A 57,671-nucleotide genomic window follows, 5' to 3' on the forward strand; every position below is an offset into this window, starting at 1 on the left:
AGTAGGAAAAAAATTGATGAATATTCTACATATGTTCAAAAATTTGGTCTAAAAAAAATATTTTACATAAAAATAATAAATTCTCAAAATGTATACGAAAATATACAAAGCTCAATAAAAAATATTTTAGATAATAAAATATTAAATATTATTTTAAAAAGAACAGGAGCAAAACAAGGAGATATTTTATTTCTAGCGGCTGATGAAGAAATAACTGTTAATAAATCTCTTGGAATGTTGCGCACTAAATTAGGAAGTGATTTTACATTTTTTGAAAAAAATACTTGGAAACCAGTCTGGATTGTAGATTTTCCTATGTTTAAAAAAGATTCTTCTGGTAAATTTTCTTCTAATCATCATCCATTTACTGCTTTTAAAACAACCGATAAAAAGAAAATTGAAGAAAAATTAGATGATGCTATTTCTGATAGTTATGATTTAGTTATTAATGGTTATGAAATTGGTGGTGGTTCAGTACGTATCCATAATGCCGAAACACAGAAAAAAATTTTTAATATTATCGGAATAAAAAAAGATATGCAAAGAGAAAAATTTGGATTTTTAACAGACGCATTACAATATGGTGCGCCTCCTCATGCAGGAATAGCTTTAGGGTTAGATCGAATAGTAATGCTTTTAACAAAAACTACTAATATTAAAGATGTAATTGCTTTTCCAAAAACAACTTCAGCAAGTTGTCTAATGACTAATTCGCCTAGTAAATTAAAAAAAATAATTTTAAAAGAATTAGGATTAAATTTATTTAAAAAATAAAAAAATACAATAAAAATATTAATTTTTCAAAATTAATTTTTTAATATTAATTATTAAGTATAGAAAACAAGCAAATAAAACAATAGATGGACTCGTAGGGGTATTATAAAAAAAGGAAAAAAAAATTCCACCTGTAACCGAAAAAATACTAATTAATATTGAAAAAATAATCATTTTTTCTGGAGAATCTGAAAAAACTTGTGCTGTGGCAGGAGGAATAACTAATAATGAATTAATTAATAACGCCCCAACGCATTTAATTGCAATAGAAATAACCAAGGAAGTCATTAACATTAAAGTTAATCGTACGAAAAAAATATTAATACCTTCTATTTGCGCTAATTCTTCATTAATCGTTGCCGACAAAATAGAATTCCATCGAAAAACTAAAATCATTAAAACAAAAAAACTACCTAAAGCAATAGTAAATAAATCAGATTTTGTAATAGTTAACAAATCACCAAATAAATAATTATTAAAATGTATTTGTCTAGCCGTAGAAATAAAACTCATACAAATTATACCTAAAGATAAAGAAGTATAGGATATTATGCTGAGTATTGTTTCAGAAGAAATTGATAATGATTTTTCTAACCATGCTAAAACTATTGCAAGAAATATCATAAATAGTAATACTGCATAAAAAGAATCAATTTTAAAAAAAACAGATATAACTAAACCAAGTATAGAAGAATGAGATAAAGTGTTACCAAAAGATGAAATACGACGCCAAATAATGAATGCACCTAGAGGCGCTGTTGAAAAAGATAATAATATACCAGCTAGCCATCCTGGATAAATTAATTCAAACATAAAAAAAATACTCTATGGTTTTAAAATTAATGTATATGATCATGATTATGTTGATAAATTGCTAATTCTCTTATTCGTTTTAAACCAAATATAGAAATAAATTCTGAACTTTTAAAAACTTTTCTAGGCGTTCCAGAACAACAAATATGTGTATTTAAACAAATAACATAATCTGTCTTGGCCATAACAAAATTTAAATCATGCGAAACTATAAAAATAGAACATTGAATTTCAGATCGAATTTGATTAATTAATTCATATAAATCGATTTGACCTATTATATCAACTCCTTTCAATGGTTCATCTAAAATAAGTAAATTAGGATTATTTAATAATGCTTTAGCTAAAAGAACACGTTGTATTTCTCCTCCAGATAATTTTTGTAATGGAAAATGTCGTAGTGATGCTGCATTTACACGTTGTAATACTTTTAATATATTCACATTTTTTTTTCTTTTTGATAATTGCATAAATCTTTCTACAGTAATAGGTAATAAATTATTAAAACATGTTTTTTGAGGAACATAACCAATTGATATACCAGGAAATCTAATAACACTTCCTAAATTAGGTTGAATTAATCCTAACATAACACGAATTAAAGTAGATTTTCCAGCTCCATTTGGCCCTATTAGAGTCACGATACGATTAGGAATTAGAGAAAATGATATATCAGAAAGAATATAACGATTAGAAAATCGAACAAAAATATTTTTTAAAGTAACAAATTCTATCATAATTAGATCAATTTTATGTAAAAATATCTATCGGATCAACTATTATAAAATATTTTTTTTCAGATGAACATATATATATTATATCAAAAAATAAAAAGAAATCTTTTTTCTATACTAAAAATGATATTATTAATTTTAATATCAAATAATACTTATAGTAATATATTCACTTTTTTAAAAATTCTAGGTTTTATAAAATTAATCATTATAAAAAGAATACATTCAAGTAAAAATAATTTTGTTAAATATAAAAAAGATATTAGTTATATATCATATAAAATAAATTTATAGCTATCAGGTAAAATTATTATTAATAGAAGCAGTACAAATAAATGAGATTTTGATTAAACTAACTGCTTCAAAAAAAATTATTATATATAAATATATAAAATATTTTACTCCTAAAATGCATATAAATATTTTAAAGATTTTTATAAATTACAAAATTAGAAAATTTTAAAAAATATTTTAGTATAAAAAAGGGGACTCTATGTTTGTATAATATTACAAATTATCTATTAAAAAATAAGATGAGCATGCTTTTATAAAAAGCAGCTATATACATTTTCTCTTAAAATGGTTTGGTCGATATATTAACTGCTTTAAAAATATTTTATAATTTTAATAAATAAAATTTCGTTATTTGATTTTACTGGATTTATTTAAAATTTATACTATAAAAAATAGTATTTTTAATTAATTTAAAAATTAAATTAATAAATTACTTTTAAAATTCTACTGGTGTTAGTTTTCCCCTTTTCCCCCATAATATCACCTTGAGTAACAATAACTAATTCATCTTTAAATAAAAAACCTTTTTTACATAAAAGTATTATAGCCTCATTCGCAGCTTTAACACCATCATTGCGACTATTAAAGAAAATAGGAATTACGCCTCTATAAAGAGCAGTTAAATTTAAAGTTTTTTTATGTTTTGATAGAGCAAATATAGGTAATCCAGAAGTAATCCTCGATGTCATTAATGCTGTTTTTCCAGATTCTGTCATAGTGATAATCGCTGTAATACCCTTTAAATGATTAGCGGCATACATTGATGACATAGCAATTGCTTCTTCAATATTTTGAAATTCTAAATTAAGACGATGTCTAGAAATATTAATACTAGGAACCTTTTCTGCACCCTCACATACCTTAGCCATGCTCATAATAGTTTCAGATGGATACTTTCCAGATGCAGTTTCAGCAGATAACATAACTGCATCGCTGCCGTCTAAAACAGCATTTGCCACATCCATAACCTCAGCACGAGTTGGCAAAGGATTCAAAATCATAGATTCCATCATTTGTGTTGCTGTAATTGCTACTTTGTTTAGTTTTCTAGCTGTTCTAATTAATTTTTTTTGAATACCGACTAATTCAGCATCACCAACTTCAACACCTAAATCGCCTCGAGCAATCATAATTGCATCAGAACAAGATACTATATCTTCAATAGATTTTTGATCAATGACTGCTTCGGCTCTTTCTATTTTAGCTACAATTTTAGCATTGCTACCTGCATTTCTCAATAATTTTCGCGCTTCTATTAAATCATTTCCACATCGAGGAAACGATATAGCTAAATAGTCTACATCAATTTCAGCTGCAAGAATAATATCTTTTCTATCTTTTTCTGTTAATGCATTTGCAGATAAACCACCACCTAATTTATTAATACCTTTATTATTTGAAAGTATTCCTCCTATAATAACTTTTGTAAATATTTCAAATTTATTAACTTCCGTTACTTTTAATTGTATTCGTCCATCGTCTAACAATAGAATATCATTTACATTTAAATCATTTGGTAATTTTTTATAATCGATACCAACTTTTTTGTTATTTCCATCTTTTTCATTTAAATTAGCATCTAATATAAAAATATCATTGACTTTTAATAAAGTGCTATTTTTTTTAAATTTCGAAATCCTAATTTTTGGTCCTTGCAAATCACCTAAAAGAGCAATATGAAAATTTAATTTAGACATTATTTCTTTCGCATTTTTTGCTCTTATTTTATGTTCATCAGATGAACCATGCGAAAAATTTAAACGAAGAACATTTGCACCAGATTTAATAATCTTTTCAAGATTACCATCTTTATCTGTAGAAGGTCCTAATGTTGCTACAATTTTAGTTCTTCTCAAACGGTGTAACATACAAACCTCTTAATTTTTATTGTTTTTTTATTTTAAGTATATTTTTTAGTATAAAAAAGTATGCGAAATTTTCATTTATATTTGTTTGCTTATTTAGTAAAATTAAAAAATGCTTTTATTAAAAATAAATATTTTAACACTAATTATACTAAAAAAATTTTTAAATAAAAAATATTTTTATATATCAAGATATAGTATACATATTGCATATGTATTTTTAATTTAAAGAGAAAATTATGATTACAGACAACAATCAAGCTTGCGATTTAGTTATTTTTGGAACAAAAGGAGATTTGGCAAAAAGAAAGTTACTACCAGCTTTGTACAAATTAGAAAAATATCAAAAAATACACCCAAATACACGTATAATTGGAGCAGGTCGTGCAGATTGGAATACAGAAGAGTATATAAAAATAACAAAAAAAGCAATAAAACTTTTTTTAAATGAAAAATTTGATGAAAATATTTGGAAAAAATTAAGTTTACGTTTAATTTTTGTTAATATTGATGTATTTAAAGATTGTTATTTTTTAAACTTAAAAAAAATTTTAGATCAAAAAAAAAATATAATCATTTATTATTGTGCAGTCCCACCAAATACATTTAATGCGATTTTTAAAGGATTGGGAAAAGTTAATTTAAATACTTTGTCATCTAGAATAATAATAGAAAAACCATTGGGAATATGTTTAGAAACATCAAAAAAAATTAATAATCAAATATCGAAATATTTTTCAGAATCACAAATTTTTAGAATTGATCACTATCTTGGAAAAGAAGCAATATTAAATCTGCTTGCTTTAAGATTTGCAAATTCGTTATTTTTTCATAATTGGAATCAAAAAATTATTGATCATATTCAAATTACAGTATCTGAATCAGTAGGTATTGAAAATAGATGGAATTATTTTGATCAAATGGGACAAACAAGAGATATGATACAAAATCATCTTTTACAAATTCTCACTATTATTGCAATGGACCAACCAAAAAGTATTACAACTGAAGATATTAGATATGAAAAAATTAAAATACTTCAATCGCTTAAAAAAATTGACATAAATAAAATTAGTAATACAATTGCGCGAGGTCAATATATATCGGGGATTATAAACGGGAAAAAAGTACCTGCTTATAGAGAAGAATATGGTGCAAATAAAAATAGCCAAACAGAAACATTTATTTCTATGAAAGTTCAAATTAATAATGATAGATGGTGCTGTGTTCCATTCTATTTAAGAACAGGAAAACGTTTAGAAAAAAAATATTCTGAAATAGTTATTGTTTTTAAAAAAATAGAAAAAAGTTTATTTGAAGAATTTAATAATAATTTATCACCAAATAAATTAATTATACGTCTAGAACCTAATCCAAATATTAAGTTTGAATTTATTAATAAAGTACCAGGACTTAATAAAGAATACAAATTAGAATCTAATAAAATGGAATATAGTTACTTTGATTTAAAAAACAATTATCTAATTGATGCCTATGAGAGACTCTTATTTGAAAGTATGAGAGGAATACAATCTTTATTTGTTTCTCGATATGAAGTAGAAGAAGCATGGAAATGGATTGATCCAATTATATATGCTTATCAAAAAACTAATATAAATACTTTACAGTTTTATAATGCTGGAACATGGGGGCCAAAAAATTCAGATATGATCATTATGCAAGATAATCGATCTTGGGAAAAATTTAATTAAAAGTAATATTAAATAATCTATCGATCTTGACTTAATTAAGAAAATTATGTTAGCTTAAAAAATTACTTTTTACTATTAATACGTAAATATAAATCTTTAAAAAAATTTTTATAATATATATATTACATTTATTTAAGTGTATTGTATTAACTACTAATTTTTTAAATACTATTTTTTTTAAAAAGGAAGATAATATCTTATGATACGTATTATTCTTTTTTTATTAACTAATTTAGCCGTCATGTTAATGTTCAGTCTAATTCTAGCTCTTACCGGAATTCAGTCTGAAAGTATTTATGGTTGCTTAATTATGTCTAGTTTATTCGGTTTTAGTGGTTCTATATTATCTTTACTGATGTCCAAATGGATTGCACTACGTTCTGTAAATGGTAGAATTGTTAAATCTCCATCTAATGATATAGAAAATTGGTTGGTTAATACTGTACATCAACAATCAATAAAAATAGGGATTTCAACGCCTCAAATTGCAATATATCAAGCGGACGACATTAATGCATTTGCAACAGGACCACGTCGTAATTCAGCTTTAATAGCAGTTTCGACGGCGTTATTAGAAAATATGACACGGCATGAAGCAGAAGCAGTTATTGCTCATGAAATAAGTCATATTTCAAATGGTGATATGATTACTATGACTTTGATCCAGGGTGTCGTAAACACCTTTGTTATTTTTATATCTCGCATTTTGTCAGAAGCATTAACTAATTTACTTTCAAATAACCGAAACGACAGCAATGAAGATGGAAAAGATTCATTTTTGTTCTTTTTAATTTCTACTTTCTTAGAACTAATTTTTGGTATACTTGCAAGTATTATTACAATGTGGTTTTCTAGATATAGAGAGTTTTATGCTGATGCAAGTTCAGCAAAATTAGTTGGTCGAGACAAAATGATTTCTGCCTTGAATCGATTAAAATCTAGTCATGAACCTCAAGAATCAAATAGTATAATTGCATTTTGTATTAATGGAAAATATAATTCATTTATTAAATTGTTTGCTTCTCATCCATCTTTAGAAAAAAGAATAGAAGCGCTAAATGAAAAAAAATACATGTAGTATATAAAATATCAATATATCTCTCTTAGTAGAAAAAATTTCTATTAAGAGATAAATTTTAAAAAAATATTAATAATTTATTTTCAGAAAAAAATTAATTATTAAAAACATATAAATTATTTATAAAAAAGATTATCTTTTTATAATTTTTAAAAAAATACCAAAAATAAAATTTTTAATAAAAAATAAAAATCGAAAAACTTTATTTAAAGTTAAAAAATAATTTCTATCTTCATATAAAAAAAGTCTCTCAAAAATCGATTTAATCAAATATGATCTATATTTTATCTTAACTATTTTATAATTTTATTGATATAATAATATATTATATGAATTTATATTCATATTATATCTTAGATATATTAAATATTGCTCTGTCCTATTTTTTATGGAGTTTTCTGATGGAGTTTTTTTTAGACCCGTCAATCTGGGCCGGCTTGTTAACATTAGTTATTTTAGAAGTAGTATTAGGAATTGATAATCTAATATTTGTGGCAATTTTATCAGAAAAACTACCTCCTAATCAAAGAGATAAAGCACGTTTAATTGGTTTAGGATTAGCTTTGATTATGCGATTAGCATTATTATCATTGATATCCTGGGTCGTAACACTGACTTCTCCTATTATTAGTAATAAATTCTTTTCTTTATCAATACGTGATTTAATATTACTTATTGGTGGTTTATTTCTTCTTTTTAAAGCTACTATTGAATTACACGAACGATTAGAAAATGAAGATCATGATAATACAGAGAATAAAAATTATGCTAGTTTTTGGGCTGTAGTAATTCAAATAGTTATTTTAGATGCAGTTTTTTCTTTAGATGCAATCATTACAGCTGTTGGAATGGTTAATCAATTATTAATTATGATGATAGCAGTAATATTAGCTACAATATTAATGTTATTAGCATCAAAAGCATTAACAAAATTTATTAACATTCATCAAACAGTAGTTGTGCTATGTCTTAGTTTTTTATTAATGATTGGATTTAGTTTAGTTGCAGAAGCATTAAGATTTTATATCCCGAAGGGATACCTATATGCAGCAATAGGATTTTCAATTTTAATTGAAATTTTCAATCAAATCGCTCGTCATAACTTTATGAAAAACCAATCTAGAAAACCTATGCGACAAAGAGCGGCTGAAGCTATATTACGTTTAATGATAAGAGAGAAAAATAAAAATACAAAAATAAAAAGAAAACAAGTTAACAATACAAAAGAAATAGCAATTTCATCTTCTCTAGAAACAGAGAGTTTTAAAGAAGAAGAAAAATATATGATCAATGGAGTTCTTACCTTAGCTGGTCGATCTATTAAAAGCATTATGACTCCTCGAAGTAATATATCTTGGGTAAATACAGAAAAAAATATTAATGAAATTCGCTTGCAATTATTAGACACACCTCATAGTTTATTCCCTGTATGTAAAGGTGAATTAGATGAAATAATAGGAATTGTTAGAGCTAAAGAATTATTAGTTGCTATTGAAAAAAAAATAGATGTTTATCAGTTTTCTTCTAAAATACCACCTATTATTATACCAGATACTCTTGATCCTATAAACTTACTTGGAGTCTTACGTCGTGCTCAAGGTAGCTTTGTAATCGTAAGTAATGAGTTTGGTGTTGTTCAAGGTCTAATTACACCATTAGATGTTTTAGAAGCTATAGCAGGAGAATTTCCAGATGCAGATGAAACTCCAGATATTATACAAGAAAAAAATAGCTGGTTAGTTAAGGGAGAAACAGATTTACATTCTTTACAACAACTCCTAAATACAAAGGAATTAGTTAAAAAAGAAGATTGTGCTTCCTTAGGAGGTCTATTAATTTCTCAAAAAGGTCAACTACCTTCGCAAGGCGATATAATTTATATTAATAATTTTTCTTTTCATATTGTAAAAGCTACAAAATATCGTATTGATTTAGTTAGAATTATTAAGAACCAAGATATAAATAAAACATATTCTACATAATTTTTTATTTAAATAAAACTTCATTTTATTCCATCAATTTTGAGAAAAGAATGTCTGACACAATTTTAGCAATTGATACTTCAATGGATTATTGTTCAGTTGCTGTATATAAAAAAAAAAAATATATTCAATATCAGAAAAATGTAAAAAAGAACATACTAAAAAAATTTTACCTATGATTAAGCAAATACTAAAAAATGCTGACATCACCTTACGAGAATTAAATTATGTAGCTTGTTCAAAAGGACCAGGTAGATTTACTGGCATACGTATTGCTATAGGTATTGCGCAGAGTTTTTCTTTAAGTTTAAAAATACCTATATTAGACATTTCAACTTTATCTATAATAGCTGAAAAAGCATGGAGAAAATATAAAATAAAAAAAATACTAATAGCCATTAGTGCTAAATTAGGACAAGTATATTGGGGTGAGTATATTAGGCATGATATATCATTATGGATAGGAGAAAAAACAGAATCTTTAATCCATATTAATACAATAGAAAAAAAAATGAAAAATTTTAAAGAAAAATGGACTTTAGTTGGAGATGGATGGGAAAAAATTAAATTTAATAATTTTTCAATATCAAAAAAAAGTAAAATTTTATATCCTAATGCACAAGATATAATCCCATTGGCTTTATTCAAAATTAAAAAGAAAGAATTTTTGCATTTTACTGAAGTCAGTAATAATTATTTAGATACATTATTTTAAAAAAATATTTTAAAATTAAAAAGATCAATACTGAAATATTAAATATACTTCAGTATTGATTATACTGAATTATTGTTTTATATATTGTAATATATAGGTTTAACTTGATTAATATTTATCTTTTTTTAATTCAGATAATAAATCTAATCAGGTAAAATAACATTTAATTCTAATATAGAAATATCTTCTTTTTTTTGTTCTAATTGTATTGTTACCATATGAGGATCTATATTTACATATTTAGAAATTACAAATAGTATTTCACGTTTTAGTTGCGGAAAATACTCAGGTTCATTCTTAAATTTTCTTTGTTCTGCAACAATTATCTGTAATCTTTCTTTCGCAACATGTGCTGTATTTTTGTTCCGGGATAAAAAAAAATCTAATAATGCCATACTTATCTCCCGAATAAACGTCGTAAAAAACTTTTTTTTTCTTCTTCAATAAAACGAAATTTATGATTTTCACCTAATAATCGATTCACCGTATCAAAATAAGCAATACCTGCATGAGAAGTTTTATCTAAAATAATTGATTCACCTTGATTAGACGCCCGCAAAACAGACCCATCTTCTGGAATAACACCAATAATAGGTATGCGGAGTATTTCTAAAACATCCTGCATACTTAACATTTCTCCTCTTTTAACACGTGTCGGATTATAACGCGTTAATAGAAGATATTCTTTAATAGGAGTCATATTTTTTTCAGATCTTCTTGATTTAGATGATATTATTCCTAGTATTCTATCAGAATCCCGAACTGATGATACTTCTGGATTAGTAGTAACAATTGCTTCGTCTGCAAAATATATTGATAAAATAGCACCAGTTTCAATACCTGCAGGTGAATCACAAATAATAAAATCAAAATTCATTTTTATCAATTGATTTAAGACTTTTTCTACTCCTGAATAAGTCAAAGATTCCTTATCTCGAGTTTGAGATGCAGGCAAAATAAATAAATTATTGGTTTTTTTATCTTTAATTAACGCTTGATTAAGATTAGCATCGCCCTGAATTACATTAATAAAATCATATACTACTCTACGTTCACATCCCATAATTAGATCTAAATTTCTTAATCCTATATCAAAATCTATAACAATTGTTCTTTTTCCCTTTTGTGCTAAACCAGTTGCAATAGCAGCACTTGACGTCGTTTTACCAACACCTCCCTTCCCTGAAGTAACTACAATAATCCGTGTCATATAAAAATTTCCTAAAAAAACAATTAACAAAGAGAATTAATAGTTAAAAATTTATTTTTTAAGTAAATTTGAGCTGATTTTCCAACAAAATGTGATGGTATTTGATCTGATAACCAATACCTTCCGGATACTGATACCAATTCTGCAAACAATGTTGTACAAAATATTTTACTTGTAATATCGCCATTAGCACCAGCAAGAACTCTACCACGAACAGATCCATATACATGGATATTACCGTCTGCCACTAATTCAGCTCCAGCACTTACATTATTTATTATCACCAAATCAGAATTTTTTGCATAGACTTTTTGTCCTGATCGTACTGGTGTATTGATAATATGAGTTTTTTTTATTTTTTTTATACGTGTTCGTTGATCATTTTTTCTTTTTTTTAAAATATAATCATTTGAAAAAGAACTGAAATCTTTATTTTTACTGCTTTTTTTTCCTTCTGATAAAATAGGTAATCCAGATTCAATAATAATTTTTTTAAAATAACTATCTTTGCATCCACTAATACCTACAATATAAAAACCATGCGAAATAATAATTTCCTGTATTTTTCTCCAATTTATTTCATTTTTTAAGTTTGATACATTAACAATAATGGGTGCATTTTTAAAAAATTTTGGACATTCTTGAATCTTTTTATATAACAATTTATTAATTAAATCTAAATTATTACTATTTAGATACAAAACTAGTAATGTGAAATTACTACCTTTTAGTTCAATAGGAATTTTTTGCATATATATTGCTCAATGATATTTACTTATATGCATATAAAATATAAATTATATTTTTATAAAAAATTAAAAAAATAATGAATAAAATTATAATATAAAAATTCTATGATAACAATTTCTATTTTTCATTAATATTATTCGTTTTCTTCGGAATATTTTATTTAATGTATATAAAATTTGTAAGGAAAAAAATTTTGATATTTTGTCACGATAGTAAAATTATATTACGTAATAAAGAGATTTTTAAAAATAAAAAAGTTTTTTTTTCAGGTAATATACAAGATACATTACCTATAAATTTATCAACTATAAAAAGTAAAGTTCATCTTCAAACAAATCAAGACTTAATTCACTTTAATAACAGTATAAATATTAATTTTTATAATAAATTATTGATTTCAAAAAAAACAGTAAAAAACTACGATACTATTATTTATTATTGGCCAAAGAATAAATCTGAAGCATATTTTCAATTATGTAATTTACTATCCTGTTTTTCTATTGGAAGCAATGTTTTTATTGTTGGAAGCAATTCTAGTGGTATAAAAAGTGCAAAAAAAATATTAGAAAAATGGATTAAATTAGATAAAGTAGATAATGCATATCATTCTATTTTAATGTCAGGTATTCTTTTAAGTAAAACTAAATTTGTGTTAAACAATTTTTTTAATACACACATTTGGAAAAATTTAATTATAAAATCGCTACCTGGTGTTTTCGGTTATAAAAAAATAGATGAAGGCAGTAAATTACTTGCATCAACTTTTTGTGAAAAAATTCATGGAAAAATACTAGACGTTGGATGCGGTTCAGGTTTTTTATCAGTATCTATATTAAGACAATCACCAGAGTGTTTTATAACAATGATAGATAGACAAATGTCTGCATTAATATCAAGTCAAGCTACTCTTGATGCAAATTTTTTAAATGGGGAAATTTTACTAAGTGACATTTATTCAAATGTTTCTAAAAAATTTAATATGATTATTTCTAATCCACCTTTTCATAATGATTTAAAAATTAATTTTGATGTAACAAAAAAAATAATATTAAATTCTATAAAATATTTAAGAAAAAATGGTGAATTAAGATTTGTTACAAATACTTGTTTTAGCTATGATTGTTATTTAAAAAAATATTTTTCTAAATTTTTTATTATACAAAAAAATAATAAATATAAGGTTTATCAAGCACTGAATTAATTTTTTATTTATGGTACCCGGAGCGGGACTTGAACCCGCAAAGCTTTAAAAGCCGAGGGATTTTAAGTCCCTTGTGTCTACCAATTTCACCATCCGGGCTTTTTATAGGCGTATCCCGGAATCGAACCGGGTTATACGGATTTGCAATCCGCTACATAGCCAATCTGTCAACACGCCTTAATTTCATTATAGAAAAAAAAAAACAAAATTACAAATAAATTTTTATTAATAAAAAAATTATCTTTACATTAAGTAATGTAATGTTTTATATTAATCGAAGTTGTAAATTTTTTTATCTGGAGAGGTGGCCGAGTGGTTTAAGGCAGCGGTCTTGAAAACCGCCGATGAGAAATCATCCGAGAGTTCGAATCTCTCTCTCTCCGAAAAAATAAACACTTCTCCTATAATTTCTTCTTTACATAAAAAAATATAATTTTTTTAATATATATATATTAATCAGATAAAACTTCAATTTCTACACGACGATCAGGTGCTAAACAACTAACTAATAAAGGCTTACTTGATATATCTTTACATATCTGATCAGTCAATGGATATTCATCCCCCATACCTTGAATACTTATTTGATCTTGCGAAATACCATGTGAAGTAAAATAATTTTTAATTACATATGCACGATCTTCAGATAATTTTTGATTATATTCTTTATTTCCTATTTTGTCAGCATGACCAGATAACATAATAAAAACATTTTTTGATTGGATATTTTTTATTTTATTATTTAAGTTTTGCAATTTATCATTAGAAATAGGTTTTAATTCTGTGCTATTAAATGGGAAATTAATACTTTCATTAAGTGCAACATATTGTTTGTTTTCAGATTCAGGAATAGAATATGATGAAAACATATCATTAATACTAGATTTTCCAAATTTCCATGCAAAAGAAAGAACAGCATCCCCTAAATTAGGTTTCATAGACAAGTTCATTACCTTTTCTACACTGCTTTTCCAAGTATAATCTAACCTAGTAATAAATTCTTCATTAAATGTATATTCGGCACCTAAAGACACATTAGGAAATAAAGCACTATTTTTAGTAAAAATATGTCTCAAATCTTCTTTAGAAAATAAATTATCCCAAAACATCATACCACCTAATCGGGTATAAATTTTTAGTTCATCTGTTATTGGATACGATAATTTTGTAGCAAGTTGGATACTATTAATTTGTTTATTTTCTATATTCTTTTTAAGCATTAAATAAGGAAAAAATCCTGTTGTATCATTTTCTATTTCAAGAGCGAAATAAGGATTAAATTCATAACCTAAAAACAATCCTAAAATAGGTGCACCAGATAACTCATGACCATGTGTATTTTTGTTATTTATATTTTTATTTTTGTATTGATCTACGTTAAAGGTAGACCATCCTAATTTAGTGCCGAAATACCAACCATCGTTTTCTTTTGCTTGGACATTAGTAACTAAGCTTACTAATAATAAAATTATAGTAAGAGCTTGTTTTTTCATTTGAAACTCCATTTTTTAATAAGAAAATTAAAATTGTATAAAAAATATTAAAAAATATTAATTTGCATTATAAATATATATTAATTTCATATATTATAATATTTAAATTAATTTTTTAATACAGTATTATTTTTTCTTGAATAGCCTATTAGCATAATTTAATAAATTTATTTTTAAAAAATATAAGCTAATTAAATATACTATTCCAGAAAATAAAAAAATAGTAAACAAGCGTGTTATTTTATCAAAAAATGAACCAATATTCCAAGAAGGAATGAAATATAGTATAAAAATCAAAAAAAATAACATAACTAATGTTGAAATTAACAAGCGAATAATAAAAATAATATCGCTAAATTTAAAATAAACTATTTTTTGTTTATGTAACTTCCAGTATAGTAAAAAAAAATTTATCCAACTAGCTATACTAAAAGATAAAGCAAGACCTGCATGTTGAAAATAAAAAATTAAAAATGGATTCATTAATTGTGTTAAAAATAATGTGAAGATTGAAATTCTTGCTGGAATATTTACTTCTTGAGATGCATAAAAAGATGAGATTAAAATCTTTACTAAAATAGAAGAAACTAAACCAAAAGAATATAATTCTAATGCTTTTTTTGTCATTAAAACATCAAAATTAGTAAATTTACCATATTGAAATAAGATAATAACTAATGGTTTTGATAACATAAATAGCATAACAGAAGTAGGTACAGACAAAATTAAAGCGAAATGCAGACCTGAATTTAATAATAGTTTATATTCTATCTTTTTTCTATTGGAATAAATTTTAGAAAAAGATGTAAATAAAATTGTACTTAAAGAAACTCCTATCATGCTTATTGGAAATTCAATTAACCGATCAGCATAATACATCCAAGATATTGAACCAGAATGAAGCAAAGAAGTAAAAATAGTATTAAAAATTAAAGAAACTTGATTTGCAGAAAAACAGATAACAGAAGGACCCATTTTTTTTAAAATTTTTAAAAGACCAATGTTATTAAAATTAATACTAGGAAGAAACAGCATTTTTATTTTATATAAATATGGCAACTGATAACATAATTGCAGTACCCCACCTAAGATCACAGACCAGCCTAAAGCAAAAATAGACGGTTCAAAATAGGAATTAAAAAAAAATGTAAAAAAAATAATACTAATGTTTAAAATACTGGGAGATAAAGATGGTATAAAAAAATAATTACAACTATTTAAAATAGATGAATATAAAGAAGATAAGGAAATGAATAAAATATAAGGAAAAATTATTTTTAACAAAGAACAGGATAATTGTATTTTTTCCAGTGATTTAAAAAATCCCGGAGCACTAATTAAAATAAGATAATAAGAAAAAATTATTCCTAATATTGTAATAATAGATATAATTAATATTATAAAACCAGATGTAGAACTAATAAACTCCTGTACATATTTTTTATTTTTATTATTTTTATAATCGATTAAAATAGGTATAAAAGATTGAGAAAATGCTCCTTCGGAAAAAATTCGACGTAATAGATTAGGAATTTTAAAAGCAATAAAAAAAGAGTCAGTAAACATAGATGCTCCAAATATATGAGCAATCAACAGGTCGCGAGAAAAACCTAGTATACGTGATATCAAGGTCATGAAGCTTACTGACATTAAGGATCTTAAAAGATTCATTTTTAATTAATCTAACCTATTAGGTTAAAGGTAAAAACTCTGATTTAAAATTTAAAAAGAAGATATCTTCTTTTAAAATAAGATTTTATTAAAAAATATTTTTAAAAAAGAATATCAATTCCTTAATTATTTTTCTATACTAATGGAAAGTAAAATGTCTGAATATTTAAAAAAAATTACAATTATAAAACCTGATGATTGGCATGTTCATTTAAGAGATAATGAAATTTTAAAAAAAGTGTCTCAATATACTGCAAAATTTTATAAACGCGCAATTATTATGCCAAATCTTAATAAACCTATTACAAATTGTCTAGAAGCGATAACTTATCGTCATGAAATTTTAAATTCTATGGAATCAAATAATAAATTTGATCCATTAATGATCTGTTATTTAACAAATGAAACTTCTCTTGAAGAATTAAATTTAGGTTTTATTAAAAAAATATTTGTCGGAGCTAAATTATATCCATATAGCTGTACAACTAATTCAAAAAAAGGCATAAAAAATGTGAAAAATATTTATCATATTCTCGAAATGATGGAAAAAATAAAAATGCCATTACTCATTCATGGAGAAGAAAATGATACAAGTATCGATATATATGATAGAGAAGCAAAATTTATTGAAAACACTTTAGAAATACTACGAAAAAAATTTCCAGAATTAAAAATAATATTAGAACATGTTACCACACAAGATGCAGTTTCATATATTGAAGAAGCTAATTCTCCATATTTAGCAGGAACAATTACGCCACATCATTTGATGTTCAATCGAAACAATATGTTTATTAATGGAATTCAACCATATTTGTATTGCTTACCTATTCTAAAAAGAAAAAAACATCAAATGGCTTTAAGAAAAGCTATAGCGAATGGTAGCAAAAATTTTTTTTTAGGAAGTGATACAGCGCCACATTTTCATAGAAACAAAATTAATTTTTTCGGTTATGCCGGAATATTTAATGCACCATGTTCTTTTCTATGCTACGTTAGTGTTTTTGAAGAAATGAAAGCATTAAAATATTTACAATCATTCTGTTCTGAAAATGGACCGAAATTTTATAATATGCCAATTAATAAAGATACTATTACAATAGTTAAAAAACCTTATAAAGTTATGAAAAAAATTAAAATAGGAGATAATATAATTGTACCTTTTTTATCAGGAAAAAAATTAGATTGGTCTATTGAAATATAAAGTTTATTTTTAACTTTCTAGATTACCATCAATATTATATATTGAATTTTTTTTATCGGCGTGATTTTTTTTTAAAATACTTAAAAAACGTTCATTTAAATAGAATTTTTGATTTAATATTCTTTTATTATCTTGATTTTTTTTCTTTAAAAAAGAACATATAGATAATATTTTATTCCATCTATAATTTAATTCATCATGACCCGAATAGGGGAAAAAAACATTATATTTTTTTTCAAGTAATACTTTTATCTTTGTTAAAAAAGCAAGTTTTTTTAAAAAAAACTCTTTTTCTTTTGTAATTAACTCTATTTTTTTGATATTGATTTCTGAAGAAATCAAATACTTATTTTCTTTTTTAATTAATTTTTCTAGAGAAATAAGAATCATTCCTATTTCTTTAATTGTATTTATTAATTTTTTCATTGTTTTAGTAAATTATATATTTAAATACTTTTATTATATTATTTAAATATTATATGTAAAATAGTTAATTTAATATTTTATAAAATAACTACTACTTCGCCCCTTTTAGAAATTATTCCAGTTAATATTTTACCACTTTTTATTTTTACGCGTATTTTTTCTCTTCGATTTCCATGATTTAGAGATTTTCCTATCAAAATAATTTCAAAATTTTTTCCTTGTAGTTTTACAGTCACCTGTTGATTATTTTTAATTAACCAGCAAGGACGGGTAATAAAAGATGTAATTGGTTGAAAAGGAAAAATATCACGTAAGTTTACTCTATTAATAACATCTTTTTTATTAAAATATGTACCACGAGGTAATACATCTAGTCTGCCTACTATACTTTTCAAGTCTCTTTCGGCAATTTTTGTGCCACGAGATATTTTTTTCTTTGCTATAATATATTCGCCTTCTACTTGTAATTCAATTTGTAAATATTGTTTTTGAGAACCACACATTAAAATAATATCAATTAAACCAAAATCGTGAATATTATTAACTAATGAGAAAACAGGTTTTTCACAAATTAGTTTTTTTTTTAATGGAGTATGTATTATCACTTTTATATTTCTTGTTTTAAGAAAGTATTCTTTTTTAAAAAAATTGTTTAATTCATCAACTAAATTCCATGCATGCACGTTAAAAGGTTGAAAAGACAAAAATGAAATAAATAAATAAAAAAATATTTTAATTAATTGCATTTTTTTCCCTTACTTGTCTAATAATTTAATTCAATAGAGAATGTATTAAATATTTTTTAATAAATATATTAAATTTTTAAGATTCTTTTCTTGATAGGAAGTATCTAATATAGGTATATTATAAATTTAATTTATGAGTTAAAATATTTATATTTTTAATAAAATTAAATTTTAATAATTATTATTAATTTTTATTAAAAAAATTAGAGTTAAAAAAACCGTTTATATTTCAAATTAATAACAAAAATAAAAAATTTAGGATAAAAAAATGTTTTCTAAAATAAACAAAATGCTTGATTTTAATAAAAAAATATTAAATTTATATGCTAAAAGACAAGAAATTTTATCATCAAATATAGCAAATTCTGACACACCTAACTATAAATCAAGAGACATTAATTTTAAAGATGAAATAAATAAAATAATAAAAAAAAATCATTCAATGATTAATTTAAAAAAAACTTCTTTACATCATTTAAGTCCAAAAAAAGATGATTATTCTATTTTGCAGTTAAATTTTATAAAAGATACAAAAGTGAAATCAAATGGTAATACAGTAAATATGAATCGGGAAAGAATTGAATTTATAAAAAATATGTTAAAATACGAAGAAAATATAGTATTCATAAAAAATGAAATCAAAAATATTATGCACGTATTAAAAGGATAAAAAAATTATGTCTTTATTAAATATAATTGATATTGCAGGTTCAGCTATGACAGCTCAATCAGAAAAAATTAACATTATTGCTAGTAACATAGCTAATGCAGAAAGTATAATATCTAAAGAAGGGAAGTTTTATCCGTATCTTGCAAAAAAAGTTATTTTTAAATTAAATCCAATAAAAAATTCATTAATTGGCGGTGTAAAAATTGCTAATATAGTAAACGATCCAAATCCAACTCAACTAATATATGATCCCAACAATCCTTTATCTAATAAAAAAGGATACGTTTTAACTTCTAATGTTAATCCTATAACAGAAACAATAAATCACATTTCGGCTTCAAGAAATTACCAAGCTAATATAGAAGTAATGAAAACAGCAAAATTTATGATAATGAAAACATTATCAATTGGAGAATAAGAGGAGAAAAAATGAATGCTACACATATTAATTCTTCTATAAATAATAATATAACTGAAAAAAATATTAATGATTTAAAAAATAACTCTAGTGCACTAGATTTACAAAAAAACTTTTTGGGTCTATTAATAGCACAAATTAAAAACCAAGACCCAACAGATCCCATTAAAAATACAGAATTAACATCACAGCTGGCTCAAATTAATACTGCAACTGGTATTGAAAAATTAAATAATACTGTTGGTCTTTTTTCTAATAAAATTAATCAAAGTCAAAATATACAAGTATCTTCATTAATTGGACATCATGTAATGATACCTAATTCTCAAATTGTACATACTGAAGGCATTGATACAAAATTTGGATTAGAAGTAATTAGTGACACAACAACCATAAATATTAAAATTATGGACAATGCAGGAAAAATTGTATACGTTAAAAAAATAAATAATTTAAAATCTGGTATTCATAGTTTTGTATGGGATGGTAAAAATCTAGATAAAGAAGAGATGAAAACAGGAAGATATAATGTTTATATTTCAGCGAAGAATAAAGAAAAAGATGTTCCCGCACAAGTTTTAAGTGAAGCTTTAGTAAATAGTATTATTACTTCTTCTTCAGATCCAATTATTGATTTGGGGGCTATGGGGACAACAACCTTATCTAAAATCCGTAAAATTCTTGAATAAATAAAATGCAATTTAATTAAAAATTTGTTTGTAAAATTATTAAGGAAAAAGTATATGTCAATTATTAACGCCATAAATGGTTTAATGGCTAGTAACGATTATATAGATATTGTATCTAATAATATATCCAATGCTTCAACTATTGGATTTAAATCCAGTACTCCTTTATTTTTCGATATAATTTCTAATTCACCTCAATCTAATCAAATTACTAGATCTGGTGTTGGAATGTCAAATACAGTACAAAATTTTAATAATGGAGTACTAATACAAACAGATAGAGATCTCGATTTAGGGATTGTACAAGAAGGTTTTTTTCGTATTATAGATGCTAAAGGTTATATTCACTATACAAGAAATGGTCATTTTTTACTTGATAATAATAAAAATATTATCAATTCTCAAGGCATGTACTTAACTGGTCAAAACCAATGTGATTTTAAAAATGATTTAAACAACGTATCTAAATTAGAACCTATAAATTTAAAAAAATCTTATTCATTAAAAGCAAAACCAACAAATCAAATTGATTTAATAGCACAATTAATTACTGATTTTAATTCTACAAATAGTATAACAGGAACAAATGATAATATATATAATTCAGAAATTTACAATGTTACTATTTATGATAAAAATGCAAATCCTCAAAAAATAAATTTTTCTTTCAATAAAATTAATGATAATCAATGGAAATTAAATATAAAGTTAAAAGATGAAAAAAATCCTCCTTTTCAAGAAATTATCAATAATGATTTTATTTTAGATTTCAATTCTGAAGGTAAATTAATTTCAAACTCTGATTTAAAAATTACATCAAAAAATTCTAAAAATATTGTTTTAGAAAATATCAAATTAAATATAAAATGTGATCTTAAAAAATCAGAAACTGATAATTCTTTAATAGAACTCTCTCAAAATGGATATTCAGAAGGTTATTTACAAAATTTTGAAATTTTAAATAATGGTGAAATTATTGGTCAATATACAAATGAACAAGAGCAAAAAATAGGACAAATATTTTTATCTAAATTTATTAGTCCGGAGAAATTAAAACCTGAAAGTGGTAGTATGTGGTCTGCAACAAATACAGCTGGAAAAGAAAAAATAGGAATAGCCGGAGACCAAGGTTTTGGTGTTTTATATACAAAATCTTTAGAATCTTCAAATGTTGATCTAAATAAAGAGCTGATTAACATGATTATTGCGCAACGTAACTATCAATCTAGCGCTCAAGCTTTTAAAACTGAAGATAAAATAATTAATACATTAATTAATTTAAGATAATTTATTAAATTGGATTGAATAATGGAAAAAGCAATACATGAATCAATGAATGCAGCTTTAAGAACATTAGAAAAACAAGCGATCATTGCTAATAATTTAGCTAACATATCAACAATTGGTTTTAAAGAAGAATTCAATTATTTTATAAGAAATAAAAATTCTCAAGACATAAATAAAAAATATTATAATTTTTCTTCAGGCAATTTTATTCAAACTGAAAGAAAATTAGATTTAATTGTTCAAGATAATGGTTGGTTAGTAACAAAAGATCAAAATGGTCAAGAAGCATATACAAAAAATGGTCATATAACAATTAATGAAAACGGCAAATTGACTATTCAAAATCATGAATTAGTACTTAATGAGGGTAATATTAAAATACCTCATGGTATAGATCTAAAAATTTTACCTGATGGTACAATTAAACAAATTCAAAAAAATCGAGATAAAATTATTGAATCACAAATAGCCACATTAAAACTAGTACGTATTTCAAATAATAGTCTCATAAAAAAAGAAAATGGTCTATTTTACAATAAAAAAAAATTATTTAATAAAAAAATAATTCTTCCTCATGATAATAGTATACGTATAAAATCAGAAACATTAGAAGCAAGTAATGTAAATCCAACGAAAAATATGATTGATATGATTTCAAACGCACGACAATTTGAAATGAATATGAAAATTATATCTATATGCGATCAAAATATAGAACGTGCAAATCAACTATTTAACATTAATAATTAATTTAATAAGGGATAAAAAAATGATTCCGTCTTTATGGATTTCTAAAACAGGACTTGATGCCCAACAAATAAATATGAATGTTATTTCTAATAATTTAGCAAACGTCAGTACAAATGGATTTAAAAGATCTAGAGCAATATTTGAAGATTTGATTTATCAAACAATACGACAAGCTGGGACAAATTCATCAATTGATACCAACTTACCATCTGGATTGCAATTAGGTACAGGTGTAAGACCAGTGTCTACTGAAAGAATTCACAGCCAAGGAAATTTATCTAAGACTGATTCTTCAAAAGATGTGGCTATCAACGGATCAGGTTTTTTTCAAGTACAACTTCCAGATGGAAATATGGCATATACTCGAGATGGTTCATTTCAATTAGATCAAAATGGACAATTAGTTACTAATAGTGGCTTCCCAATTGTACCAGAAATTAGTATTCCACCTAATTCAACAAATATTAATATAGCAAGAGATGGTATTATTAGTGTAATTATACAAGGACAAACGCAACCAATTTCTATTGGGCAATTAAATTTAATTAATTTTATGAATAGTGCTGGATTAGAAAGTTTGGGCGAAAATTTATACCAAGAAACTCAAGCTTCTGGTAGTCCTATGGATACAACACCTGGATTAAATGGAACGGGTTTATTATATCAAGGATATCTTGAAACCTCTAATGTTAACGTTGCTGAAGAATTAGTAAACATGATTCAAACACAAAGAGCATATGAAATCAATAGTAAAGCTATAAATACTTCAGATCAAATGTTACAAAAATTATCTCAACTATAACAATTGATCTTTATATAAAAAATAAATTTAAAAATACACATTTTAAAATTTTTTAATTAAGGATCATTTTTCCGTGGTAAAATTATTTAGTTATAAAATTAAATATTATTTCACTGCTTTCTTTTTAATATTTATTCAAAGTTGTTCATGTATTGAACATAAATCTTTATTCGGTGATATTACAACTGCTGTTGCTCCTAATATGACGCCTACAACAAAAAATGGTTCTTTATTTCAAGAAAAGCAATCTATAAATTATGGATATCGGTCATTATTTGAAGATCACCGATCTTATAATATAGGAGATATAGTAACTGTTTTATTACAAGAAAACATTAGTGCTAGCAATAGTTCTTCTTCTAACTTAACTCGAGACGGAACTACAAATTTAGGTGTAACAATAACACCAGGAAAATTAAATCCTATGTTAGGATTTAATCTTAATGATAATACGACAGGATTAGATAGTATAGGAAAAAACGATTTTTCAGGAAAAGGTAGCAATTCAGCTAAAAATACATTTACTGGTCTTATGACTGTTACTGTTCAACAGGTATTACCAAATGGAAATTTAAAGGTTATTGGTGAAAAAAAAGTAGCTATTAATGAAGGAATAGAATTTATTCGCTTTTCAGGTGTAATTAATCCTAGTAATATTAATAAAAACAACTTAGTCGCATCTACTCAAATTGCTGATACACGTATTGAATATATTAGCAATAGTCGTATTCATGATACGCAGAAAATGGGTTGGTTACAACGATTTTTATTAAAAATTTCACCTATTTAACAAATAAAAAACTAATTTTTTAAAAATTTATCCCATAGGGAATTCATTGAATACCTTATGGGAAAAATTTATATTTTAAACCAAATAAAAAATTTATTACAGATCTTTTATATATAAAATATATGAAAAATAAAATAAACGAAATAAATATATATAAGGTATTTTATGTTTAATATGATATCGTTATCAAAATTTATTATTTTTATTTTAATAAATTTATGTTCTTGTGTATATGCCGAAAAAATACGTGATTTAACAAGTATTGAAGGCATAAGAGATAATCAATTAATTGGTTACGGATTAGTAGTAGGTCTAGATGGAACGGGAGATCAATCAATACAAAATCCATTTACAAATCAGTCATTACATAATATGTTATCTCAATTAGGTATAACAATGTCGCATAATGCTAAAATGCATGTAAAAAATGTAGCCGCAGTTATAGTTACAGCAAAATTACCTGCTTTTAGTCATCCGGGAGAAAAAATAGATGTCATAGTTTCATCCATGGGAGATGCGAGAAGCCTTAAGGGGGGGACATTGTTAATGACACCTCTAAGGGGTACCGATAACCAAATTTATGCTATTGCTCAGGGTAATGTATTAGTTTCTGAAAAAAATAGTTCTGAAAAAAGAATCCATGCGTTTATTTTAAATCAAGTCAATTCAGGAAGAATAAATCGTGGAGCAACTATTGAAAAAGAAGTAATAAATAATTTTGGAAAAAACAAAGTTATAAACTTGCAATTAAATCAAGAAGATTTTAGTACAGCACAACAAATAAGTGATATGATTAACATAAAATATCCAGATACAGCAACAGCTTTAGATGCAAAAACAGTACAATTAAATACATATGCTAATAACACAATACAAGTACATATGCTTTCTAACATTCAGAATATAGATATTACTGTGCCAACTCAAGAAGCTAAAGTGATAATTAATCCTAGAACTGGATCAGTCGTTATTAATCAAGAAGTACAATTAGGAACATGTATTATTTCACATGGCGATTTATCTATATTAATAGATCAAAAAAGTCATCAAAATATTCATTCAAATATTTTAAATGTGCTAAAAAACAATAACTATGCCGAAAATGATTTGCGCAAAAAAACAAATTTAAATAATATTGTGCGAATATTAAATTCTTTAGGAATTCAACCTGATGAATTAATATCTATTTTACAACTTATGAAAAATGCTGGTTGTCTTCACGCTAAATTGGAAATTATTTAATGAAAAATAATTTATCTTTATTTGAAAAAATAAATTATAACACAACATTAGTTAATAATACAAAATATCAAAATTTTAATAATTCTAAAAAATATGAAATAAAAATAGCAAGAGAAGTAGAAGGAATTTTTATTCAAATACTTTTAAAAAGCATGAGAAATTCTTTAATAGAAAATAATCTTTTAAATAACAACCAAAGTCGTCTGTATACAGAAATTTATGATGAACAAATTTCTAAAGAAATGAGTACCAAGGGAATAGGGTTAGCAAATATTATTTTGCAACAAATTCAAAAAAAATAATCATATAAATTATGATATTTCTTAAAAAAAGGAACAATATATGAGTTCTATTTTAACTTCTACTGTTACTGGAATAAATGCAATAAAAATCCTACTCCATGAAACTGCTAATAAAATTATCAATCCAAATTATAAAGAACCGATAGGACAAAACATTTTTATAGAAAATACTGTAGATGAATCTAATTTAAATCCAGGAGTACAAATAAAACAAGTATATGATGACTATAATGATTTTATTCGAGAAGAAAAAAGAAGAATTAGTGAAAGAGTACAAGATGAACAAACAAAAATAGAAGAATATTTGAAATTAGAAGATTTGTTTGGTGAGAAATCAAATATTTTTAATCTTTTAATAAATCAGTTATATTCTTCTATAGAAAATGATATTATTAATAATAATGAAAATGTATTTAATAAAGATATAGAAAACAACTTACAAACAATTGTTCGAGAATTAAAAAATTTTAATGACAAATTAAAATTTTTAGAAAAAGATGTAAAAGATTCAATTTCAGAAAAAATAAAACAGGCAAACATATTAATTAATAAGATTTATGATATTAATATCGATATTCGTTTTTTTCCTGTTGCTCAATTGCCAAATAGAATAGATAGTTTTATAGACCAACGAGATGAATTAATTGATCAATTAAATGATATTATCGGGGTGAAGGTAGTTAAGGGGGACAATACGTTTAAAGTTTGTTTAAATAATGGTATGTGTATTATTGATGACCAAAAAAAACAAAATTTAATTGCATTAACATCTAGTACTGACGATAAATATATTAGTGTAGGATATATAGATGAAAACGATAATACGTTAAAAAAAATGGAACATATGATTCCCAGCGCTTCTTTAGGGGCTCTCCTTATGTTTCGAAGAGAAGATTTACAAAATGCTAAAAATAAACTTGGTCAATTAACCATAAATTTTGCTGATAGTATCAATGAATGTCATACATTAGGATACGATATTCTTGGAAACCTAGGAAAACAAATTTTTAGTATTAGTAATCCAGAAATCATACCTAGCTCAACTAATGAATCAGATCCACATACATCTATTACATGGGTGGATACAAGTAATGCACAAGATAGTAATTACATAGTCTTTTTAAAAAATAACAATTGGACAGTTACAAGATTACGAGATCATTTAACAGTAGAACTTGAAATATATCAACAAGATAATAATACATATCTTACCTTCGACGGAATGGAATTGAAAATAGAAGGTAATAATGCTGAAGGCAATGTTTATATGATCAAACCATATTCTAAAACTTTAGATGAAATGAAATTATTAATTGTTAAAAATGATTTATTTTCAATATCTTCATCTGATGATCTCAATCAAAAAAATAAAATTAATGCTATTAAAATACATCATTTAAATCAAGATCTTCTAGTTAATAAACAAGAAACATTATATGAATCTTATGCAAGATTTTTAAAATCTATATCATATAAATGTAATGATCTTGAAGAAAAAGTGCCATTTAAGCGAAATATGATTGAAATATTAAAAAATAAAAAATTATCAGAATCTGACAATATTGATGAAAATTACCAGAATTTAAATTATGAACAAAGATGCTATCTTGCAAATGTTAAAATTTTAAAAATGGCAGAAACAATTTTTAATGAAATAGTTGATTGTTATAGTTAATTTACTAAAAAACTTTTTACAAAAAAAATAAAAACTTACTTAAAAAGTAAGTTTTTATTTTTTATAAAATTTATATTTTAATAATGAATAACAACCACTTGAATATAAAAAAATTATTTTATTCAAATTTCTTAATGGGAGACGTAGCACAATTTGTAGCAGAATGTGCCCCAGCTGATTTTTTTAATTTATTATCAGACTTTGTCAAAAAAAATGTAGATTGGATAATTTTTTTATTTTTTGTTTCAAATGAATCACTAAAAATTTTAGTTACTGGTGCGCTAGAATGACTTTTTGTATTTTCTTTTTTTAAAATATTGTTTGAAAAAACATTTGTTTTATTTAATATTGATATATTTCTTTTTTTAGATCCTAATTTAGATTTTAATTTTGTTTCTTTTTGATTAACCATTTTATCTTCTAAGAATCTTTCAGAAAAAAATGGTTTTGCATTAACTTTTTTTATTTTACAGAAATGACTAATTTGAATTTCTTTAGATTTAACATTATTTGAAGGCAAATGCGAATTTATAATAGAACTATTTTTTTTATAGAAAGTAGAAACGTTTAACTTTTTATAAATATTCGTTTTTTGATGTTTTTTTAATTTATTATTTTTTAAAAACGGATATTTAAACCAACTACTTCCTAAAGATAATTCCAACGAAAAAATATCATTATCAGCTATTATATTAAAAAATTTAACATGATAATTATTTTCTAAAACTAAATAATTTTTATTTTTTTGGAAAATAGTAGAATCTATACTATCAATATTAGCAATATTATAATTGTCTATAAAATTCATATGAATAGAAGTTATACTTACGTTAGATAATTTTTTTTTATATAGTATCTTTTTTCTTAAATTTATTTCATCAATTAAATAATCATGTATATTATTTTTTACCTTAAAACATAAAGAATTTTTAAATTTTTTTTGATTGTATTTATTGTCATATAGGAAATTATTTTTTTCTAAAAAATTTTTATTTTCTGCATTTTTATGAATATCAATATTTTTAAAGTAAATATTATTTAATGATATATATTTAATATAGTTGTTACAAAAAAAATTGTTATTGATTGTATTTGTTTTAATATTATTAATAATCTTATTTTCTTTATCAATTTTTTTGATATTATTATTTTGTTTTTTTTTCTTTAGAAAAAGATTTTTTTTTAATTGAAAAATATTAAATTTAAATATTTCACTTTTAATAAAAAAGTGCTTTTTAAAAAAAGCATTTTTTACACAAGAAAAAAGTTTTAAAAAAATCATTTTATGATTTAAAAAAATATTATTTAAGAAATAAAAATAGCTTTTTTTTATTAGACCACTTTCTTTTTTTATCTTGTTTTTATTAAATAAGTAATTAAATGAAGAAATATTTTTTAAAATAGGATTTGATTGTACTTTTTTTTCTGAAACTTCTTTTTTTGAATTATTAAATAATTTATTTTTTTTAATTTTAGATAAACCATAGCTCATAGAGCGTATTTTTTCTCCTTTTCTTATTCTAGATACAAAATAATGCGGAGTCTTCATATTTTTATTAGGAACAATAATAGTTTTACCACCTGCTTGACGTTTTTCAATTGCATATACTGCATCTCTTTTTTCATTTAATAAATAACATGCAATCTCTATAGGTACAATTGCATGAACTTCATATGTATTTTCTTTGAGAGCTTCTTCTTCAATTACACGTAAAATTGACAAAGATAAAGATTCATTGTCTCTAATAGTACCTGTTCCTGTACATCTGGGACAAATATGATGACTAGATTCTCCTAAAGATGAACTTAATCTTTGTCGAGACATTTCTAAAAGTCCAAATTTAGAAATGTGACCAATTTGAACACGTGCTCTATCTTCACGTACCATTTCTCGCAATTTATTTTCAATAGATTTCTGATGGTTTACATTAACCATATCTATAAAATCGATGACTATCAAACCACCTAAATCTCGCAATCTTAATTGTCGAGAAATTTCTTCTACTGCTTCTAAGTTAGTATTAAATGCTGTTTCTTCAATATCTGCACCACGAGTAGATCGTGCTGAATTAATATCAATAGCTGTGAGAGCTTCTGTAGAATCAAGCATAATTGACCCACCAGATGGCAATCTCACTTTTCTCTGAAAAGCAGAATTTATTTGAGATTCAATTTGATAATAACTAAAAAGAGGTATGTTTCCTTTATATAATTTAATTCTATTAATAAAATCTGGACGACCTAAAACAGTAATATGTTCACGAGCTATTTCTAATAGATGAGGATTATCAATTAAAATTTCACCAATATCTTGACGTAAATAATCTCTAAAAGCACGAAACATTACATTATTTTCTTGGTGAATTAAAAATGGCGCAGATTTTGACTTTGAAGCTTTTTTAATCGCATCCCAATGTTTTAATCTAAGAGATAAATCCCATTTTAATGATTTTATAGACTTTCCTACACCTGCAGTTCTAATAATCAAACCCATTTTTTCAGATATTTTTAAAGAAGATAATAATTCTTTTAGTTCTACTCTATCACTTCCTTCAACTCGTCTTGATATACCAGCAATTTTAGGATTATTAGGCATTAAAACTAAGTAGCTACCTGCTAAAGTGATAAAAGTAGTTAATGCTGCACCCTTTGTCCCTCTTTCTTCTTTATTTATTTGAACAATTAGTTCTTGACCTTCTTGTAAAATATCTTTAACATTTAAATTTTCATCATGATGAAATTTTTCAGGAAAATAGTTTTTAGATACTTCTTTCAATGGTAAAAACCCATGCTTTTCCATTCCATAATCTACAAAAACAGCTTCCAAACTAGGTTCGATTCGAGTAATTTTCCCCTTATATATATTTGACTTTTTTTGTTCTGATCTAGAACTCTCTATATCAAGATCATACAAACGTTGACCATCGACAAGAGCTACGCGTAACTCTTCCTGCTGAGTTGCATTAATTAACATTCTTTTCATTATAACATTTTCTCTCTTATTTTTATAAATAAGTAAATAAATCAACAGGAAATATATATTTTTAAAAATGCATCTTTGAATATCTAATTATGATATTTATTTAAAATATGTATAAAAATAAGTTATTTTAAAATATTTTTAAAATAATTTAAAAATAAGTAAAAACTAAAAATAATTAATTTGTGATAAATTTATTGTTATAAATAATTTAATTGTTCATACTAATATATTTATGTATTTATTTATATTATAATCAATAAAAAATTAAAAAAATTCCTTAATTATAGAGATTTTTTTAATGACATATAAAATGACTTCTGTATCTATTATATATATTAATGAAGATATGATAAATCAACGTATAGATAATTTTTTACAAAAAAAATTTAAAAATGTACCAAAAAGTATGATCTATCGTATTATTAGAATTGGAAAAATCCGAATTAATAAGAAAAGAATCAAACCACAATATAAATTAAAAATTGGAGATAGAATAAGAATTCCGCCTATCAAAGTAATAGATAAGAAAGAAAAAAAATTTTTTATTAGTGAACACCAAAAAATTATATTACATAATGTTTTATATGAAGATAAGGATCTATTAATAATAAATAAACCTTCTGGTATTGCAGTGCATGGTGGAAGTGGTATTAAGTTAGGCATAATAGAATATTTTCGAAAATGCAGACCATTGGAAAAAACTCTGGAACTTGTACATCGTCTTGATCGAGATACATCCGGCGTTTTAGTTTTAGCAAAAAATAGAACATCTCTTATATCATTACACAAACAAATTAGAGAAAAAAAAATACAAAAAAAATATATAGCATTGGTACATGGATCATGGCCTATTCATTTAAAAAAAATATCTGAACCTATATTAAAAACTTATTCAAAAAATAAACAAAAAAAAATGTTAATTCATCAAGACGGCAAAGCTTCAGAAACATATTTTGAAATTAAAAAAAAATATTCTTGCACAACGTTAATGTCTATTAAACCAAAAACAGGTCGCACACATCAAATTCGTATACATACATTATACGCAGGTTATCCAATATTATTCGATAAAATTTATGGAAAAAACAGTTTAGATAAGAATATAAAAAATAAAATCAAAATAAATAGATTATTATTACATGCTAGTTCAATCAACTTTACGCATCCTAAGAATGGAAAAAAAATTTATATTACAGCACCATTGGATATAGATTTTAAAAATTATTTAATCAACCTAATATAATAATTAAAATAATATAAAATAAGTATTTCTATTCATATTAAAAAAATTATTCATTTTACATAACATAATATTAAAGAGAAAAATATGGCCGTTCAAAAAAGCAAACCAACTCGATCTAAAAGAGGTATGAGACGTTCTCATGATTCTTTAAAACAAATAACTTTGTCTAAAGATAAATTTTCTGGAGAAATACATATTAGACATCATATTACCCCTAAAGGATACTATAGAGGGAAAAAGGTAATATAATATATTATGGTACTTTTAAAAAAGTACCTTCTTTACAATTATATCTTTTAAAAAAATTTTATATCTAAAATATTATTTTATCTAGAAAAAGGCATTTAAATGAAAACATTTGCGATGCTCTTTCCAGGTCAAGGTGTACAATATATAAATATGTTATCTTCTTTTTTTAAAAAAAATAATAAAATTTTTGAAAAAAAATTTCATGAAGCATCAGAATATATAAATTATAACTTATTAAGTATTTTTCAAGAAAAAAAAAATATCAACAACTATCAATACATACCATTAGCAATATTAACCTCATCAATTGCAATTTATGAATTTTGGAAAGAAAAAAATGGACCACTTCCAAAATTAATGTCCGGTCATAGTTTAGGAGAATATTCAGCTCTTGTATGTTCAAATGCCATTAAATTTCGTGATGCATTAAAAATAGTTAACCTAAGAAGTAAATTAATGCAAGATGTTATTATAAATAAACCATCTCTCGTACTTGCTATCATTGGTTTAGAACAAATGATTGTTAAAGATATATGTTCAAAATATTCACCAAAAATTGTTTCTATAGCTAGTATAAATTCGGAGGATGAAATTATTATTTCGGGAGATAAATCAGCAGTATATGAAGCAGGAAAAAATTGTAAAAAAAGGGGAGCTCATCGGATACTAAAACTAAATATCAATATACCTATACATAGTATTTTAATGAAGCCAATAGCAAAAAAACTTCAAGTTTTATTGAAAAAGATAAAAATAAAACCACCGATAATACCTGTAATTAATAATGTAGATGTTATATGCGAAACCAATGAAAAAAAAATCAAAAATGCATTAATTAGACAAGTTTATAATACTGTTAGATGGAAAGAAATTATTGATTTAATAAAATCAAAGAACATTTTAACAATGTTAGAAATAGGACCAAATAAAATTTTAACTAATTTAGTAAAAAAAAATAAAAATATAACTGCATTGAATACTAATAAATTAAATAGTTTTTTAGTAGCACTTAAAAAAATTAATATGAAAAATATGAAAAATAAAAAAAAATAGCATTAGTCACAGGTGCTAATCAAGGAATTGGAAAAGAAATTGCTAAAAAATTATCAGAAAAAGGCATCAAAGTCATTGGTACATCTACTACTATAAATGGAGTTAAAATAATTAATCAATATTTAAAAAAAAACGGATTTGGCTTTGTATTAAACTTAAAAGATACTGATTCAATTCTAGAGAAAATGAAAGAAATTTATAAAAAAAACTATTCTATTGATATACTAATTAATAATGCTGGAATTAAATCAGATAACTTACTAGTTTATATGAATAGTAGGGAATGGGAAAATGTAATAAAAATTAATTTAACATCAATATTTTATATGTCTAAATCTGTTATCCGTTCTATGATAAAAAATAAATATGGACGAATCATCACAATAGGATCCGTAATTGGTTCTATAGGAAATAGAGGACAAGTAAATTATAGTGCTTCAAAATCAGGATTAATTGGATTTCATAAGTCATTAGCATTAGAAGTAGCATCAAAAGGTATTACTGTAAACATTGTCGCACCAGGATTGATTGATACTCAACTAACAAAAAAATTAAATATATTACAATATAAAAAACATTTATCTAATATTCCTATGCAAAGATTAGGAACAACAAAAGAAATAGCTGATGCAGTAATGTTTCTTTCTTCAGAAAAAGCATCGTATATTACTGGACAAACATTGCATATTAATGGTGGCATGTATATGCCATAAAATTTTTTCTAAAAATTATATTGTTAATACAATAAAAGTTAAAAAAAGAGAAATTTAAAATGAATAATATTGAAATAAGAATAAAAAAAATAATTTCAAAAAAACTAGATATTAAAATAGAAAAAATATTTAATAATGCATTCTTTTTAGAAGATCTTGGTGCTGATTCTCTAGATATCGTAGAACTAATTATGGCATTAGAAGAAGAATTTAATATTGAAATATCAGATGAAGACGCGGAAAAAATAACTACAGTTCAAAAATCTATTGATTATATTAAAAATCAATGTAAAAAATAAATCCATCTTGTTTTTTTAATACTTATTAATAAAATATATAATTAAGATTACATATAAAAAAATAATGATGAAAAATAAATTTATTGTGATTGAAGGATTGGAAGGTGCTGGAAAAACTCATGCATGTCTCTTTGTCAAAGAGACATTAAAAGAATACAATATACGAAATGTTGTATTAGTACGTCAACCTGGAAGCACGCCTATTGCTGAAAAAATAAGAAAATTAATAAAAAATGAATTTCAAATTGAAAAATTTGAAAAAGAAACAGAATTACTGCTAATGTACGCTGCAAGAATACAATTAGTTAAAAAAATTATACAACCAGCGCTAAAACAGGGGAAATGGGTGATTTCAGACCGTCATGATTTATCTTCATTTGCTTATCAAGGTGGAGGACTTGGAATTAAAAAAAAATTAATTCAACAACTTACATCTTTATTTTTAGGAGATTTGATGCCAGATTTAACTCTTTATTTAGATGTACATCCTAAAATTGGTTTAAAAAGAGCGCTAAAAAGAAAAAAATTAGATCGAATTGAACATCGATCTTTAAAATTTTTTAAAAAAACAAGGATAAGTTACTTAAAAAATATAAAATCAGATAAAAAAGTTATAAAAATAGATGCTAATTTAAATATTAATTCTGTTACTCAAAACATAAAATTTCAAATTTTAAAATGGCTTCACAAAAAAGTCATATGAAATTATATCCTTGGTTAATAAAACCATATAAAGAAATTATTCAACAGCACCAAAAAAACAAAGCACATCACGCGATTTTAATTAATACCCAAAGGGGGATGGGGGTTTTTAAATTAATTTGGTCTATTAGCAAATGGCTGTTATGCTTAAAACCAATAGGAATTCATTTTTGTGATAAATGTCATGGATGCAAATTAATGTCAGCAAAAAACCATCCGGATTGGCACAATATTATTGATGAAAAAAATGATATTTTTAGTATCGATTATATTCGAATAATAAATGAAAAAATATTTAAGTGTGCACAACAAGGAAAAAATAAAGTCATTTTTTTACCAAGTATTCACAAATTTACAGAATCAGCAATAAATGCACTATTAAAAACTTTAGAGGAACCTCCAGAAAAAAATTGGTTTTTTCTTGTAAATTATAATTACTTAAATTTACCTTCTACATTAAAAAGTCGTTGTTTTTTATACCGATTGTCGCTTCCTACTGAAAAAGATAGTTTAAAATGGTTAAAAAATAAAAATAAAGAAGAAAAAATTTCAAATGTAATTGCATTACGTATTCAACAAGGATCACCTATATGTGCTAATAATTTTATTAATGAAGGATTATGGGAAGAAAGAAAAATATTATATAAATTTTTCTATAAATCTATTAAAGAGAACAATCTACTTCAAATATTACCAATCTTAAAAAAAAGCAAAACAATAATTAAAATAGACTGGATATGCCTGTTATTATTTGATGCTATAAAAATTAATTGTAATATAAGAAAAAAAATAATTAACTTTGATCAAATAAAATTAATTAACTTTATTTCTAATAAATATAACAATGTCACTTTAAATAAAAGCATAAAAAATTGGATAAAATGTCGATATATGCTATCGCATAAAACTGGTATTAATAGTGAATTACTATTATTAGAAAAATTACTTTTTTGGGAAAAAATTTTAAATTTCACAGTTATATGCTAAATATTGCATAATTTTTTTATATTAAAGAGAGAAAGTCATGTTCTTAATTGATTCACATTGTCATCTTGATCAGTTAAATAGTTGTTTATTAGAAGATAAGTTTGAAAAAATATTAAAAAGAGCAGATGAAAATTATGTAAAAAAATTTTTAACAATATCAACTTCAATTGATAATTTTCAAAAATCAAAAAAATTATTAAAAAAATATAAATCTATTTTTTATTCTTGTGGAGTTCATCCCTTACACTGTCACAAGGAAATAAAAAAAATATGTCAATTAGAACAACTATCTTTATCTAAACGTGTTATAGGACTAGGAGAAACAGGTTTAGATTATTATTATTCTGCTGAAACAAAAAATATACAACAAAAATTTTTTCGAGAACACATTAGAATTGCAATAAAATTGAATAAACCAATTATAGTACATACTCGAAATGCTATAAAAGATACAATAAAAATATTAAAGCAAGAACATGCAGAAAAATGTGGGGGTATTTTACATTCATTTACTGAAAGCGAAGAATCAGCACTAAAATTATTAGAAATGGGATTTTATATTTCTTTTTCTGGAATTATCACTTTTAAAAATTCAATAGATCTGCGTAAAACATTAAAAAAAATACCATTAGAAAAACTATTAATAGAAACAGATTCACCATATTTATCTCCTGTACCACATAGAGGAAAAAAAAATCAACCTGCATATTTACTTGATATAGCAAAAAAAATTGCTTTTATAAAAGAAATACATCTAGAAGAATTAGCAAAAATTACTACAAATAATTTTTTTAAATTATTTAATTTAAATCTTTAATATAAATATATTATTTAATTAATTTGAGATCTTACATATACTTAGGAGTTTTTTTAATATGTTTAAAAATGTATTTGCAAACCTTCAAAAGGTTGGTAAATCACTCATGTTACCTGTTTCGGTATTACCCATTGCAGGAATACTTCTTGGAATAGGATCCGCTCATTTTAGTTTAATACCAGAAACTATTTCTCAGATTATGGCACAAACTGGGGGTGCTATATTTTCTAATATGCCATTAATTTTTGCTATTGGTGTAGCTCTTGGATTTAGTAATAATGATGGCGTGGCTGCATTAGCTGCCGTTGTTGCTTATAGTATACTCATTCAAACATTATCGGTAGTTGAACCAATTGTATTAAACATGCACATAAATGAAATAAAAAATAATAATATTTCTGATATTGGCATATTAGGAGGAATTATAGCTGGTTTGATTTCTGCATATATGTTTAATAAGTTTTATAGAATTCAATTACCTGAATATTTAGGATTTTTTGCTGGAAAAAGATTTGTCCCTATTATTTCAGGATTATTTTCAATATTTATAGGCTTGATATTATCTCTTGTTTGGCCAACTATTGGATATAAAATTCAAATTTTTTCTGAATGGGCTGCTTATCAAAATCCTATTATTGCTTTTTCTTTATATGGTGTGGTAGAAAGAGCATTAATACCATTTGGCTTACATCACATATGGAATGTTCCGTTCCAAATGCAAATTGGAGAATATAAAAATGCTATAGGACAAATTTTTCATGGTGACATTGCAAGATATATGGCAGGAGATATAACTGCTGGAAATCTATCAGGAGGTTTTATCTTTAAAATGTATGGACTTCCAGGAGCAGCCTTAGCAATTTGGCATGCAGCTAAAAAAGAAAATAAATCTAAAATAGGAAGTATTATGATTTCTGCTGCTTTAACAGCTTTTTTAACAGGAATTACAGAACCAATTGAATTTTCTTTTATATTAGTAGCTCCAATACTATATGTTATTCATGCAATTTTAGCTGGATTATCCTTTCCATTATGTATTTTATTAAATATGCGTGCTGGCACAAGTTTTTCTCATGGATTTATAGATTTTATCGTTTTAAGTGGACACAGTAATAAAATACTTCTTTTCCCAATTGTTGGTATTTGCTATGGTCTTTTATACTACGGTATATTTTATTTTTTAATTACTACATTCGATTTAAAAACACCAGGACGAGAAGAAAATAAAAAAAATATATTATTTAAAAATAACACTGAATTAGCGCCATATATCATTAAAGCATTAGGTGGTAAAAATAATATAAAAAATTTAGATGCATGTATTACTAGATTGCGAATTACAGTTGTAGAAACATCAAAAATAAATCAAGATAGCTTAAAAAATCTCGGCGCAGCAGGAGTATTTATTGCAGGATCGGGAGTACAAGCTGTTTTTGGCACTAGATCCGAAAATATAAAAACAGCAATAGATGAATATATAAAAAATACATAAAAGTGATGGGTGAGCAAAATTCGACTCGCCCTAGTATTAATTTTATTACATCGTAATTTTTAAGATAAAAAACAAAAGTATTTTATGAAAAATAACCATTTAATTTTTAAAAAAATAATAAAAAAAGAAATACCAGCAAAAATCATTTACGAAGATAAACTAATAACTGCATTTGAAGATATAAAACCGAAAGCACCTGTACATATATTAATTATTCCCAATATTTTTATAGAAACATCGAATGAAATTAATAAAAAAAACAAATATATCTTTTCACATATGTTTTATATTGCAATAAAAATAGCGAAAAAAAAGAAAATAAGTCAAGATGGATATAAAATTATACTGAATTGCAATAAAAATGGAGGACAAGAAATAAATTATCTACATATTCATTTGTTAGGAGGGAAAAAACTAAAAGCACTATATTGAAAAGATATCAATTTTTTTAAAATTACAAATGTTAATTTATTAAAATTTAATATTATTTATATTTTATAAATAGATGTTTTTTAAAAAGATAATTTTTTTAATTCTAAAAATTACATAAAAAAAGTTGTTATATATTAAATTATTAAAAAAATAGTATTTTCTTAAAAACTAATTAATGTAATTGATCATCAATTTTAAAAAAATTAACACTAAATTAAATAATAATGCATTAAATATTAATAATGTTATAGAAAAAAATTCAAGATATTATGTTAATAAATATATTATTAATGCATAAAACTATCTTTTTTTTAAAATTTATATTTGTCAAAAAATACAAGGGACTTTTTGTACTATAAAAATATTGCTTTCTACTGAAACATAAAATATAAAAATTTTCTGATATTTAAATCAATTTTTTATTTATAAATCAGTAGAAAGTTCTTATTCTTAATTTAAATATTAAAAATTTATAAAAAATAAGATTTTTTTTCTAAATAATACTAGAATTGATAAACTACCCCAGCTCCAATAATATTATCTGTAGGAATCTTATATTTTTGAACAAACGTATTGCTATCTTTTAACAAATTAATTTGGTAGTTCATATATGTCGAAACATTTTTGTTAAATTCATAACGAGTAGAAATATTAATTTGTTTAGATAGATTTAATTCATTTAAATTTTCATCATTTGAATTATGTCCTTTAGAATCTAAATAACTTAATGAAGGATGAAATCCAGATTCAAAATTATATTCTGCAATTGCTTCAATATTTTCTGTTGTGTTAATATAATTCTTACTATTAGCAGGATCAGGTGTTAAATTACGTGCAGCACCATAAAAAGCAGCAATATATATATTATGAGCGTCATATTTAAAACCTAATCCATATGAATCTACAGACTTACTTTTTAAATCTTTTTTATCAGATGGCAATCTATCAGATGTAAAACAAGAACCCACTGCAGTTAGTCCAGAATCGCTTTCATATTTTAATGATGCGCCCCAACCAGAGCTATTTTGCTGCTTAGAGGATCTATTTTTATTTTCATCTTGATATTGTAATGCAAAACTAACACCATCTATCATGCCAAAAATATTGTGGTTTCTATAAGTAAGTAAACTATTATTTCTGCCTAACATATAGTTATCATTATATCCAAATACACTATTATTGTTGATATATGGAACATGATTTATTAAAGATTGTGCATCATGAATTATACCATAATTACGACCATAGTCTATTGATCCCCAATTACCATATTTTAAACCAGCATAACCTAAACGAACGGTATTAGGTTGTTGTTTATCTATTAAATCTTCTGGCATAAAAAAATCAGTTTTATATTCGATTTTTGCATAACTAGACAATTTATCAGTAATGTTTATTTTTCCTGCTAATCCTAAAATAGAATTTGTATTATCTTCCTTAGATGTAATTTCAGTAGATAAAAATTTATTAGAAAAATTATGATTCGGGTTAACAACACCATATAATTCTAACTTGTTACCATTTTTATTAAATAATTCTACAGCGTTTGCTGAACCGCTAGCAGCAAATAAAATTGGTATTAAAACTGCTAAAGATTTACTCTTTTTCATAATTTTAAGTTACCTTATTAGTAAATATAATTTTATTCAAAATAAATTTAAATAAACTTTGTTTTTTAAATTTTTTCGCTATCAAAAATACTAAATTAATAAATAATTTCAATAAAAAACCAATTAAAAATTAGCATTTTTCACAGTGCGTGGAAATGGAATAATATCTCTTACATTTGACATTCCACTAATGTAAGCTACTAAACGCTCAAAACCCATTCCAAAACCTGAATGATGAACGGTACCATAACGACGAAGATCTCGATACCACCAATAGTTTTCTTTTTTTAAACCTAATTCTGATAAACGTAAATCTAAAACTGTAATTCTTTCTTCGCGCTGAGATCCACCAATTAATTCTCCAATCCCTGGAACTAATAAATCCATTGCAGCTACTGTTTTGTTATCGTCATTTAATCTCATATAAAATGCTTTTAATTCCTTAGGATAATTAGTTATTATTACAGGAGATTTAAAATGTTTTTCTACAAGATATCGTTCATGCTCAGAATTTAAATCACATCCTATAGAAACAACATTTTTAAATGGATAACAAGAATCTAATAAAATATTTATAGCATCTATATAATTTATACGTATAAATTCTGTTGACACAAAATTTTCCAGACGATTAATTATATCACTATCAATATAATTTTTAAGAAATTTAATGTCCTTTATACAATTTTTTAAAACGCATTTACAAATATATTTCAACATATCTTCAGCAAATGTTGATATTTGATGTAGATTAAAAAAAGACGATTCGACTTCAAGCATCCAAAATTCTGCTAAATGACGACTAGTATTAGAATTTTCAGCTCGAAACGTAGGACCAAGAGTATATACTTTTGATAAAGAACAAGCATACGCTTCTAAATTCAGTTGTCCCGAAACAGTTAAAAAAGATTCTTTGCCAAAAAAATCTTTTTTAAAATCAACGGAACCATTTTTTTTTCTAGGAATATTATTCATATCTATTGTTGAAACACGGAACATTTCTCCTGCACCCTCTGTATTAAGAGAAGTAATAATAGGAGTAGGAATCCAATAATAACCTTTTTTATGTAAAAAATGATGTAATGATTGAAATATCTCATTTCGTATTCTAACAATTACTCCAATTAAATTGGTTCTAGAACGTAAATGTGCAAATTCTCTCAAATGTTCTATACTGTGTTTTTTTGCAGATATAGGATAAGTCTCTGGATTTTTAATCCATCCTAATATTTTAATTTTTTTTGCTTTTATTTCATATTTTTGTTCTTTTCCGATAGATAAAATAAGTTTCCCACTTATTTCAATAGAACAACCAATAGTTAAATATATTATATCTTTATAATAATTACACAAAGTGTTGTTTGCAATAACTTGTATAGAATCAAAACATGAACCATCATAAACTGTGATAAAAGAAAAACCAGACTTTGAACTTCTACAACTTCGCACCCATCCAGATATAGTAATTAAAGTATTTACTATAATACCATCTTTATAAATTTCTGATATTGATATTGCACTCATAACTTTTTCCTTATATCTTCTTTTTGACAAGTCTATTAAAAAGAAATACATTAAAGTAGATGGTTTGAACTAAAATTTTAATGGTAAATTAAATTCTTTACACAAAGAATTCATAAACTCTTTATCTAAACAAAAAGTTTTACCTGGACTATCAGATAACTTAGCCACTGGTTTGCCATTACACTGAACTAATTTAATTACAATATTTAATGGTTCAACACCTGGAATATCACAAGTTAATTTTGTTCCAATACCAAATACAACATTTGTTCTATTATTAAATTTTTTATAAAGAGATATAATCTTTTTAAAATTTAAATTATCTGAAAATAATAATGTTTTAGTAGTAGGATCAATTCCTAAACGCTCATAATGATTAAGTGCTTTCTCACCCCATTTCACTGGATCTCCTGAATCATGTCTTATGCCTTGATAAGATTTAGAGAAAAATAAATTAAAATCGCGTAAAAAAGAATCCATAGTAATACAATCTGTAAGAGCAATACTTAAATATTGGTTATATTGACACAACCATTTTTTTAATGCTAATACTTGACTATCTCGTAAATTAGAACTAATTTGTTGATGTGCTTGAAACCATTCATGAGCCTGCGTTCCTACTGGTAGTAATTTTAAAATACGCGATATATGATAATTACTTGAACCAATCAAAAAAGGAAATTTATCTTTTAATCTTTTTAAAATTGAGTATTGTACATTATAAGAAAATCGTCTTCTTGTTCCAAAATCAACAATTTTTAAACGAGATAAATCTACATGACAATTTTTTTGAAAAAATTCTGTCAATTTTTTATCTAAATGTTGCACTGCAAAATTAGAAGTAATATTCGGATAACGGTTTCTATGAAAAATTTCACTAATTAATGACAAAATAGGAACTTCCCATAAAATCACCTCTTTCCACAATCCACTTATCTGAATGTGTAATTGACCATGATAGTTTTTTACTTTTACTTGTGTAATATTATAACGAAATTTTTTTAACCAGTGTAAATATTCTTTTTTCAAAAATGGAAAAGATGTCATATAAAGATATTCTTCATGACTGAGAGACAAAGAAGACATCATATTAATTTGATCTAGTAATATTTTTGAATAACAACCTAAAATATTAGGTCCTCGACAAATTAATTGAGCAACTACATTTACATTCTTGTAATGATAAAAAACAGCTTGTTGCATATGAAGTTTGTATGCATCAGTATCAAGTAATGTTTTAACTATTGGATGATTATATCGTTTCATAGTATATCTGTTTTTTAATATATTTTTTTATAGAATAATTATTCTTATATAAAATATTAAAAAAATAATAAAAATTAATCATAATATATGTAAAAATATAACATAAATAAAAAAGTTATCAATTTTTGACAAAATATCTTTTTATTAAAAATTAAAATTATTTCAAATTTTTTATTTTATTTAAAAAAAATATATAAATATATTTATATATTACATAAATTAATATTCTAATTTTGAATAAATTCTTCATTTATTTCAACAAGGGATTATAATGTTTTACTATTTAATTCGTAAACTTTTATTTTTAATTGATCCTGAAAAAGCACATGTACTCACATTAAAATTCTTCAATCTTAAAAATTTTCAAATTATAAGAAAAATGTTTATTAAACCTATTCCATCAAAAAAAATTAAATGTATGGGTTTAATTTTTAAGAATAGAATTGGCTTAGCAGCGGGATTGGATAAAAACGGAGATTATATAGATTCTTTATCTACAATAGGATTTGGTTTCATTGAAGTAGGAACAGTCACACCAATTCCTCAATATGGAAATCCCAAACCTAGAATTTTCAGAATACCTGAAGCAGAAGCTATAATTAACAGAATGGGTTTTAATAATCTTGGCATAGACTATTTAATAAATAACATAAAAAAATCTAAATTTAAGGGAATAATTGGTGTAAATATAGGTAAAAATAAAAATACAAAAATTGAAGATGCAGTAAAAGATTATTTGATTTGTATAGAAAAAGTTTATCCTTATGCTAGTTATATTACTATTAATATTTCTTCACCAAATACAATTCATTTAAGAAAACTACAGTATGGTGCATTATTTAATGATTTATTAGATAAAATAAAAAAGAAACAAAATAAAATGTATCATAAATATTCCAAATATGTACCAATAGCAATTAAAATTTCTCCAGATCTATCAAAAGATGAATTAATTTATATTTGCTATCAACTAATTCAATATAAAATAGATGCAGTTATTGCAACTAATACAACATTAGATCATTCATCTGTATATGGAATGAAAAATAGTCTAGAAAAAGGAGGATTAAGCGGATTACCTTTACAAAAAAAAAGCACTGATATAATATCAATACTATATAAAAACCTTAAAAAAAAAATACCTATTATTGGAGTTGGGGGGGTAAATTCTATACGTTCTGCTAAAGAAAAAATTCAATCTGGAGCTCATTTAATACAAATATATTCTGGATTAATATATCACGGACCAAAACTCATTACAAAAATAATTAAAAATTTGTAAAATATAAAATTTATTTTTAAAAGAACTATTTTAAAATAATCATAATAATAAATTAAAAAAATGAATTACTTATTTGCTAGCACATTTTTTGGATGTGAAAAACTTTTAGAAAAAGAACTATTTCTTTTGGGAGCTAAGAATTTAAAAATAATAACAGGTGGTATTTATTATGAAGGAACAGATGTAACACTATATAATAGTTTATTATGGAGTCGTATTGCCACAAAAGTTTTTTTATGTATTAAAAAATTTACAATAAAAAATAATAATGATTTATATATACATATTCGTAAAATTAATTGGACTAAAATATTAAATTCAGAAAAAAATTTTTCAGTTGTTTGTAAAAATATCAATAACAATACTCAAAAAAATTTATTAATGTCATTAAAAATAAAAAATATCATTTTTAATCAATTTTATCAGAAATATTATACTTGTCCTAAAGTAAATCTTATTAATCCTGATCTTCTTGTTGTATTATTTTCCGTCGAAAATATGATACACATTATGTTAGATCTTAGCGGAGATGCATTATATAAAAGAGGATATCGTTTGTTTTCTAAAAATACTACTATTCAAGAAAATTTAAGTGCAGCAATTATATTAACGTCAGGATGGAAAAAAAATATCCCACTAATAGACCCAATGTGCGGATCAGGAACACTAGTCATCGAAGCAGCAATGATTTCTTCTGATAAAGCACCTGGACTGGACAGAAAAAAATGGGGATTCCAATCATGGAAAGGATATCGTAAAAATATATGGGAGAAAGTTTTAAAAGAAGCACAAGAAAGATTTAAAATAGGTATAAAAAACTGTTTTAAAAATTATCACATAGGATATGATTATGATTCAAATATTATACAGATAGCTCAAAAAAATGCAATTAAAGCAAATTTAGAAACTATTATTAATTTTTCAACGTGTAACTTAAATAATCTTAAAAATCCGTATAATGAAAAAAATCATGGAATCATAATAAGTCATCCTCCTTGTGAATCTAAAAATAATACTGAAAGTAACTTAATATCTTTATATGTTCAATTGGGATTTATATCAAAAAAATATTTTAAAAATTGGAAATTAGCAATATTAAGTTCTTCAAAATTTTTGTTAAGTTTTTTACAAATGCAATCATACGAAAAAATTTTCTTTAAAAATAGTTCATTAGAATATATTTTAAAAAAATATAAAATATTTTCAAATATATGTAATGATAGAGATTTTATAGAAGATTATAAAAATAGATTAAAAAAAAATATTATAGAATTAAAAAAATGGACCGATTACAAAGAAATAGAATGTTTTCGCATATACGATGCAGATTTACCGAACTATAAAATTATTATAGATGTTTATAAAGAATGGATTGTAATTCAAGAATACCAAGCACCAAAAATAATAAATTATAAGAAAGCACATAAAAGATTATGTAATGCTATTTTTTATAGCAAAGAAATATTATCTATTTCTATAAACAATATAGTAATAAAAGTCAGGAAAAAACAAAAAAATAACCAACAATACCAAAAACTTTTTGAAAAAAATACTTTTTTTATAGTAAAAGAATATCATACAAAATTACTAGTAAATTTAGTGGATTATTTAGATACTGGTTTATTCTTAGAAAATCGTCTTGTAAGAAAACTATTGGGTGAAATGTCTAAAGGAAAAGATTTTTTAAATTTATTTGCATACACTGGTACTGCTAGCGTTTATGCAGGATTAGGAAATGCAAAAAGCACCACAACTATAGATATATCTAAAACCTATATAAAATGGTCTATTCGTAATATGTCTATTAACAACTTAATAGGAAATAAACATTATTTTATTCAAAAAGATTGTTTAAAATGGATTATTTCAACTAATAAAAAATTTGATTTAATTTTTTTTAATCCACCTAATTTTTCAAATTCTAAAAGAATGGATAAATGTTTTGAATTAAAAAGAGACTATATTAATATACTTATAAATCTAAAAAAAATTTTACGTAAAAATGGAAATATTATTTTTTCAAGTTCAGTAAACAACTTTGAAATTAATTATAACGATATAAAAAATATAAATTTACATGCTAAAAAAATTACTAATCTAGTAAAATCAAAAGATTTTTCAAAAAAAAACTATCATTCTTGGAATGTAACACACATTTTATAAATTTAAAAAAAGAGAAATTTATGTCGCTCATTAGTATGCAAGATGCTTCTTTATCATTTTGTGATGTAGAAATATTAAATAAAGCTACTCTTTATATAAAAAAAAACGAACGAATCAGTTTAATTGGTAAAAATGGAGCTGGAAAATCAACTTTACTAAAAATAATTAATAAAAAACAAGATTTAGATTATGGTTCTATTGTTTATCAGAAAAATATAAAAATATCTTATTTAAAACAAGAAAATATAAATAATTTAAATATTTCTATATACGATTTTATTAAAAAAAAATTTAAAAAAGAAATAAATATTAACGAAAAAATAGAAATAGAAAAAATTATTAAAATATTTCAGGTTAATAAAAACTCTTTACTTTCAGAGCTATCTGGAGGATATGTAAGAAAAATTGCATTAGGTTCAGTATTATTAAGAAATCCTGATATATTATTACTTGATGAACCTACAAATCATTTAGATATTAATACAATTATATGGTTAGAAAATTCCCTAAAAAAATTTTCCGGATCAATATTATTTACATCGCATGATAGATCTTTTATACAAAATATATGTACTCGAATTATTGATCTTGATAGAGGAAAATTGACATCTTTTCCAGGTAATTACAAAGAATTTTTAAAATTGAAAAACGAACGTAATCACATTGAAAAAATTAATAAAAAATTATTTGATCAAAATTTAGAAAAAGAGGAAACATGGATTAGAAAAGGAATTAAAGCTCGTGCTACTCGAAATGAAGGCCGAATAAAAAATTTAAAAAAATTACGAAAAGAAAACGAAAATTATAAAAAAATAGAAAATTTTAGTGATATTCAAATCAATGAAATAAAAAGTTATCCAGGAAAAATAATTTTTAAATTAAAAAATATCAATTTCTCTATTAAGAAGAAAATTATTATTAAAAATTTTTCTTCAATAATACAATATGGTGAAAAAATAGGACTAATAGGTAATAATGGATCTGGAAAAAGTACAATGATAAAAATACTTATGGGAGAAAATAAAATTCATGAAGGTTCTCTTCATTCTGGAAAGGGATTAAAAATAGCATATTTTGATCAAGACCGATCTATTCTAGATTCTAATAAATCTATTTTAGAAAACGTTAATCACGGAAGAGAAAAAGTTATATTAAATGGAAAAGAACAGCATATAATAGGATATCTAAAAAAATTTTTATTTAAATCAAATCAAATAAAATCTTTAGTAAAAACTTTATCTGGAGGGGAAGCTAATAGATTATTATTAGCAAAATTATTTTTAAAACCAAGTAATGTTTTAATTTTTGATGAACCGACAAACGACTTAGATCTAGAGACTCTTCAATTGTTAGAAAATATTATTATTAAATATTCAGGAACTGTTTTTATAGTAAGTCACGATAGAAATTTTATTGAAAATACTGTAAATAAATATTGGATTTTTAAAGGCGATGGACTAATTAACACACATTTTAGTTCATATAATGAATTTAAAAAAGAAAAAAACAAAAAAAAGGAAAAAATATGTAAATTAAAAAAAAATAAAATCAATAGCAATACATTGAAAATAAAAAAAGAAATTCAAGAAACAGTAAATAAAATAGAAAAAATAGAAAATAACATTAAAAAGTTACAAATTAAAATGAACGAACCCAATTTCTTTAAAAAAAATATTCTGCAACAATTACCAATATTAAAAGAATTTAATATAGAAGAAAAAAAACTAGAAAGTACAATAACATATTGGGAAAATTTAGAAAAAAAATTATAAAATTTTTTTTAAAAAAACATTCTACATATGTTCCATGCAATCTTTAGAACAACAATTTTTGAAATTAATAGTACAATTATCACATTGAATAAAAAGAAGGTGACACGAATTAAAAGCGCAATTTACATATCTATCCGAAGGTTTATTACATTGTTTACAAAATGATATAATTTCATCTGAAACTTTTTCACTCATACGATTATCAAAAACAAAATTACTCCCTTTAAATAAAATTGGTTGTTTATTTTTTTTAGCATCATTAACATAACCAATAATCCCACCTTTAATATGATAAATATATTTAAAGCCATTAAAGCGCATCCAAGCCGTGGCTTTTTCGCATCGGATGCCACCTGTACAATACATTACAATTTTTTTATCCTTATTATTATGCATAATCTTAATTACTTTTTTTAACTGTTCGCGAAAAGTTAAACTTGGAATTTCTATTGCATTTGGAAAATGACCAATTTCATATTCATAAGAATTTCTCATATCTATAAAAATTGTTTTTCGATCATTTAGCATGCAATTAACTTCTTTAGATTCAATATAAATACCAATATCTTTAGAATTAAATTCTATATTTTTAATATCATCAAAAACAAGATTTTTTTTAATTTTAACAGAAAGAACCCAAAATGCTTTTATATCATGATTTAAAGATTTATTAATAAATAAGTTATTAAGTTTTGGATCAAAATTATGTAAAAAATTTTTTATTAAAGGGTAGAATTTTACAGGTATACTAATTTGGGCATTAATCCCTTCACTAGATATATATACTCTTCCTAAAACATTGTATTGATAAAATTTTTTATAAATTTGATCTCTATATTCCTGTATATTTTTAATTGGAAAATATTTATAAAAAGAAACTATAAAACAAGATGTTGAATTAGTTAAGATATTTTTTTTTAGTTCTTTTTTAGAATAACGATTATATAAATTTGACATAATAAAAAACCTTTTAGTAAAATTTTTTTTAAGCATTATTGTGTTTAGAATGAATTTTAATATATTCTAATTGATGAGATAAAGTTAAATATGTTTTATTTAAATTTTTTAACGTTTTTATTTTTTGATTTATTATATCTTTAGGAGCAAAACGTAAAAACTTTTGATTTGATGTTGTTTCTTTATAAATCAAAATCTTTGATTTTATTTTTTCTATTTCTGTACTCAATCGCTTTAATTCATCTTCTCTATTAACTATTTTAAGGATAGGAACTAAAACATTTACTTCATCAATAACTTTTTTAATGGATAAAGAAGGTTCATGACTATCTTGGGAAAGAATAGTAATTTCATTTAAATAAGCAATATTTTTTAACAAAAATGTATTTTCTTTAATTAATTTCTTTTTTTTAGAACTAATATTTTGTAAAAATAATGGTAATAATTTAGTAGAACTAATTTTCATTTTAATTCTAATATTACGTAAAAAAATAATAATTTTTTGTATCCAACTTATATTAGATAGTACATTCTTATCGGATAATTGGTTATTATATTCTGGAAAAGGCTGAAGCATAATTGTTTTATTATTGATATTTTTAATTTTTTTTACGCGCTGCCAAATAGATTCTGTAATAAAAGGAATAATTGGATGAGATAATCTTAAAAGTAATTCTAAAACATAAATTAAAACATTTTTGGTATTATATACTTCTTGAAAAGAACCTAATTTTATAATTGATTTAACAAATTCTAAATACCAATCACAAAAAACGTTCCAAATAAAGTCATATAAAATATTTGCTGCAGTATCAAATCGATAAGCATCCAATGATTCACGATATAATTGCACTGTTTTATTAAACTTAATTAATATCCATTTATTTACTGATAGCATGCTTTCGTCAAGTAAAAAATTAAAATAAACGTGATCTTTAGTATTCATTAAAACAAAACGACTAGCATTCCACAATTTATTACAAAAATTACGATATCCCTTTAACCTATTCATATCCCATTTTATATCGCGCGTATTAGAAGCTAATGCGGAAAAAGTAAAACGCAAAGCATCTGTTCCTGTTGCATCTATTCCATGGGGAAATTGTTTTATAGTAGATTCGCGGATTTTTTCAGAAAAATGAGGTTGCAATAAATTACTTGTTCTTTTTTTAATTAAATTCTGTAAAGAAATACCATCAATCATATCTAAGGGATCAATCACATTACCTTGTGACTTAGACATTTTTTTTCCTTCTTCATCACGTATTAAACCTGTAATATAAACATCTTTAAATGGAACTTGAGGTTCTCCATGACAATCTTTTACAAAATACATTGTTAACATAATCATTCGAGCAATCCAAAAAAATATAATATCAAAACCGCTCACTAATACATTAGTTGAATGAAACATTCTTAAAAATTCTGTTTTTTTAGGCCAACCTAATGTAGAAAAAGTCCATAAACCTGAAGAAAACCAAGTGTCTAATACATCACTATCTTGATATAACATAATATCTTTAGATATATTGTACTCTTTTCGTATTGTTTCTTCGCTATGTCCTACATATATATTTTTTTTATTATCATACCATACCGGAATACGATGACCCCACCATAATTGACGAGAAATGCACCAATCTTCAATATTTTTCATCCAAGATAAATACATTGCTTCATATTGAACAGGTATAAATGTGATCTTTTTATTTTTTACAGCATGAATAGCTAATTTAGATAATTGTAATGTTTTTAAGTACCATTGATTAGTTAACATTGGTTGTATAATAATACCACTGCGATCACCATAAGGAACTAAAAGATTGCACTCTTTAGTGTGTTCTAACAATCCTAATTTTTCTATCTCATGAACAATTTTTTTTCTTGCAGATAAAATATCTAAATTCTGTAATTTATCTGGAATAAAAGAACTATAAATATCAGATTTTTTACCCTGATAGTCATAAATAGAAAATTTATTTTTAATCTTTCCATTAAATGTAAAGATATTGATCATAGGTAATTTATGACGTTGACCTACTTCATAATCATTAAAATCATGAGCTGGAGTAATTTTTACGCAACCGGTATCTTTTTTTAAATCTGCATAATTATCTCCAATTATAGGTATTATCCTGTTAACAATAGGACATATAACAAATTGACCAATCAAATAATTATATCTTGAATCTTTTGGATTAATAGCTAAAGCAGTATCGCCTAACAAAGTTTCTGGTCTAGTTGTAGATACTAATAAATATTTAATTTTAATATTTTTATTATTATTTTTTAAAATTGGATAACGAATAAACCATTTCTTGCCATTTATTAAACGATGATCTACTTCTAAATCCGATATAACTGTTTCTAATTTAGAGTCCCAATGTACCAATCTTTTTTTTCGATAAATTAAATTGTTTTTATATAAAATGATAAAGGCTTCTCTAACAGCATGGCAAATATCAGGATCTAAAGTAAACTTCTCACGTCCCCAATCGACAGAATTTCCTAATCTCCTCATTTGTTTTGTAACAGATACATTAGATTTTTTTTTCCATTCCCATATTTTTTTAATAAAATCGTTTCGATTGTAATCTTTTTTGGTTTTTTTTTCTTCTATATAAATTTTTCGTTCAATTAAAATTTGTGTAGCTATTCCTGCATGATCTGTTCCAACTTGCCATAATGTATTCTTGCCTTGCATTCTATTATAACGTATTAATATATCCATAATAGTTTGCTGAAATGCATGTCCCATATGTAAATTCCCTGTAATATTAGGAGGTGGCATCATAATACAAAAAGTTGGTTTATTTAAATTTTTATTGGGTTTAAAAAAATCATTTTTTTCCCAAAAATCATATAAACGTTCTTCAATATCTTTAGGGTTATAATTTTTTTCCATTTTTCTTTTTCTTTATTTATTAAAAAAGCGATATTACTATTTTAAATGTATTTATAATATATTTGTTTAACTTTAATTTATAGAAATTGTGATTTATTTAATAAAAATTGAGATAATAATTCAACGGGACGACCTGTTGCACCTTTTTTTTTACCAGAATTCCAAGCTGTTCCAGCAATGTCTAAATGTGCCCATTTATATTCTTTGGAAAATTGAGATAAAAAATAAGCAGCACTTATCGCACCTGCTTTACTTTTTCCAATATTTGAAAAATCTGCACAATTAGAATGTAATTCATCTTCATTACCTGAACATAGAGGCAAACGCCAAACTTTGTCATGAGTTTCATATGAAGCTTTTTCTAAAGAACAAGCGAGATCATTATTATTTGAAAAAAGTCCACTAAAATTATTTCCTAAGGCGACAACACAAGCTCCAGTTAAAGTAGCAATATCAATAATAATATCAGGTGAAAAACGTTTTGCATATGTTAAAACATCACATAAAACCAAGCGTCCTTCAGCATCTGTATTTAATATTTCTACCGTTTTACCAGACATTGTTTTTATAATATCGCCAGGTCTAAATGCATTTCCTCCTAACATATTTTCGCAACCTGCTAAAATGCCTATAATCTTTAAAGGCAAATTTAATTCAGCAGCTGCAATTAAAGTACCATAAACTGCTGCAGCTCCACACATATCGTATTTCATTTCGTGCATATTTTTTGATGGTTTTATAGATATACCACCAGAATCAAATGTCAATCCCTTTCCAATTAATATAATAACTTTTTGGTCTTTTTTAATTATATTTCTTCCAGAATATTCTATTACAGACATATATGGTTTATTTTTAGATGCCTTTCCAACTGCAATATAAGCATTCATACCTAAATTTTCCATTTCTTTTATATCAATTACTGTTGAATTCATCATATCTTTATATTTTTCAGATAATTTTTGAACTTTTTTCGATAAATACAGAGGATTGCAAATATTAGGTGGTAAATCACTTATTTTTTTTGCTGCTATAATCCCAGAATTGATTGCTAAACTATGTTTTAAAGCATTTTGAGCTATATTCAAATAATTGTTTTGTTTTATATGAAATGAAATGGCATTTAAATATATATTTTTTTCTGAAATTTTATATAAAAATGCATTGATAGAATTTATTATACCCCTAATGGACCAATATATATCATTTTCTTTAAGAATAATTTTTTTTAATGAAATAATAATATTTTGAATAGAACGCTTATTTAATACTGTCATAGCACTATTTATAATTTTATTGAGATGATGTCTATTTAAATTATTTTTTTTTCCGCACCCAACTAACAAAATTCTTTCACAAATTATATTCGGAATATTATATAATAAAAGCGTTTGACCTATATGACCATCTATGTCACCTTTTTTAATTAAATTATTAATATAAATACAGATAGAAGGATGTAAGTAATTCTCATCAGATTCAAAGTTACAAGATTCAAAGACACCTATTATTATACAATCAGTTTTTTCTTTTTCTAAAATAGAGTTTTTAATAAAAAATTTCATGATATTATCTCTTAAAAATATTATTTATAAAAATTTTTAATTGTTTATATATTTTATATACAAAAAAATAAAATAAAAAAATATTATATACTATATAGTGTTTTTTTTAACTTCTAATTTAAACTATAGTAAAAAATATATTTTTTATCTAACTTTCTATAGAGAAAATAATTTATGAACGAACTTTATCAACGTGATTTTTTAAGACTACTAGACTTTACTAGTGCAGAGTTAAAAAATATTATAGCATTATCTATAAAATTAAAAAAAGATAAAAAAAATCGAAAAGAAATTCAATTACTTAAACAAAAAAATATTGCTTTAATTTTTGAAAAAGAATCAACTCGAACAAGATGTTCATTTGAAATTGCTGCTTTTGATCAAGGTGCTCATGTTACTTATCTTGGACCAGGTAGCACTCATCTTGGAACAAAAGAATCAATTGAAGATACTGCAAAAGTACTTAGTAGATTATATGACGGGATTCAATATCGAGGTCATAATCATGAAACTATAGAGATTTTAGCAAAACATGCGAGCATACCAATATGGAATGGATTAACTGAAAAATTTCATCCTACACAAATAATTGCTGATTTATTAACCATGAAAGAAATTTTTCCAAATAAAAATTTTTTCGATATAAAGTGTGCGTATGTAGGTGATTCACATAATAATATAGGTAATAGTCTTTTAGAAGCAGCGGCTGTTATAGGATTAGATTTACGTTTGATATCTCCAAAAAAATGTTGGCCGGATAAAAATCTTTTATTACTATGTAAAAACATAGCAAAAAAAAACAAAGGTAATATTATGTGTACTGAAAACATTAATGAAGGTGTAAAAAATGTAGATTTTATATATACTGATGTTTGGGTATCTATGGGAGAAAATAAAAAAATATGGAAAGAAAGAATTGAATTGTTAAAAAATTATCAATTAAATGATTCTATGATCAATATAACAAAAAACAATAATGTAAAAATACTACATTGTCTTCCTGCTTTGCATGATCAAAAAACTACTATTGGAAAATCTATATTAAATGAATATGGATTTAAACATGGTATGGAAATAACAGATACAATTTTTCAAAAACATCAAGAAACTATATTTGAACAAGCAGAAAATAGATTGCATACTATCAAAGCAATTATCATATCTAGTCTTGTAAAAAAAATTCAATTTTGAAAAAAATATATATTTAATTCAACATAAAAAATAATATTATATTTTCAATATATAAACAATTATTCAATAAATTTTTTCTTATCTCTTTATATACTGATAAGGTATCAAACGCTATCTTTTCCACGATAATTAAGGAAAATAAACGTTGAGAAATTCTCTATATAAAAAACATATAATTTCAATTAATGATCTTAATCATAATGAGTTAGAACTAGTTTTAAAAAAATCTGAAATGCTAAAAAAACAACCACAGTCTAGTTTATTAAAAAATAAAATTATTGCCAGTTGTTTTTTTGAAGCATCAACACGCACTCGTTTATCATTTGAAACAGCTGTATATCGATTAGGAGCATCAATAATAGGATTTTCTGATGCTAATAATATTTCTTTATCTATAAAAGGGGAAACATTAGCAGATACTATTTCAGTAATAAGTTCATATGTAGATGCAATTATTATCCGACATCCTCAAGAAGGATCAGCACGTTTAGCTGCAGAATTATCTAATGGCATACCAATATTTAATGCAGGAGACGGTGCCAACCAACATCCTACCCAAACACTTTTAGATTTATTTACTATTAAAGAAACACAAACTAAACTTACTAATTTAAATATCGCTATGGTAGGGGATTTAAAATATGGAAGAACAGTACATTCATTGACACAAGCATTAGCTAAATATAAAAACAATCAATTTTTTTTTATCTCACCTGATGCATTAACCATGCCAGATTATATTAATGATATGCTTTATAAAAAAGAAATTAGTTGGAAAAGATACAAAAACATAGAAGAAATCATTTCTGAAATTGACATTCTTTATATGACTCGCATTCAAAAAGAAAGATTAGATTCCACTGAATATGCTAATGCTAAATCTAAATGCGTTTTGCATGCCTCAATTTTAAAAAATGTACGCAATAATTTAAAAATACTACATCCTCTTCCGCGCACAGACGAAATAAATAAAGATGTTGATTGTACACCTTATGCTTGGTATTTTAAACAATCAGCAAATGGAATTTATGCACGTCAAGCTATTTTATCTTTAGTATTAGTAGAAAAACACTTTTAAAAAATGCAAATAAATAAACTTCAAGTTGAAGCAATTAAATCTGGTAGTGTAATTGATCATATCCCTGCACATATTGGATTTAAATTACTTTCATTATTTAGATTTACAGAAACTGAAAAAAGAATCACTATTGGTTTAAATTTACCTTCTCAAAAAATAGGGAAAAAAGATATAATTAAGATCGAAAATACTTTTCTAAGTGATGACCAAATTAATCAATTAGCTATTTATGCTCCCTGTGCTACAGTAAATTACATTGAAAAATACAATTTAGTTGGTAAAATTTTTCCTACCTTGCCAAAAAAAATAGATCGTATTTTAATTTGTCCAAATAGCAATTGCGTTAGTCATGATCATTGTATAACTTCTAGTTTTATTTTTACAAAAGATATAAATAACGAAATAAATTTAAAATGTCAATATTGCGAAAAAGAATTTGCTAAAAATATAGTTTTATATATAAAAAATTAAACATTGCATATATAAAAAATTTTTACTTCAATTTAAATAATATAAAAAATGGTGCTTTATGAATGTTATAGTTAAAACTAAAAATGCTCCAAAACCTATCGGACCATATTCGCAAGCTATAAAAAATGATAATTTTTTATTTACTTCTGGACAAATACCAATTGATGTTAATTCAGGTATTATACCAGATAATATTTCTGAACAAACATATGTTGTATTAAAAAATATAAAATCAATTATTATTGCTGCAAATTACAATATACAAGATATATTAAAAATAACAATTTTTACTACTAATTTAAAAAAAATTCATATAATTAATGACATATATGAAAAATTTTTTATAGAAAATAAATCATTATTTCCTGCTCGATCTTGTATAGAAGTTCAAAAACTACCAAAAAATGTAAAAATTGAAATGGAAGCAATAGCATTTAAAAAGTAAATATAAAAAAAATTAAATGTTTTTAAAAATTTTAATTATATTAAATATGCCGCAAAGCGGCATAGAATTAATTTTTTTTACGACGAGAGAAAGATGATTTAAATTCAGTTTTAATAGTATTAGACTTATTCGTACGATTTTCAGAAGAACGACGATTAAAATTTTTATCTTTATTAAAAGTAGAGCGATTATAAGTGGCTCTATTTTCATAAGTTTTAACATCAAATCGAAATAAGTGCATATTTGTTTGTTTATTCAAAATTCTTGTTTTTGTAAGATGTTGAATAACATCTTTAGATAGTCCTTTAGGCAACTCTAGAGTTGAATAAGAAGAAAAAAGTTTAATATTACCAATATTACGACTATTTATATTGCCTTCATTAGCAATGGCACCAACTATATGACGAACTTCTACGCCATCATCCCGACCTACTTCAATTCGATATAAATCTAAATCTCTGATATCCCGACGTTCACGACGATTGCGATTATTACGGTTACCGTCTTCACGTCGACGATCATATTTGAAAACAGCTTCTCTAGATGGACGTTTTAATAAATCTTTTTTGATTATTAAAGGCCGTTCTCCTTGAGCCATTTTAAGTAAAGCAGCAGCAAGAGTTTTTATATCTAAATCATTAGAAGAATATAATTTATCTAACAAGTTAGAATATTCATCTAAATCTCTACTTTCTAATTGTTCTTGTACTTTTTTAGAAAATTGTTCAAGTCGTCTTTTACATAACAATTCAATTTTTGGTAATTGAATTTCTGGAATAGTTTGGTTTATTGTACGTTCAATATTACGTAATAGTCGACGCTCGCGATTTTCAACAAATAACAAAGCCCGACCGGCCCGACCGGCTCGACCTGTACGACCTATTCGATGCACATAAGATTCTGAATCCATAGGAATATCATAATTAATAACAAAACTAATACGGTCTACATCTAATCCCCGAGCAGCAACATCTGTAGCAATTAAAATGTCTAATCGACCATTTTTTAATCGTTCTAAAGTTTGTTCTCGTAGTGCTTGATTCATATCTCCATTTAATGCAGCACTATTATATCCATTACGTTCTAAAGCTTCAGAAACCTCTAAAGTTGCATTTTTTGTTTTAACAAAAATAATTGTAGCGGAAAAATCTTCTACTTCTAAAAAGCGGATTAATGCAT

At 24.3% G+C, this 57,671-nt stretch carries 53 protein-coding genes and 3 tRNA genes (2 of these 56 cut by a window edge); 36 read left to right on the forward strand and 20 right to left on the reverse strand.

Annotation, left to right across the window (positions count from 1 at the left end; translation table 11 throughout):
• On the forward strand, positions 1-774 hold the final stretch of the coding sequence (gene aspS / locus AB4W74_RS01605) for an aspartate--tRNA ligase (protein ID WP_367681728.1). Its footprint begins 981 nt before the window's first position; only the last 774 of its 1,755 coding nucleotides appear in the window; its start codon lies beyond the left edge, outside the window; it ends in the stop codon at positions 772-774.
• A gap of 18 nt (positions 775-792) precedes the next feature.
• On the opposite strand, the gene AB4W74_RS01610 is transcribed toward aspS, so the two are convergent.
• The 3 genes from AB4W74_RS01610 to pyk form a co-directional block, all read right to left on the reverse strand.
• Positions 793-1,587, reverse strand: coding sequence for a metal ABC transporter permease (locus tag AB4W74_RS01610; protein WP_367681729.1), 795 nt, complete (start codon positions 1,585-1,587; stop codon positions 793-795).
• 26 nt (positions 1,588-1,613) lie between these two features.
• Positions 1,614-2,324: a zinc ABC transporter ATP-binding protein ZnuC gene (gene znuC / locus AB4W74_RS01615; protein WP_367681730.1), complete on the reverse strand. Its 711-nt coding sequence runs from the start codon at positions 2,322-2,324 to the stop codon at positions 1,614-1,616.
• A 713-nt stretch (positions 2,325-3,037) separates the two neighbouring features.
• Positions 3,038-4,483: a pyruvate kinase gene (pyk, locus tag AB4W74_RS01620; protein WP_367681731.1), complete on the reverse strand. Its 1,446-nt coding sequence runs from the start codon at positions 4,481-4,483 to the stop codon at positions 3,038-3,040.
• 236 nt (positions 4,484-4,719) lie between these two features.
• Here pyk and zwf point away from each other — a divergent pair, with 236 nt between their 5' ends.
• The 5 genes from zwf (at position 4,720) to tsaB (ending at position 9,967) form a co-directional block, all read left to right on the forward strand.
• On the forward strand, positions 4,720-6,192 hold the full coding sequence (gene zwf, locus AB4W74_RS01625) for a glucose-6-phosphate dehydrogenase (RefSeq protein ID WP_367681732.1): 1,473 nt from the start codon (positions 4,720-4,722) through the stop codon (positions 6,190-6,192).
• A gap of 199 nt (positions 6,193-6,391) precedes the next feature.
• Entirely contained in the window at positions 6,392-7,270 is an 879-nt protein-coding gene (gene htpX / locus AB4W74_RS01630; protein WP_367681733.1) for a protease HtpX, read from the forward strand.
• Between the two features lie 401 nt (positions 7,271-7,671).
• On the forward strand, positions 7,672-9,252 hold the full coding sequence (locus tag AB4W74_RS01635; RefSeq protein WP_367681734.1) for a TerC family protein: 1,581 nt from the start codon (positions 7,672-7,674) through the stop codon (positions 9,250-9,252).
• A 50-nt stretch (positions 9,253-9,302) separates the two neighbouring features.
• Positions 9,303-9,431, forward strand: a complete 129-nt coding sequence (locus tag AB4W74_RS01640) for a hypothetical protein (RefSeq protein WP_367681735.1) — start codon at positions 9,303-9,305, stop codon at positions 9,429-9,431.
• A complete protein-coding gene (gene tsaB / locus AB4W74_RS01645) occupies positions 9,428-9,967 on the forward strand; it encodes a tRNA (adenosine(37)-N6)-threonylcarbamoyltransferase complex dimerization subunit type 1 TsaB (RefSeq protein ID WP_367681736.1) in 540 nt (179 codons plus the stop codon). Before AB4W74_RS01640 ends, tsaB begins: the two co-directional genes overlap by 4 nt.
• Positions 9,968-10,110: 143 nt before the next feature.
• On the opposite strand, the gene minE is transcribed toward tsaB, so the two are convergent.
• The 3 genes from minE to minC are packed head-to-tail and all read right to left on the reverse strand — an operon-like array spanning position 10,111 to position 11,929.
• Entirely contained in the window at positions 10,111-10,362 is a 252-nt protein-coding gene (gene minE / locus AB4W74_RS01650) for a cell division topological specificity factor MinE (RefSeq protein WP_367681737.1), read from the reverse strand.
• A 2-nt stretch (positions 10,363-10,364) separates the two neighbouring features.
• Positions 10,365-11,177, reverse strand: coding sequence for a septum site-determining protein MinD (minD, locus tag AB4W74_RS01655; protein WP_367681738.1), 813 nt, complete (start codon positions 11,175-11,177; stop codon positions 10,365-10,367).
• Between the two features lie 23 nt (positions 11,178-11,200).
• Positions 11,201-11,929 carry a septum site-determining protein MinC gene (gene minC, locus AB4W74_RS01660; RefSeq protein ID WP_367681739.1) on the reverse strand — a complete coding sequence of 243 codons (729 nt, stop codon included), beginning with the start codon at positions 11,927-11,929 and terminating at the stop codon, positions 11,201-11,203.
• 191 nt (positions 11,930-12,120) lie between these two features.
• Between minC and rsmC the strand changes: the two genes are divergently transcribed.
• The gene (rsmC, locus tag AB4W74_RS01665) at positions 12,121-13,128 is read left to right on the forward strand and encodes a 16S rRNA (guanine(1207)-N(2))-methyltransferase RsmC (RefSeq protein WP_367681740.1); all 1,008 of its coding nucleotides are present in this window, start codon (positions 12,121-12,123) and stop codon (positions 13,126-13,128) included.
• 11 nt (positions 13,129-13,139) lie between these two features.
• Here the strand turns inward: rsmC and AB4W74_RS01670 are convergent.
• A tRNA-Leu gene (locus AB4W74_RS01670) sits at positions 13,140-13,227 on the reverse strand.
• 7 nt (positions 13,228-13,234) lie between these two features.
• A tRNA-Cys gene (locus AB4W74_RS01675) sits at positions 13,235-13,305 on the reverse strand.
• Between the two features lie 121 nt (positions 13,306-13,426).
• Here AB4W74_RS01675 and AB4W74_RS01680 point away from each other — a divergent pair.
• Positions 13,427-13,511 (forward strand) — tRNA-Ser (locus tag AB4W74_RS01680).
• Between the two features lie 69 nt (positions 13,512-13,580).
• Here the strand turns inward: AB4W74_RS01680 and AB4W74_RS01685 are convergent.
• Positions 13,581-14,621 (reverse strand): OmpA family protein, encoded by a 1,041-nt coding sequence (locus tag AB4W74_RS01685; RefSeq protein WP_367681741.1) that lies wholly within the window; start codon positions 14,619-14,621, stop codon positions 13,581-13,583.
• Between the two features lie 126 nt (positions 14,622-14,747).
• Positions 14,748-16,292, reverse strand: coding sequence for a murein biosynthesis integral membrane protein MurJ (gene murJ, locus AB4W74_RS01690; RefSeq protein ID WP_367681742.1), 1,545 nt, complete (start codon positions 16,290-16,292; stop codon positions 14,748-14,750).
• Between the two features lie 154 nt (positions 16,293-16,446).
• On the opposite strand from murJ, the gene pyrC reads away from it, so the two are divergent.
• Positions 16,447-17,496 (forward strand): dihydroorotase, encoded by a 1,050-nt coding sequence (pyrC, locus tag AB4W74_RS01695; RefSeq protein WP_367681743.1) that lies wholly within the window; start codon positions 16,447-16,449, stop codon positions 17,494-17,496.
• Positions 17,497-17,505: 9 nt separating this feature from the next.
• Here pyrC and flgN read toward each other — a convergent pair whose 3' ends face one another.
• Positions 17,506-17,922, reverse strand: coding sequence for a flagellar export chaperone FlgN (flgN, locus tag AB4W74_RS01700; RefSeq protein WP_367681744.1), 417 nt, complete (start codon positions 17,920-17,922; stop codon positions 17,506-17,508).
• A gap of 77 nt (positions 17,923-17,999) precedes the next feature.
• Positions 18,000-18,668 (reverse strand): flagellar basal body P-ring formation chaperone FlgA, encoded by a 669-nt coding sequence (gene flgA / locus AB4W74_RS01705; protein ID WP_367681745.1) that lies wholly within the window; start codon positions 18,666-18,668, stop codon positions 18,000-18,002.
• Between the two features lie 268 nt (positions 18,669-18,936).
• Here flgA and flgB point away from each other — a divergent pair, with 268 nt between their 5' ends.
• The 10 genes from flgB to AB4W74_RS01755 all read left to right on the forward strand — a co-directional run bounded on the left by flgB (position 18,937) and on the right by AB4W74_RS01755 (position 27,293).
• Positions 18,937-19,338 carry a flagellar basal body rod protein FlgB gene (gene flgB / locus AB4W74_RS01710; protein WP_367681746.1) on the forward strand — a complete coding sequence of 134 codons (402 nt, stop codon included), beginning with the start codon at positions 18,937-18,939 and terminating at the stop codon, positions 19,336-19,338.
• Between the two features lie 7 nt (positions 19,339-19,345).
• Positions 19,346-19,756, forward strand: coding sequence for a flagellar basal body rod protein FlgC (gene flgC, locus AB4W74_RS01715; protein ID WP_367681747.1), 411 nt, complete (start codon positions 19,346-19,348; stop codon positions 19,754-19,756).
• Positions 19,757-19,767: 11 nt separating this feature from the next.
• Positions 19,768-20,445, forward strand: coding sequence for a flagellar hook assembly protein FlgD (locus AB4W74_RS01720; RefSeq protein ID WP_367681748.1), 678 nt, complete (start codon positions 19,768-19,770; stop codon positions 20,443-20,445).
• A 54-nt stretch (positions 20,446-20,499) separates the two neighbouring features.
• Complete coding sequence (locus AB4W74_RS01725) at positions 20,500-21,732, forward strand: flagellar hook protein FlgE (protein ID WP_367681749.1); 1,233 nt, start codon at positions 20,500-20,502, stop codon at positions 21,730-21,732.
• Positions 21,733-21,753: 21 nt separating this feature from the next.
• Complete coding sequence (flgF, locus tag AB4W74_RS01730) at positions 21,754-22,482, forward strand: flagellar basal-body rod protein FlgF (RefSeq protein ID WP_367681750.1); 729 nt, start codon at positions 21,754-21,756, stop codon at positions 22,480-22,482.
• Between the two features lie 19 nt (positions 22,483-22,501).
• Complete coding sequence (gene flgG / locus AB4W74_RS01735; RefSeq protein WP_367681751.1) at positions 22,502-23,284, forward strand: flagellar basal-body rod protein FlgG; 783 nt, start codon at positions 22,502-22,504, stop codon at positions 23,282-23,284.
• A gap of 73 nt (positions 23,285-23,357) precedes the next feature.
• Positions 23,358-24,074 carry a flagellar basal body L-ring protein FlgH gene (locus AB4W74_RS01740; protein WP_367681752.1) on the forward strand — a complete coding sequence of 239 codons (717 nt, stop codon included), beginning with the start codon at positions 23,358-23,360 and terminating at the stop codon, positions 24,072-24,074.
• A 165-nt stretch (positions 24,075-24,239) separates the two neighbouring features.
• Positions 24,240-25,316, forward strand: coding sequence for a flagellar basal body P-ring protein FlgI (locus AB4W74_RS01745; RefSeq protein WP_367681753.1), 1,077 nt, complete (start codon positions 24,240-24,242; stop codon positions 25,314-25,316).
• Positions 25,316-25,618, forward strand: coding sequence for a rod-binding protein (locus AB4W74_RS01750; protein ID WP_367681754.1), 303 nt, complete (start codon positions 25,316-25,318; stop codon positions 25,616-25,618). Before AB4W74_RS01745 ends, AB4W74_RS01750 begins: the two co-directional genes overlap by 1 nt.
• A gap of 40 nt (positions 25,619-25,658) precedes the next feature.
• A complete protein-coding gene (locus AB4W74_RS01755) occupies positions 25,659-27,293 on the forward strand; it encodes a FlgK family flagellar hook-associated protein (protein WP_367681755.1) in 1,635 nt (544 codons plus the stop codon).
• Between the two features lie 118 nt (positions 27,294-27,411).
• Here the strand turns inward: AB4W74_RS01755 and rne are convergent, their stop codons facing one another.
• Positions 27,412-30,276: a ribonuclease E gene (gene rne, locus AB4W74_RS01760; RefSeq protein WP_367681756.1), complete on the reverse strand. Its 2,865-nt coding sequence runs from the start codon at positions 30,274-30,276 to the stop codon at positions 27,412-27,414.
• A gap of 298 nt (positions 30,277-30,574) precedes the next feature.
• On the opposite strand from rne, the gene rluC reads away from it, so the two are divergent.
• The 10 genes from rluC to AB4W74_RS01810 all read left to right on the forward strand — a co-directional run bounded on the left by rluC (position 30,575) and on the right by AB4W74_RS01810 (position 38,263).
• The gene (rluC, locus tag AB4W74_RS01765) at positions 30,575-31,519 is read left to right on the forward strand and encodes a 23S rRNA pseudouridine(955/2504/2580) synthase RluC (protein WP_367681757.1); all 945 of its coding nucleotides are present in this window, start codon (positions 30,575-30,577) and stop codon (positions 31,517-31,519) included.
• An 84-nt stretch (positions 31,520-31,603) separates the two neighbouring features.
• Positions 31,604-31,768, forward strand: a complete 165-nt coding sequence (rpmF, locus tag AB4W74_RS01770; protein ID WP_367681758.1) for a 50S ribosomal protein L32 — start codon at positions 31,604-31,606, stop codon at positions 31,766-31,768.
• A 99-nt stretch (positions 31,769-31,867) separates the two neighbouring features.
• Complete coding sequence (fabD, locus tag AB4W74_RS01775) at positions 31,868-32,821, forward strand: ACP S-malonyltransferase (protein WP_367681759.1); 954 nt, start codon at positions 31,868-31,870, stop codon at positions 32,819-32,821.
• Complete coding sequence (fabG, locus tag AB4W74_RS01780; protein WP_367682250.1) at positions 32,818-33,534, forward strand: 3-oxoacyl-[acyl-carrier-protein] reductase; 717 nt, start codon at positions 32,818-32,820, stop codon at positions 33,532-33,534. Before fabD ends, fabG begins: the two co-directional genes overlap by 4 nt.
• A gap of 59 nt (positions 33,535-33,593) precedes the next feature.
• The gene (acpP, locus tag AB4W74_RS01785; protein ID WP_367681760.1) at positions 33,594-33,833 is read left to right on the forward strand and encodes an acyl carrier protein; all 240 of its coding nucleotides are present in this window, start codon (positions 33,594-33,596) and stop codon (positions 33,831-33,833) included.
• Positions 33,834-33,897: 64 nt separating this feature from the next.
• The gene (tmk, locus tag AB4W74_RS01790) at positions 33,898-34,536 is read left to right on the forward strand and encodes a dTMP kinase (protein WP_367681761.1); all 639 of its coding nucleotides are present in this window, start codon (positions 33,898-33,900) and stop codon (positions 34,534-34,536) included.
• The gene (locus AB4W74_RS01795) at positions 34,512-35,522 is read left to right on the forward strand and encodes a DNA polymerase III subunit delta' C-terminal domain-containing protein (RefSeq protein WP_367681762.1); all 1,011 of its coding nucleotides are present in this window, start codon (positions 34,512-34,514) and stop codon (positions 35,520-35,522) included. Before tmk ends, AB4W74_RS01795 begins: the two co-directional genes overlap by 25 nt.
• Before the next feature lie 37 nt (positions 35,523-35,559).
• Complete coding sequence (locus AB4W74_RS01800) at positions 35,560-36,339, forward strand: TatD family hydrolase (RefSeq protein ID WP_367681763.1); 780 nt, start codon at positions 35,560-35,562, stop codon at positions 36,337-36,339.
• 58 nt (positions 36,340-36,397) lie between these two features.
• A complete protein-coding gene (gene ptsG / locus AB4W74_RS01805; RefSeq protein WP_367681764.1) occupies positions 36,398-37,831 on the forward strand; it encodes a PTS glucose transporter subunit IIBC in 1,434 nt (477 codons plus the stop codon).
• A gap of 84 nt (positions 37,832-37,915) precedes the next feature.
• On the forward strand, positions 37,916-38,263 hold the full coding sequence (locus AB4W74_RS01810) for an HIT domain-containing protein (protein WP_367681765.1): 348 nt from the start codon (positions 37,916-37,918) through the stop codon (positions 38,261-38,263).
• Positions 38,264-38,766: 503 nt separating this feature from the next.
• On the opposite strand, the gene AB4W74_RS01815 is transcribed toward AB4W74_RS01810, so the two are convergent.
• From AB4W74_RS01815 to pncB, 3 genes are all read right to left on the reverse strand, one after another.
• Positions 38,767-39,873, reverse strand: a complete 1,107-nt coding sequence (locus AB4W74_RS01815; RefSeq protein ID WP_367681766.1) for a porin — start codon at positions 39,871-39,873, stop codon at positions 38,767-38,769.
• A gap of 123 nt (positions 39,874-39,996) precedes the next feature.
• Complete coding sequence (gene asnS / locus AB4W74_RS01820) at positions 39,997-41,397, reverse strand: asparagine--tRNA ligase (RefSeq protein WP_367681767.1); 1,401 nt, start codon at positions 41,395-41,397, stop codon at positions 39,997-39,999.
• A gap of 69 nt (positions 41,398-41,466) precedes the next feature.
• Positions 41,467-42,663 carry a nicotinate phosphoribosyltransferase gene (pncB, locus tag AB4W74_RS01825; RefSeq protein ID WP_367681768.1) on the reverse strand — a complete coding sequence of 399 codons (1,197 nt, stop codon included), beginning with the start codon at positions 42,661-42,663 and terminating at the stop codon, positions 41,467-41,469.
• A 271-nt stretch (positions 42,664-42,934) separates the two neighbouring features.
• Between pncB and pyrD the strand changes: the two genes are divergently transcribed.
• From pyrD to AB4W74_RS01840, 3 genes are read left to right on the forward strand one after another with little or no spacing between them, the layout of a single operon-like run.
• Positions 42,935-43,945 carry a quinone-dependent dihydroorotate dehydrogenase gene (gene pyrD / locus AB4W74_RS01830; protein WP_367681769.1) on the forward strand — a complete coding sequence of 337 codons (1,011 nt, stop codon included), beginning with the start codon at positions 42,935-42,937 and terminating at the stop codon, positions 43,943-43,945.
• 60 nt (positions 43,946-44,005) lie between these two features.
• Positions 44,006-46,108, forward strand: coding sequence for a bifunctional 23S rRNA (guanine(2069)-N(7))-methyltransferase RlmK/23S rRNA (guanine(2445)-N(2))-methyltransferase RlmL (rlmKL, locus tag AB4W74_RS01835; protein WP_367681770.1), 2,103 nt, complete (start codon positions 44,006-44,008; stop codon positions 46,106-46,108).
• A 20-nt stretch (positions 46,109-46,128) separates the two neighbouring features.
• The gene (locus AB4W74_RS01840; RefSeq protein ID WP_367681771.1) at positions 46,129-47,880 is read left to right on the forward strand and encodes an ATP-binding cassette domain-containing protein; all 1,752 of its coding nucleotides are present in this window, start codon (positions 46,129-46,131) and stop codon (positions 47,878-47,880) included.
• Between the two features lie 21 nt (positions 47,881-47,901).
• Here the strand turns inward: AB4W74_RS01840 and AB4W74_RS01845 are convergent, their stop codons facing one another.
• From AB4W74_RS01845 to AB4W74_RS01855, 3 genes are all read right to left on the reverse strand, one after another.
• Positions 47,902-48,837: a rhodanese-related sulfurtransferase gene (locus AB4W74_RS01845; protein ID WP_367681772.1), complete on the reverse strand. Its 936-nt coding sequence runs from the start codon at positions 48,835-48,837 to the stop codon at positions 47,902-47,904.
• A gap of 28 nt (positions 48,838-48,865) precedes the next feature.
• Positions 48,866-51,742 carry a valine--tRNA ligase gene (locus AB4W74_RS01850; protein WP_367681773.1) on the reverse strand — a complete coding sequence of 959 codons (2,877 nt, stop codon included), beginning with the start codon at positions 51,740-51,742 and terminating at the stop codon, positions 48,866-48,868.
• Between the two features lie 77 nt (positions 51,743-51,819).
• Positions 51,820-53,307 (reverse strand): leucyl aminopeptidase, encoded by a 1,488-nt coding sequence (locus AB4W74_RS01855; protein ID WP_367681774.1) that lies wholly within the window; start codon positions 53,305-53,307, stop codon positions 51,820-51,822.
• A 174-nt stretch (positions 53,308-53,481) separates the two neighbouring features.
• Between AB4W74_RS01855 and argF the strand changes: the two genes are divergently transcribed.
• From argF to AB4W74_RS01875, 4 genes are all read left to right on the forward strand, one after another.
• The gene (gene argF, locus AB4W74_RS01860) at positions 53,482-54,498 is read left to right on the forward strand and encodes an ornithine carbamoyltransferase (RefSeq protein ID WP_367681775.1); all 1,017 of its coding nucleotides are present in this window, start codon (positions 53,482-53,484) and stop codon (positions 54,496-54,498) included.
• A 145-nt stretch (positions 54,499-54,643) separates the two neighbouring features.
• Positions 54,644-55,576, forward strand: coding sequence for an aspartate carbamoyltransferase (gene pyrB / locus AB4W74_RS01865; protein WP_367681776.1), 933 nt, complete (start codon positions 54,644-54,646; stop codon positions 55,574-55,576).
• A gap of 3 nt (positions 55,577-55,579) precedes the next feature.
• On the forward strand, positions 55,580-56,047 hold the full coding sequence (gene pyrI / locus AB4W74_RS01870) for an aspartate carbamoyltransferase regulatory subunit (RefSeq protein WP_367681777.1): 468 nt from the start codon (positions 55,580-55,582) through the stop codon (positions 56,045-56,047).
• A gap of 58 nt (positions 56,048-56,105) precedes the next feature.
• Complete coding sequence (locus AB4W74_RS01875) at positions 56,106-56,492, forward strand: Rid family detoxifying hydrolase (RefSeq protein WP_367681778.1); 387 nt, start codon at positions 56,106-56,108, stop codon at positions 56,490-56,492.
• Between the two features lie 67 nt (positions 56,493-56,559).
• Here AB4W74_RS01875 and AB4W74_RS01880 read toward each other — a convergent pair whose 3' ends face one another.
• A protein-coding gene (locus AB4W74_RS01880) for a DEAD/DEAH family ATP-dependent RNA helicase (protein ID WP_367681779.1) crosses the window boundary here: on the reverse strand, positions 56,560-57,671 show its 3' portion. It continues 697 nt past the right edge of the window; only the last 1,112 of its 1,809 coding nucleotides appear in the window; its start codon lies off the right edge, out of view; its stop codon occupies positions 56,560-56,562.

The organism is Buchnera aphidicola (Hyalopterus amygdali) (assembly GCF_964059015.1).
Taxonomy (GTDB): Bacteria; Pseudomonadota; Gammaproteobacteria; order Enterobacterales; family Enterobacteriaceae; genus Buchnera; species Buchnera aphidicola_BN.

Coding starts and splice junctions, on each gene's coding strand:
- AB4W74_RS01610 (WP_367681729.1), bottom strand. CDS start 1,587: ATGTTTGAATTAATTTATCCAGGATGGCTAGCTGGTATATTATTATCT.
- znuC (WP_367681730.1), bottom strand. CDS start 2,324: ATGATAGAATTTGTTACTTTAAAAAATATTTTTGTTCGATTTTCTAAT.
- pyk (WP_367681731.1), bottom strand. CDS start 4,483: ATGTTACACCGTTTGAGAAGAACTAAAATTGTAGCAACATTAGGACCT.
- zwf (WP_367681732.1), top strand. CDS start 4,720: ATGATTACAGACAACAATCAAGCTTGCGATTTAGTTATTTTTGGAACA.
- htpX (WP_367681733.1), top strand. CDS start 6,392: ATGATACGTATTATTCTTTTTTTATTAACTAATTTAGCCGTCATGTTA.
- AB4W74_RS01635 (WP_367681734.1), top strand. CDS start 7,672: ATGGAGTTTTTTTTAGACCCGTCAATCTGGGCCGGCTTGTTAACATTA.
- AB4W74_RS01640 (WP_367681735.1), top strand. CDS start 9,303: ATGTCTGACACAATTTTAGCAATTGATACTTCAATGGATTATTGTTCA.
- tsaB (WP_367681736.1), top strand. CDS start 9,428: ATGATTAAGCAAATACTAAAAAATGCTGACATCACCTTACGAGAATTA.
- minE (WP_367681737.1), bottom strand. CDS start 10,362: ATGGCATTATTAGATTTTTTTTTATCCCGGAACAAAAATACAGCACAT.
- minD (WP_367681738.1), bottom strand. CDS start 11,177: ATGACACGGATTATTGTAGTTACTTCAGGGAAGGGAGGTGTTGGTAAA.
- minC (WP_367681739.1), bottom strand. CDS start 11,929: ATGCAAAAAATTCCTATTGAACTAAAAGGTAGTAATTTCACATTACTA.
- AB4W74_RS01685 (WP_367681741.1), bottom strand. CDS start 14,621: ATGAAAAAACAAGCTCTTACTATAATTTTATTATTAGTAAGCTTAGTT.
- murJ (WP_367681742.1), bottom strand. CDS start 16,292: ATGAATCTTTTAAGATCCTTAATGTCAGTAAGCTTCATGACCTTGATA.
- pyrC (WP_367681743.1), top strand. CDS start 16,447: ATGTCTGAATATTTAAAAAAAATTACAATTATAAAACCTGATGATTGG.
- flgN (WP_367681744.1), bottom strand. CDS start 17,922: ATGAAAAAATTAATAAATACAATTAAAGAAATAGGAATGATTCTTATT.
- flgA (WP_367681745.1), bottom strand. CDS start 18,668: ATGCAATTAATTAAAATATTTTTTTATTTATTTATTTCATTTTTGTCT.
- flgB (WP_367681746.1), top strand. CDS start 18,937: ATGTTTTCTAAAATAAACAAAATGCTTGATTTTAATAAAAAAATATTA.
- flgC (WP_367681747.1), top strand. CDS start 19,346: ATGTCTTTATTAAATATAATTGATATTGCAGGTTCAGCTATGACAGCT.
- AB4W74_RS01720 (WP_367681748.1), top strand. CDS start 19,768: ATGAATGCTACACATATTAATTCTTCTATAAATAATAATATAACTGAA.
- AB4W74_RS01725 (WP_367681749.1), top strand. CDS start 20,500: ATGTCAATTATTAACGCCATAAATGGTTTAATGGCTAGTAACGATTAT.
- flgF (WP_367681750.1), top strand. CDS start 21,754: ATGGAAAAAGCAATACATGAATCAATGAATGCAGCTTTAAGAACATTA.
- flgG (WP_367681751.1), top strand. CDS start 22,502: ATGATTCCGTCTTTATGGATTTCTAAAACAGGACTTGATGCCCAACAA.
- AB4W74_RS01745 (WP_367681753.1), top strand. CDS start 24,240: ATGTTTAATATGATATCGTTATCAAAATTTATTATTTTTATTTTAATA.
- AB4W74_RS01750 (WP_367681754.1), top strand. CDS start 25,316: ATGAAAAATAATTTATCTTTATTTGAAAAAATAAATTATAACACAACA.
- AB4W74_RS01755 (WP_367681755.1), top strand. CDS start 25,659: ATGAGTTCTATTTTAACTTCTACTGTTACTGGAATAAATGCAATAAAA.
- rne (WP_367681756.1), bottom strand. CDS start 30,276: ATGAAAAGAATGTTAATTAATGCAACTCAGCAGGAAGAGTTACGCGTA.
- rluC (WP_367681757.1), top strand. CDS start 30,575: ATGACATATAAAATGACTTCTGTATCTATTATATATATTAATGAAGAT.
- rpmF (WP_367681758.1), top strand. CDS start 31,604: ATGGCCGTTCAAAAAAGCAAACCAACTCGATCTAAAAGAGGTATGAGA.
- fabD (WP_367681759.1), top strand. CDS start 31,868: ATGAAAACATTTGCGATGCTCTTTCCAGGTCAAGGTGTACAATATATA.
- acpP (WP_367681760.1), top strand. CDS start 33,594: ATGAATAATATTGAAATAAGAATAAAAAAAATAATTTCAAAAAAACTA.
- tmk (WP_367681761.1), top strand. CDS start 33,898: ATGATGAAAAATAAATTTATTGTGATTGAAGGATTGGAAGGTGCTGGA.
- AB4W74_RS01795 (WP_367681762.1), top strand. CDS start 34,512: ATGGCTTCACAAAAAAGTCATATGAAATTATATCCTTGGTTAATAAAA.
- AB4W74_RS01800 (WP_367681763.1), top strand. CDS start 35,560: ATGTTCTTAATTGATTCACATTGTCATCTTGATCAGTTAAATAGTTGT.
- ptsG (WP_367681764.1), top strand. CDS start 36,398: ATGTTTAAAAATGTATTTGCAAACCTTCAAAAGGTTGGTAAATCACTC.
- AB4W74_RS01810 (WP_367681765.1), top strand. CDS start 37,916: ATGAAAAATAACCATTTAATTTTTAAAAAAATAATAAAAAAAGAAATA.
- AB4W74_RS01815 (WP_367681766.1), bottom strand. CDS start 39,873: ATGAAAAAGAGTAAATCTTTAGCAGTTTTAATACCAATTTTATTTGCT.
- asnS (WP_367681767.1), bottom strand. CDS start 41,397: ATGAGTGCAATATCAATATCAGAAATTTATAAAGATGGTATTATAGTA.
- pncB (WP_367681768.1), bottom strand. CDS start 42,663: ATGAAACGATATAATCATCCAATAGTTAAAACATTACTTGATACTGAT.
- pyrD (WP_367681769.1), top strand. CDS start 42,935: ATGTTTTACTATTTAATTCGTAAACTTTTATTTTTAATTGATCCTGAA.
- rlmKL (WP_367681770.1), top strand. CDS start 44,006: ATGAATTACTTATTTGCTAGCACATTTTTTGGATGTGAAAAACTTTTA.
- AB4W74_RS01840 (WP_367681771.1), top strand. CDS start 46,129: ATGTCGCTCATTAGTATGCAAGATGCTTCTTTATCATTTTGTGATGTA.
- AB4W74_RS01845 (WP_367681772.1), bottom strand. CDS start 48,837: ATGTCAAATTTATATAATCGTTATTCTAAAAAAGAACTAAAAAAAAAT.
- AB4W74_RS01850 (WP_367681773.1), bottom strand. CDS start 51,742: ATGGAAAAAAATTATAACCCTAAAGATATTGAAGAACGTTTATATGAT.
- AB4W74_RS01855 (WP_367681774.1), bottom strand. CDS start 53,307: ATGAAATTTTTTATTAAAAACTCTATTTTAGAAAAAGAAAAAACTGAT.
- argF (WP_367681775.1), top strand. CDS start 53,482: ATGAACGAACTTTATCAACGTGATTTTTTAAGACTACTAGACTTTACT.
- pyrI (WP_367681777.1), top strand. CDS start 55,580: ATGCAAATAAATAAACTTCAAGTTGAAGCAATTAAATCTGGTAGTGTA.
- AB4W74_RS01875 (WP_367681778.1), top strand. CDS start 56,106: ATGAATGTTATAGTTAAAACTAAAAATGCTCCAAAACCTATCGGACCA.